Below are 57,671 nucleotides of genomic sequence, written 5' to 3'. Positions count from 1 at the left end.
GTGAGCCATGATACCGATATTACGAGTTTTTTCAAGTGAAAATTCGCGTGCCATGAGGTTTGTTTCTCCTATATTTTTTATTTCTATATTCTATTATAACATGATTTAATAAAAACGGATAGGCAGGACCTACCCGTTCTCATTGTTTTCATGCTAAGTTTTGGTTCCAACTTGTAAGAAGAGTTGAATTGGGTTCAAGAGCTGACGAAGCTTAATTGAACCCAGGCTAAAAGCTCAAGTTAACTGATTTGAACCCGAGCGAGGCCCGGTGCAAAAAAGATAAACTGCTTTGTGTTCATCGAACACTGCATCAGTTTCCTATTTTTGCCTTGGGCCTTTGCCGCTCTTAGTATCATAATTGAACCCGGGCTAAAAGCTCGGAAAATAGATAAGCTTTCCTAGAATCCTTGATTCTTCGTCAAGCTTCCTAATTTTCAGTCGTTTTTTTAACGCCCTCAGTATCTTAATCTTACCAGCGGAAGTGTGCGAATGCACGGTTAGCTTCAGCCATACGGTGAGTATCTTCACGTTTCTTAACAGCTGCACCAGTGTTGTTCGCTGCATCCAAGATTTCTTTTGCAAGACGATCAACCATTGTGTGTTCACCACGTTGACGAGCGATGGTTACCAACCAACGAAGTCCAAGTGTTGTACGACGTTCTGGACGAACTTCAACTGGGACTTGGTAGTTAGAACCACCGACACGGCGAGCACGTACTTCAAGTACAGGCATGATGTTTTCCATAGCTGTTTCGAATACTTCAAGAGCATCGTTTCCAGTAGCTTCTTTAATTTGTTCGAAAGCTCCGTAAACGATTGAAGCAGCTGTACCACGTTTACCATCAAGCATAACGCGGTTGATAAGACGAGTAACTAATTGTGAATTGTAAAGCGGATCTGGCAATACATCGCGTTTAGGCGCACGGTTTTTACGACTCATTTTTCTTTATCCCCTTTCCTTATGCTTTTGGTTTTTTAGTACCGTATTTAGAACGGCCTTGTTTACGATCGTTTACACCTGCAGTATCAAGTGCTCCACGGACGATATGGTAACGTACCCCTGGAAGGTCTTTTACACGTCCACCACGAAGAAGAACCACGCTGTGTTCTTGCAAGTTGTGTCCGATACCTGGGATATAAGCAGTTACTTCGATCAAGTTGCTCAAACGTACACGGGCAAATTTACGAAGGGCAGAGTTAGGTTTTTTAGGTGTCATTGTTCCAACACGAGTTGCAACACCACGTTTTTGTGGTGAAGAAACGTTTGTTTGAACTTTTTTATGACTGTTGTAACCAACGTTCAAAGCTGGTGATTTAGATTTTTCTACTTTTGATTTACGCGGTTTGCGAACCAATTGGTTAATTGTAGGCATCTACATTCTCCTGTGAAATTTTTTATTTTTGGTGATGGTACACTTGGTGACAGCTACCATCTGTGTGTACTTTTGCAACATTTGTCAGCACGTCCCTGTACACTCTTGAGAGACCAAAAGTAAAAAGTACCGCCTATTATTATAACATGACGGCACTTTGATTGCAAGATGTTTTTTTATTTTTTAAAGAAGTCTAAAAAGTTCATTATTGCCCAGCTTGAGCAGGTTCTTCTGCCCCTGTATCTGCGGCCGGAGCATACTGTTGTTGCTGTTGTGGTTGCACTGTCGCATTGGCTCCAGCTACTCCAGCATTGGCATTAGTATTTGCGTTCGCGTTCGTGTTGGCATTAGCGTCTGTTTGAGTCTGCTGTGTTGCCGTTGTGTCGCTCTCATAGGTCAGTCCATAATAGTTAGCGGTGTATTGGATACGGGCCTCAAGCGATTGCTTTTGAGTCGCATCTTTGACTTTCTTCACAGCAGCTTGGGCAGCGTTCACAGAATCTTGACTTGGCGTTGTTTCCATTTGAACGACTGCTTTTTCAGCAGCTTCTGTATTTTTCTTTTCTTCCTTCTTTTCTTTTTCTTCCTTTGTTTCCTTTTTCACTGGAAGGGAACCTGTCTTTTTAGCAGGTTGAATTTCTGTCGTTACCTGGGCAGCCGTATTCTTTTTAACGGTATACAAACCAGCTACCAAAATAAAGGATAGAGACAGAACTGTCACCAAGCGAATCCACAAAGGACTATTATCAAATCGATCTAAAATTCTTTTCACTTTTTGATCCTCCTTTGTTGCTCTTAATCAAAGATATTCCCAACTTCGACACTCAATTTATTTTCTTTTACATCGATGTTGGTCACGCGCAATAAGGATTTGTGTTCAAAGAATTCACGGTCGGTTGCAGCATTATCCGCAAAGACAGCTACTCCTGCTAATTCAGAATCGAATTCAGCCAAGAGACTGACCATCCCATTAATCGTTCCGCCACCTTTAAGGAAGTCATCGACAATCAAGACCCGGCTTCCTGCTTTTAGGCTCCGTTTTGAAAGGAACATTTTCTCAATACGATCCCCACTTGAGCCTGAAACATAGTTGACACTAACGGTTGACCCTTCTGTGATTTTCAAATCACGACGGACAATGACAAATGGAACATTCAAGACATTGGCCACTGCATTCGCTAAAGGAACTCCCTTGGTCGCTACGGTCATGACAGCATCAATCTTCTTATTCCGGAAGGCTTTGGCAATGATGCGTCCGATCCGATTCAAAATCTTTGGATTGCTCAAAAGATCAGACAGGTAAATGTAGCCACCAGGAAGGATACGATCACTTTCAGACAGTTGCTTGCAAAGATCCTCGACGATTTCTTTGGATTCTTGATCTGAGATAGACGGTGTAAAGATCACGCCTCCACCAGCTCCTGTGATGGTCTCAATATTTCCGATTTCCATCTCTTCAAACGCACGCTTAATGATCACGATATCTTCTGAGATGGAAGACTTGGCAGACTCATACTTTTCCGCAAACGTATTGAGACTAGTCAATTCATAGGGATGGTTGATCAAGTAATTAGAAATCACGACCATCCGTTCACTTCTTCTTAATTTCATTTTCTCACCATGTAGTTTTTTCTATCATTATACCATAAGAAGCGAAAAAAACGAACATTCTGATTTACAGAAGGCCGTTTTTTCCTGATTATTTTATTTTTGGCAGAATCATTCCCGTATTTATCCCTGTTTTTACTAGTCGAGATTCGGTTTATAGAAGGAACGATTTTCCATAGCAAAGATTTTATTGGTCATCTCGCCAGGACCAATTAAGCCAAGTGCTGTTGTCATCATCATCATTTCCGCATCCAAATTATCGATCATATGAATAATCTCTGCTTCCATGATTTTTGGACGAACAGGACTACCGTATTCGAGCAAGCCATGGTGACTCAAGATCACATGGCGAAGGACGATGACTTCTTCTTTTTGGTCATCAATCTTCAACTCTTGCAAGACCTTGGTGATTTCTTCATCGATCAGTGCAATGTGGCCGATGAGGTTGCCTCGAACAGTGTATTCTGTATTTTCAGGTCCCGTCAACTCAATCACTTTGGCCAAATCGTGTAACATAATCCCTGCAAAGAGCAAGCTCTTATTCAACTGAGGATAGATATCACCGATACTATCTGCCAAGCGGACCATGGTCGCCGTATGATAAGCGAGACCTGCTTCAAAGGCATGGTGGTTGGTCTTAGCAGCTGGATAGCTATAAAACTCTTTCTCATATTTCCCATAGAGGGCCCGGACAATCCGTTGCCAGACTGGATTTTCAATTTTGAAAATCATGTTTGACAGGTATTCATGCAATTCCTTGGGATCTACTGGTGGTTTTTCCTTAAAGTCTGCTGGATTGTTGGGCTCTCCTGCTTGGGGCAAGCGCATGTTTAATTGGTTGACTTGCGGAGTATTATTGTAAACTTCTCGACGTCCAGACATATGGACCACGCGCCCAGCCATAAAACTCTCTACATTGTGAGGTTGGGCATCCCATAGTTTACCTTCGATTGTACCGGTCTCATCCTGGAAGACAAAGGCAAGGTAGTTTTTCCCGGCCCGCGTTTGACGCACTTCTGCTGACTTGATCAAATAGAATCCTTCGAACAATTCATCTTTTTTCATTTGGCTAATTTTGACCATCATCTTCTCCATCTTCTATGTATATATCTAGTCCCAGCAGGTCCTCATCACTTTCGATTTGGCGGAGCGTCCGCTCGATGGCACTGGTCCGTCTGGTTAGTAAATCATCAATATTATTGGAAGCATTCTTTAAATGCCGTTGGGTCTTGGCTAGAACACCTCCAAATTTATGGAATTCTGATTTGACAGATCCCAGTACTTTACTGATATCATCTGCACTCTTTTGAATATTAAGCGTCTTAAAGCCAACAGACAAGGAGTTCAAAAGGGCGGATAGGGTGCTTGGACCAGCCACTAAAATTTGTTCTTCCCGACGCAAACGATCGAAAAATTCAGGATTTCGAACCACCTCTGAATAGAGTCCTTCAGTCGGTAAAAAGAGAATCCCGAAATTGGTCGTCGCTGGTGGAAAGAGGTATTTTTGTTGGATATCTTTGGCAAAACGCTTGATACTAGCCAAAAGAGCCTTGCGGTAACGCTCGATCTCCTCTTTTTGCCCTGACTCATACGCCTCTTCCAGACGATAGTAGTCTTCCAATGGGAACTTAGAGTCAATCGGTAGATAGACTGGCTCCTCTCCTTGTCCCGGAAGCTTGATGGCATATTCCACGCGCTCACTGGACTGAGGAACTGTGATGAATTCCCGCTCATACTGGGTTGGCGTCAAGATATCTTCAATGATTTGGCCCAGTTGCAATTCGCCCATGATTCCACGAGTCTTGGTGTTGGAGAGAACTTTATTGAGGGTTCCAACATCCCGTGCAACTGACTGCATTTCTCCCAGCCCTTTGTTGACCGATTCCAACTGTTTCGAAACGGTCTCAAAGGAGGTCTGCAAACGGTGCTGCAAGGTTTTCTCCAATTTTTCTTCAACCGTTTGGCGCATCTGCTCTAGCCTCACTTCGTTGGACTCTTGAATCTGGCGCATGCGCTCATCTGTCTTGTCCCGATTTTTGGTAAAGTGCTCGTTCATCTCAGCGCGCAGGGCTGTCGTTTGCTGGTGGATCTCCACCCGCATCTCTGTCAAGCGATCTGTCAGAGCGATCTCTAACTGCTGGTTGGCAATCTGAGTCGCCTGTCTTTCTTTTTCAAAACGATAGTCCAACTGGTCTGTCAAATGATCCTCGTGGTCTTCCAGCATCTCTCGTAAAGCCGGTCTTGTGTCATCTGACCGTTGCAAGAGATAGATGAGAAGTCCCAGATTAAGCAGGCCAATCAGAAGCAAAATGATATTCATATTAACCTCTGTCTTTACTATATACAATGACAAGATAGCCCCGATCAAGACTCACTTGAATTGCTTGATCCAAAAACTCATTGGAACCATACATAGCCTTTGGAAAATAATTTTCTGAATGGAGCGGATACTTGGCCCCTGTGATCTCTAAACGACCTTCTCCGACAGGCATAAAACCAACATAGGTCATGGTTGGATCTGGCTGGATCTCATGAGAGCCCGCTGGTCTGAAAACTAAGCGATTTTGCTCATCGACTAATTGAATCTGCTCCATATAGGGAGCTAGGTCTGGATCGGTCGGCAAAAAGATATTAGACAAGAAGTGATCCAAGCGACCACCAAAAGCACCGTAAACTGTGACTGCAGCATCTGGATAGTCTTCAAAGACTGTTTTCAAGGCCAATTCCAAATCCGTATCATTCTTTTCAGGGACGGATTGAACAACTTGCTTGGCTTGGGCCTGGATCTTGCGAAAATCAACCTCAGAGATGGAATCGAAATCCCCTACAGCTATATCTAAAGGCAAACCTTGTTCCAGTAGCTTCAAACAGCCACCATCAACGCCTACATAAGCGTCATGATCTTTTGGCAAGAGCGTGCTGTCACCTCCCGCCAGTATTGCGATGTTACCCATTTACTGCATCTCGGAGCGTTTGAACGCGCTCATTAACATCTCCATTAAAGACATAAGAGCCTGCTACAAAGACATTGGCCCCAGCTTCTTTGGCTTGGGAAATAGTTTGGCCATCAATTCCACCATCCACTTCGATATCAAAGTCGAAACCTTTTTCTTCACGAAGAGCGGCTAATTCGCGCACCTTGTCCATGGTTTCCGGCAAGAAGGCTTGGCCACCGAATCCTGGATTAACAGTCATAACCAAGACTTGATCCACCAAGTTCAAGACATGTTTGATACTGTCTACAGGAGTTCCTGGATTGATCACGACACTAGCCTTCACACCTGCTTGACGAATTTTTTGAAGAGCTCCGTGAATATGGGGAGTCGCTTCTACGTGGATGCTGATGATATCCGCACCTGCACGGGCGAATTCTTCGATATGGTGTTCGGGATTGGTGACCATCAAGTGGCAATCAAAGACCAACTTGCTATGTGGACGCATGCTCTCTACGACACCAGCTCCAAAGCTGATATTGGGCACAAAATGGCCATCCATGACATCGATATGGGCATAGTCAGCTCCTGCTGCTTCTAAGCGTTTCAATTCACTTTCAAAATTGGCATAATCGGCACTCAAAATTGAGGGTGCAATTTTCATTGTTTTCATCGTTGTAGTGTCTCCTATTTTGGCATTTTTTTCGAAACTTTTTTATAGGTTTCGCGACGGTTTTCAATCTCACTTAGAAATTGCAAGTAATCCTTATAACGGAAAGGTGCAATTTCCTCTCTTTCAACGGCTGGTTTCACCGCACAAGCTGGCTCATGCGTGTGGGTACAGGTACGAAATTTACAAGAGTGGCTCACATCGGCGATCTCCGGAAAAGCTTGATTTAAGTCTTCACTGGTCGTCACTTCATAATCAAGGGAAGAGAAGCCAGGCGTATCTGCGATCTTTCCTCCATTTAAATGGTAAAAGCTGACAGCTCGGGTCGTGTGTCGACCGCGCCCCAGACTATCTGAAATCTCACCCGTTTCAAGCTCCAGATCCGGAGCGATTTTATTGAGCAAGGTCGATTTTCCTACACCGGTCTGCCCCATAAAGACCGTGGTTTGATTGGTCAAAAGGGGCAAGAGTTCCTCAATCGACAAGACAAAATCATAGCCAATAGCCTGGTAGATTCCTTGGTAGTAGTGGATGTCTTCCATATCTTCTAACAAGTCCAGTTTTGAAATATAGACAATGGGATGAATCCCCTTATGCTCCAAAAGAACTAGAAAACGATCTAAAAGATTGGCGTTGAAATGTGGCTCCTTAGCTGACATGATCACTACTGCCTGATCAATATTGACAATAGGAGGGCGCACGAGGCTATTTTTTCGAGGCGCAATGCTCAAAATGTAGCCTTCTGAATTCTCTTCAGCAGAGAACTCCACCTGATCCCCCACATAAGGAGTCTGTCCTTTTTTTCTAAAATTTCCACGAGCCCGTGTCTGGTAAATGTGACCATCTGACTCCACGTAGTAGAAGCCAGCCAAGGCCTTGACGATTGTTCCTTGCAAATCGTACTCCTTTGAGATTAATACTATCTATTATACCAAAAAATGAGAAATAAGGCTGGATTGCTTGATAAGAAAAAACGAAAAGTGAACCTCTCCGGACACTTTTAGAAACGAATAGGGTCGTTTTTTAAATGGATAGAAACAGAAGACGGAGTATCTGTTATGACTTGTCTTTTAGCAGAATTCGGGAAAGGGCACCTTCCTTTTTTTCCTTGGCATTTTTCCTAAAAAGTGTATAATAGAACTATGCGGAGGTGGTGGAACGGCAGACACGCATGCTTCAGGCGCATGTGCCCCTTCGGGCGTGAGGGTTCAAATCCCTTTCTCCGCATCTTGGAAAGGTGGCCCAGCTCGGTACGGCACCGGACTCGAAATCCGGCAAGTGGATTTTATTCACGCGCGGGTTCAAATCCCGTCCTTTCCTTCTACAACAAACAAGACATGAGCTACAAAGCTCATGTCTTTTCTGTTATTTTATTCCTGCTTCTAGAAGGCCATCTGCTAGTCGGGCGAAGTCTTCTAAGCTCAGAGCTTCTCCTCGTACAGAAGGTTGCAGGCCTGCAGCTTGGATTCCTGCTTCCAGTTTGGCTTTGATTTCTTCGGTCTTGCCAAAGCGACTGGTCAAGTTATTCCAAAGTGTCTTCCGGCGGTGGACAAAGCTAGCCTTGCTGACAGAGAAGAAGAAATCTTCATCCTTGACTGCTACTGCTGGCTCTTTGCGACGGACCATCTTGAGAATGGCAGAGTCGACGTTTGGTGCTGGCACAAAGACGGTGCGAGGCACGATAAAAGCTACCTTAGCAGTCATATAGTATTGGACTGCAATGGATAAAGAACCATAAGCCTTGGTGTTGGGCTCGGCTGAGATGCGGTCTGCCACCTCTTTTTGCATCATGACCACAAATTCTTGGAAAGGAATCTTAGATTCGATCAAGTGCATGAGGATGGGAGTCGTAATGTAGTAAGGAAGGTTAGCCACCACCTTGATCGGAAGGTCTGGATTTTTAAACTCTGCGATGTACTGGTTGAGGTCTACCTTGAGGATGTCTTGGTTGACAACCGTTACATTGTCAAAATCACGCAAGGTATCCGCCAAAATGGGAACCAAGCGGTCATCGATCTCAAAGGCCATGACTTCTGCGGCATTTTCTGCCAAAAATTCTGTCAAAGCTCCAATTCCGGGACCGATTTCGATGACATTGACTTGCTTATCAATCTCAGCCGTATCCACAATCTTTTGAAGGATATTGGTATCGGTCAAGAAGTTCTGACCGAAGGATTTTTTAAAGGTAAAACCGTGACGCTCCAGCACTGCCTTGGTCACGCTATAATCTGCAATTCTCATTTTTTCTCTTTTCTAATCAGTTTAGAGGTAAAGAATCCCCTCTACTTCCGTCTTAATAACTGGCCATCGCCTCTTCGACTTGGGCCAAACAAATTCCAAACAACTCCAAGCGTTTGAGTAATTGCTTGCCATTGCAGTAGCCGATGCGCAAGGCTTCGCCTAGATATTCCCGTCGTTTGCGACTATCGCTTCCCATCAACAGTCCAAGCCGCATCAAGTCGGTCTTTGTGATATCAAAGAAATTTTCATCTTCGTAAGACCCGACCAGTCCAGCTAGAGCTTTTTCTAAATCTTCAAAGTTCGCATGCTCCACTCCCAAGGAACGCCCCTTGGTCTTGGATTTGGGTACTGCTTCACCACGATTTAAAAAGGCATGTTTGGCCTGGGGCACCTCTTGCATGATGATCTTGCGAATTCGCTCGCCATTATAGTCTGGATCGGTAAAGACAATGACCCCACGCAACTCTTGCAAGGTAGCAATTCGTTCCAAGTCATCTTGATCGATCGCAGAACCTCGGGTTTCATAGGTATCCACCTCATAAAAACGGCGGAGATTGGCTGTGTCGTCCTTGCCCTCCACGACAATCACTTCTGGTATTTTTCTTTTCTCAGTCAAGGCCAAATACCTTTCTTGCATTGTCATAGGTTGCCTGAGATACTTCTTCTGTTGTTAAGCCACGTAGTTCTGCAATAAAATCTACCACATAACGAGTGTAGGCTGTTTTATTTTCCCGACCACGTTTGGGAACTGGTGCCAGGTAAGGAGCATCTGTTTCAACCAAGATCTTGTCTAACGGAAGGCCAGCTGCCGCTTCTTGGACATCTGTGGCTTTCTTAAAAGTGACCACTCCAGAAAAGGAAATCATCATCCCCAGATCCATGAAGCGTTTCGCTTCTTCTAAACTTCCTGAGAAAGAATGCATGATCCCACCGCGAGGCCCGACTCCTTCACTCTTGATGATGGTATAAGTATCTTCTAAAGCATCACGTGTATGCACCACAAAGGGGAGGTCCAAGTCTTTAGACAATTGAATCTGACGACGAAAAACCTTTTCTTGGACATCTTTTGGTGCCGTCATCCAGTGGTAATCCAGACCGATTTCTCCGAGTGCGACGACTTTGGGATGTTTTAGCTGTTCAAGTAAATAGGCCTCCACTTCAGGACTATAATCTCCTGCCTCAGTGGGGTGCCAGCCAAGCGTGAGATAGAGTTCTGGATATTGATCTGCCAACTCCATGGCACGCTCAATCGTCGGTTTGTCAAAACCAACGATATTGTGGGCTACAACACCCATTTCCTTGGCCAAGTCCAGCTCTTCTTGTTCTTTTCCTGCGAATTCTTCCACATTAAGATGGGTGTGGGTATCAAAAATCTGCATGATCTTCCTTTTCTTCCGAGTTTTTCTTCCTTCTATTATAGCAGAAAGCGCCTCTAAATTCACTTTCGGACAAAACAAAAACCAGTAGTCTCGAGTTTCTACTGGTTTTTAGGTTTTTATCTGAATTAGGCAGCCAAAACTTTGCGTCCTTTACGACGACGAGCTGCCAATACGCGACGACCATTTTTAGTTGCCATACGGTGACGGAAACCATGTTTGCGCGCACGACGAAGTTTACTTGGTTGATAAGTACGTTTCACGATGAATACCTCCTCATAGATTTTGTATTCGTTTAGCCGGCTAGTTGTGATCAGTTACTAAACATACTTTACTATTCTATCGGATTCGACTCTATTTGTCAATAGCTATGGCAAAATTGTTGCAAATACAGGTCGGAGAACACCTTTCTACACCTGACGGGTTGCCAAGTAATAGGGTTCCAGAGCCACCAGCGCCTCTTGCAACTGATCCAGGATATTCTCTAGGGAACTCTCCTCAACTAGAGAAACATCGTATTTAACGAGGACCTTACGAACCGCCCCTTCTGCTACTGCTTGTAACAGATCATGGCGATTCTTTTCTGTTCCTTCTACCCTTTGACTCTCTCCATTTTTCTGGGCGAAATAATAAACTGGCTGAGTGATGGGAAGGGTGAGAACCATGTGTTGTTTTTGAAGACTCTCCTCATCTTTTTTTCGCTCGATAAAACTCACCTCTAAGGAAACTCCAAAATCAGCTGCATCTCCATAGAGCCTCAAGGCAAACATAGGTTCTGCCATCGTCCCTTCTCCTTTTAGATAGGCCCAAAAATGAGGTCGCAAGACCTGGGCCTGGTTCATCCATTGACTGGTCCGATCTTGCTCCAAATAGGGGTGACGCTTCTGAAAGGCTGAGACCAAATCGGTGAATTCCTTACGAGCCGCTTGAGCTAGAGCACGATACTGCTCCATCTCTGAGGCTAGCACGCCTGCCTTTGCTGGGGCCTGGTAGTGAATTCCTTGAAGCTTTAAAAACTCTCGAATCGCTGCAAATGCCATTTGCTTCCTTTCTAAACCTAAAAAAGGAGAGATCGGCTAAATCCCGTCTCTCCCTTATGGGAAATAATAGCTAGATTATCCTTCGATGTCTACCACCACGTAACGGTTTGGTTCTTCCCCTTCAGAGTAGCTAGTGACTCCTTCCATCTTAGAGACGATCCGGTGAATGATTTTCCGTTCACTGTTTGACATCGGATCTGTCTGTTGGGCTTGCCCATCTTCGAGGGCACGTGTTGCCAACTTCTGAGCATAGCTTTGAAGAACTTCCGCCCGGTGTTCTACATAGTCATTAACATTAATAGTAATGTAAAAATTCTTTGAGTAGCGGTTATAGAGGTAATTTTGTGCCAAAAGTTGAAGAGCCTTCAAGACTTTTCCGTGGTAACCAATGACACGTCCCGGTTCATTGGTATCAATTTGCATATTGACCGTACGGCGGTTGTGACTGCTTGAGATGGTTGCATCCACATCCATTTCATCGACCACTGTTTGAACATAGGCTGTCACATCATCTACGACTTCTTCGATGTTGTAGTTTTCCTCTACCTCGATACCAAGGTTTGAGAAATCAGATTCGCTTGATTCTTTTGTCGCTGGTTCTTTAACTTTTTCAAGGATATGTTCATGTCCTTTTTCTTCAAGAACGGTATCTGCTTCTTTGTCATGTTTCAGGATTTCGGTCTTGATTTCTTCAGAGACAACTTCTCCTTCTTCTTCGACCTTTTTGATCGCTGCAACGACGCGTCCGAGATCGACCGTAGCTTCGCTCACAGTTTTAACCGGTTCGTTTTGTGCATTGATCTCATCTGGGACACCTTTGACAGCTTTTTGATTGGCTTTCACAACAGTTGTTTCTGCAATGGGTTCAATCTCAACTTGGGCTGGTTTTTTCCCAAACAAGCCAAGAAAACCTTTCTTTTCACGCGCTACAACCGTAATATGTGCCTTCATACGAGGAATATCTAAATCGTTCAGACCTTTTTGAATCGCTTCTTCAACAGTTGCTCCAGTATATAGGACCATATGTCCACCTCTTTCTTATTTTTTCTTTTTCTGTGCCTTGTTTAGGGCACGACGTTTTTGTTTTTCCATGTCGCGCGAAGCTTGCTCTTTTGCTTCACGCTCTGCGATAATCTTGAAGGGGTTGTTCAAGAGATAGGTTTGCCCAACTTGGTAAGCATTGGAAGTCACCCAGTATAGTGCGACCCCGCTGGCTGAGAACAAGGCAAAGAAGAAGATCATCACAGGCATCACATACATCATGGTTGTCGCACTACCATTGCGCTCTGGCATGGCTTTATTGGTCAACCAACTGCTGAAAAATGTGAAGAGTGCTGCAAGAACCGGCAAGATATAAGTCGGGTCGATCGCGCCAAGGTCCAACCAGAGGAAGTGACCGACTTTAAGAAATTCGACACGGCTCAGCGCTTGGAACAAGGCCATCAAGACCGGCATCTGGATCAAGAGAGGAAGGAAGGCTGAAGATGTTTTGACACCTTTTTCCTTGTAAAGGGCCCGCATCTCTTCGGAAAGCTTGGTCCGGCTATCAAGATCCTTCCCAGGATACTTAGCTTGCAATTCCTTGAGGAGGGGTTGAATTTCCTGCATTTTGCGGGTTGAATTCATTTGATATTGGAAGAGAGGCAAGAGGACCGTCCGGATGACAATGGTAAAGACGATAATCCCTACACCGATACTTCCGCCAAAGGACAAGAAGCGGATAGCTTCTGCAAAGAAGTAGACGAAGCGTTCCCAACCACCTGTCGACTGAGCTGTCACTTGAGAGGTTCCACAAGCTGTCAAGACCAATAAGGCCGCTCCTAATAATCCAGTTAACTTCAGTTTCTTTTTCACATTATTCCCTTTCTTGGTAGACATGCGCTAATTTTAAGACATGTACAAGATTTTTCTCTACTTGATGAAAGTCGAGCTCCTCCACTCCTTTACGAGCAATGACAACAAAATCATCGGTCGTAAGGAAGGCTTGGTGTTTGATCAAAACATGGCGAATCAAACGTTTGATGCGATTTCTGGTCACAGCATTTCCCAGTTTCTTACTAACAGACAGGCCGACTCGAAAATGCGGTTGGTCTTTGCGCAAGCGGTAAACAACGAATTTCCGATTGGCAACATTTTGACCACTTTTAAAAATAGCATTAAAATCTTTGTCACGTTTGACGCGGTAGCTTTTTTTCAAACCTCAACTCCCTCTATTAAATTTATTCTATTATACCATATTTTCAAAAAAAACCAATCTCACTCAGGAAATCGGTTGCTACTTAAATACAGATAAAAGTAAAGGCAAGGTGTAGTAGAGATTGAGCAAGATATGAGCCAAAATAGGTGAAAGGAGCGTCTTGCTCCGATAATACAGGATCCCAAAAATCACACTCGGCAGGAGATAGATGATAGAAGCTCCCAGCGAAAAGGGAGTGTGGAGAAAATGCAGGCCACTGTAGATGAGGGCTGGAAGCCAAATCTCTGCATAGAGTTTCCAGCCTTTGAAGTAGGCATTCACCAAGGCTCCACGAAAGATCAGTTCTTCTGTCACTGGCCGGATGACGACCATTGCGATCACCAGGATAAGCATCCCTGTAGGGCTAATTTCCCGTGGAAACAAACTCAAAACGGCTGCCCGTCCTTGAACAAAACCACTGATGAAGTAGTCCAGCCAGTAGACCAAACAGGCCGCAAAAACAGCTTCTATCAGAGCTTGAAGGGGGTTCTTCCCCAGTTTAAACTGCGCTTTTTTAGAAAAACGGTAGACCAAAAATCCTGTAAAGACTGCATAGAGGCCTTCTAGGCCAAATAAGGTCCAATAATAGCTATTGGCGCTTGCTACGCTATTGGAGACATACTGGGCCAAGGGGCGAAATTGAGGCCGAACATAAAAATAAAACAAGAGCAGAAAAAGGGGATAAAGTAGTGAGAGCTTTCCTTTGATGAATTTCATAGATACCTTTCCTATAGAGTATGACAAATCGTATAGTGCATCTTACCATAATTGTGACAAGGTTTCAATGAAAAAGGATGACTTCCTACTCCCTGAGATAGGCCACATAACCTCCTAAAACAGCGACTAAAATCAAGAGACAAAGAAGAGTTTCCATCCATACGAGAGCTGTCAAGAAAGGCCACTGCAACAAGCCTTGGGCCATTTTCAAAGAGGTCGCTGTGATGACTGTTGGAAAGGTCAGGGCTGAAAAAGCAGGTTGAAAACCTTCTTTGATCATTCTCGGTAGACGCGTCAAAACAAAGAAATAAAAACCTTGTGAGGCAACTACCATGATCAGTAAGAACCAGACAGGAAGGCTTGCTCCACCCACACGAACCAGAGCTGCTAAAAGAAGGGAAAATGGAGCGCAATAGATGCCTTCTTGGCCCAACAGATGACTGGGCAAGGGGGACTGCTTCAAATCATGATAGATAAGGGGATAAAGAAGAAAGGTCAAACCAAAACCAATCACTAAAGCGAGATAAGCAATCTCTCTTATTCCTACAACTGGATAAGTCAAGGCTGCTACTGCAATGCCCACATAGAGAACGGTCCAACTTGGAGTGGCATTGGCTCTTGGTCGCGCTAGGACATGGGTCTTGGTAAAATAGAGAATTAAGCTCAGATCCAAGAGAAAGGCAGACCACCAGACCAACTGTGATAGACCTCCAAAGGCGGGAAAGAGGCGCAAAAGATAGGTGGATAGAATCATCCCTGCCATGGGAAAAGTCGCCATCCCAGATAAAAGGGCTGGTTGTTGGAATTCTATCTTGGCTTCTTGCCAGCGAATCGCATGGTAAACTACAAAGAAAAACCAGAAGAACAAACCTGTCAGACTAAAGGCGTGGGCAAAGAAAGGTAGCGAGTCTGCAAGAAGGTTTCCAGCGCCAACCAGTCCTAACAGACAGCCTGAAAATACTAAGGGGATCTTTTTCATCGGGAGCTCCAATCATGTTGTCGCTTTCAGTATACCATAAAAGAGAAGGAAGCAGGATAAAAAACATACTAAGATTAGTAGTGAAGAAATCTCCGACGGGAGAGAGTACTCACTACTTTTTCTTTATATTAAAGCAGAAGTATCTTGTTATGTCGTAGCTTCTTTTGGCGCTAGACGCCGAGTATTGAAAATGGAATCACCAAAATAAGGAATCATTCAAGACAAAGAGGTAAACATAATGCGGACAGTTTTTGGAATTGATGTGAGTAAAGCAAGCTCAGAAGTCGCTATTCTTGTGAATGGTGAAAGGGTTCATGGCTATACTATGCCTAATGACATTATCGGATTTTCTCGTCTACTGGAGGATCTAAAGACCGTGAGCAATCCCGAAATTATTTTCGAAGCTACTGGTGTATACTCTCGCCGACTTCAGGCCTTTCTAGAAGAAAACAGCTATGACTATACACGTCTTAATCCTTTGGAAGCTAAGAAGCAACTTGATGGATTACGAGTCCGAAAAACCGATAAGATTGATGCAGAGAAACTTGCTTCGTCACAATTTGTTCTAAACCGTAAGCCAACTTATGTTCAAGAAGAAGTCTATCAAAACTTGCATGATCTTAGCCGATTCTACCAAAATCTGACAGAGGATATCGTAAGGACGAAGAATAGGCTGCACAAAGTTCTTCAAGTCGCCTTCCCAGAAATCGAGAATCTACTATCTACTCCTACAGGTGAGCAATATTGGAATCTCGTGTCCATCTTCCCAACCAAGCATTGGGTGCTGGAACTATCAGAAGTTGAGTTGAAAGAAGCTATTCGCAACTCAACCTCTAAACGCATTTCAGAGAACAGAGTAGGTAACTTGACTGAGAAGTTAGTTGGATTGGCGAAGCAATCTTATGCTGGCATTTCAAAAACCTCTCCTATGGTAGAAGAGGTTAAGTATGATGCACAGGAACTTATAAGGTTGACAAACCGTCGGGAACAAGTATTACAACAGTTGATAGCGTTAGCTGAACCTCTACCTGAATATAAGATTCTTCTCTCTATTCCTGGTATCGCAGAAACAACGGCTACAAGCATTATTGGCGAATTAGGAGATATTCGTCGTTTTAAGTCTGCTAATCAAATCAACGCTTTTATCGGTATTGATCTCAAACACTATGAATCGGGAGATTTTCTAGGTCAAGAGCATATCACGAAGCGTGGGAATCCTTATGCAAGAAAAATTCTGTACAAATGTATTCACAATATCGCTTCAGCTAGCCACACCAATCCTTGCCATATCGCAGATTTCTATGAGAAACGAAAAAGACAATCGCAGATAACTTCAACTAAGCCACATACGATTGCCTCTATACATCGTCTCATTAGGACAATGTATTATCTTATAATGCATAATAAACTTTACGACTATACTTTAGCCCAAAGTCATTAAAGTCATCTATGCCCTATAATTCTAACACCTTGTTTCAAAAAATGCCAGATAAGGTGTCATTTTTCTATGCTCAAATATCAAAAAAATGGCTCGAACTATCCCTCAAAAAATTCTCTTCATACATTTTCAAGAATAATGGTGAGTCGGAAACCGTATTATACTTGACAAATGGTAGAAAAAGAAGTAAAAAAATGAACTGAACCCCAAAAGTTGGATCTTTTCTGTCTAACTTTTGGGGTTCAATTCATTTACAGGCTTTTCTGATAATTATCTGATTTTTTCCAACATACTTTCAATATGTTGGATGGATTTTTCGCGTCCAAGTAAGTAGATGGTATCTGGTAATTCAGGACCATGCATTTCACCTGAAACGGCGATTCGGATTGGCATAAAGAGATTCTTCCCTTTGATCCCAGTTTCTTTTTGAACCGCTTTGATTTGTGGGAAGATATTTTCTGCCACAAACTCATCGTCTGACATGGCTTCCAATTTCGCTTTGAAGGCTTCAAGTACAGTCGGAACCGTTTCACCAGCCATGACTTCTTTTTCTGCATCTGTCAACTCTGGGAAGTCTGAGAAGAAAAGGTCTGTCAATGGAACGATTTCGTCCACCGACTTCATTTGTGGCTTGTAGAGTTCTACAAACTTCTCAGCCTTGTCTGTCAAACGACCTGCTTCTTCGAGGAATGGCTTGGCCATTTCAAAGATAGTCGCAAGATCCGCATTCTTGATATACTCATTGCTCATCCAGTCCATTTTCTTCTGGTCGAAAGCAGCTGGAGACTTGCTGAGACGATGTTCATCAAAGAGCTTGATGAGTTCTTCGCGAGAGAAGATTTCGTCTTCCCCACCAGGGTTCCAACCAAGAAGAGCGATGAAGTTAAAGACTGCTTCTGGAAGGTAGCCCTTCTTACGGTAATCTTCGATAAATTGAAGGGTATTCGTATCACGTTTAGACAATTTCTTACCAGTTTCAGAATTGATGATAAGTGTCATGTGACCGAATTCTGGTGCTTCCCAACCAAGGGCTTCATAGACCATGAGCTGTTTTGGGGTGTTGGCAATGTGGTCGTCTCCACGGATAACGTGAGAGATTTGCATGTCGTGGTCATCGATCACAACGGCAAAGTTGTAAGTTGGGTAGCCATCTTTCTTCTGGATGACCCAATCCCCACCGATATTACCACCTTCAAACTCGATATCGCCTTTGACCATATCATGCCACTTGTAGATACCAGACTCATTCACTGCCAAACGAACCGTTGGGATAATCCCTGCTGCTTCACGTTCTGCGATATAAGCTGCTTTTTCCTCTTCGCTCATGCCAAGGTATTCGTTAATGTAGCGAGGTGTTTCACCAGCTGCTTCTTGGCGTTCACGCTCTGCTGCCAACTCTTCTTCTGTAACGTAAGACTTGTAGGCTTTTCCTTCGGCCAAGAGTTGGTCGATGTATTTTTGGTAGAGTTCCAAACGCTCAGATTGGCGGTAATTTTCATGAGTCTCTGGACTTTCATCCCAGTCCATGCCCAACCAACGAAGGTTTTCAAGCTGGGAACGTTCGCCGTCTTCGACGTGGCGCTTACGGTCCGTATCTTCGATACGGATAATAAAAGTTCCACCATGATGGCGCGCATACAAGTAGTTAAACAATGCTGTACGAGCATTTCCGATGTGTAGTAGCCCTGTTGGACTTGGTGCATAACGTACACGAATATCTTTTGCCATATTTCTCTCCTCTTATCTTGTTCGCTATTTCTAGCTCAATTTTCAATCGTTCCTATTATACCACAAAGAAAGCAGGACTGAAATGAATAAGTGACCTTTCTAGTCTTTCTTCCTATATATAAAAAAAGCCAGAACAAATGCTCTGACTGATATCCAATCTATTTGTATCTTAGTTTAGTCTTTCTTCTAATTCAAAGTCGATTGGTAGGGTTTGTAAAAAGTGCTCCAACTCACGTTCCCAGTAGAACCATTCGTGCTTACCTGGGCTGTGGGTATAGGTGACATCCAAGCCTAACTTTTCTAATTCCTTGACTTCAAAATTATTGGCTTCATAAAGGAAATCCTGCTCCCCACACCAGATCCAGAGTTTGGTCTTCTTATCTGAAAACTTCTTGGCAGCCGTCTCTAGCGAATAGGGACTGGACGTCCAATCCTCAATCTCTCCAAAAATTCCCTTCCAAAAAGCTGGTTGTTCCAAGTCATTGTTTTCAAAGTCTCTATCGTGAAAACTAAGTGCTCCAGAAAAACTAGCCGCATGAGAGAAACGATTTGTCTTGAGGGCCAAGAGCATCGATCCATAGCCGCCCATGGATAAGCCAGCAATAAAGGTTTTCTCCCGTTTCTTAGTCATATTCGGAAAGAAGCGAGAAAGAGTCTCTGGCAATTCTTTCGCAATGGCCGTGTAGTAGTTGTAGCCATACTGGGTATCTGTGTAAAAGCCATTATTGGTATTGGGTAGGACCACGATCAGATTGGTATTGCGCAGGATGCGCTCCACATTGGTCCGCTTCAACCAAGAGTGGTGATTCCCATTCATCCCGTGTAAGAGATAGAGAACCGGAATATCCGTATCCGTTGGATCTTCCACGCGCGATGCATCGGGATAAAGGACGGACACCCCCCACTCCATCTTCAAAGCTTCTGAATAATACTCAATCTGCATAACTGCCATTTGCTTTCCTCTTTCTACTGTTAAAAACACTCGGCAAGCCTTCGGCTGCCAAGCGTTTCCATTTCTTCTATTATTTTACTTCCATCACGACTGGTAGGATGGCTGGACGACGTTTGGTTTGTTCAAATAAGAACTTAGACAAGTTGTCGCGTACCAAACCTTTTAACTCACCCCAGTCAAAGCTGTCTTGTGCCAAATAATCTTCGACGCTTTGGTTGACCAATTCGCAACTTTCACGAAGAATATCCCGACTTTTCTTGACATAGACAAAACCACGGGTGTGCACGCGCGCTTTGGAAATAATTTTCTTCTCTTTGCGATTCACCGTGATCGCCACAATAAAGATCCCGTCTTCTGACAAGACCTTGCGGTCACGAAGGACAATATTGCCCACATCACCAATGGCATTCCCATCGATCATGACATCTCCCGCTGAGACGCTACCGGCAGGGACGAAGTCACCCTTTTCGTACTCCATTACCGTTCCGCGTTTTGGAATAAATATGTTCTCAGGCAAAATCCCGACTTCCATCGCCACTCGTGCATGGGCATCCAATTCACGGTATTCCCCTTGGATTGGGAAGAGATATTTAGGACGAAGAAGGTTGATCATCAACTGCAAGTCCCGTGCGTTTCCGTGACCAGACACGCGCAAGCTTGACGTGATCAATTTGACAATGCCACCTGCTTGGTAGATCATGTTTTCCACACGAGCCACCACAGCTTCTTTAGCAATAGACGGCGTTGTGACGATGTAAACCAAGTCCCCATCTTTGATTTCCACATAGCGGTGACGACCAATCGACATCTTACGCAAACCATTGATCGGTTCACCCATCCGGCCTGTTTCCAAAATGATCAATTCATGGTCCTCAAAACGACTCATTTCTTTTGGCTTGATCAAGAGTTTTTCGTTGGCAAGAGATAATTTATTCAAGCGGATGGCTGTGCGGACGATATTTTCCACATCAAACCCTGTCAAGACCACCCGGCGGCCAGTCCCAGCTGCAGCATCAAAGACCTGCTGGATCCGAGAAAGGTTGCTGGCTACCGCCGCTACGATGACACGACCATCCCAGTCCGCAATGGTATCCAGGATTTCATCGCCCACCTCTTGCTCACTAGCAACTTGCATCTTGCTATCTGCGTTGGCCGAATCACTCAGGAGGGCAAGCACACCCTCACGTCCAATCTCAGCTAGGCGAGCAAAGTCCGTCGCATAAGACTCACTAGCAGTTTGGTCAAATTTAAAGTCTCCTGTATAGACGATATTGCCCTCAGGAGTGCCAATCACAATCCCGATACTTTCAGGGATGGAGTGGGTTGTTTGAAAGAAAGAGACGACGGCATCACCAAAATCAATCTCAGAATTTTGATCAATAACATGGAAGTCATTGAATTTCTTCACACTGTCATTGCTTTTCACAAAGAGTTTAGCCAACTCAATGGTCAATTCTGTCCCGAATACAGGGACTTTCGCTTCCGCCAAAAGATAAGGCAAGGCCCCAATGGCATCCGCATGACCGTGGGTCAAGAAAACACCCGCAATGCGGTCCTTGTTTTCAAATAGATAATCCATGTTGGGGATAACGACATCCACCCCAAGTTGCTCATTTTCTGGATACTTCAAACCTGCATCCAAGACAAAAATTGAATCGTTCACTTCGGCAACGTAGAGATTTTTCCCATTTTCTCGAACACCGCCAAGAGTGACTAATTTAATACTACTCACTGTTGTCTCCTTTAGTGTGATTATTTTAATACTTACGGTCCTTGGTCGCCCAAGTCGAATTACAGCTTTGCAAATACTTGCATATCCACTCTATTATACAATTTTTTTCTCTTTTTTTCAAAAAGCTTTCCACAGCAAAAAAGTCCTCTCATCTATTTCAGATGAGAGGGCTTCTAGGCGCCTATTTTTAGGGGGAAAAGACCCTAAAGATGGTAATCTCCCCGTTTATTTTCAATGATCCGCATGGCTGCCTTGATCACATGAAACTTGCCTAACAATTCCTCTAGGCGCTTACTATTTCGCTCGCTCAATTGGCCGTTCTTGACCGCTTGGGACAGGCGATAAAAATCATCCAAGTCCTCCCCAATGTTTTCAAACAGCTCTTTGGCTTCCTTGAGTCGGTAGCGATTGACTAGGTGGTTTACATCTTTTTTGAAGGAAGCGACATTGTTTTCGTGAATATCCGTATAAGCTTCCTCTTCTTCCTTAGATTCTTGGTAATTGACCGCCTTAAAGCAAGTGATGAACTCCCGACTTTTGATATTGCAGACAAAGATGACGCCATCACTGGCTACATAAGCTTCTGTATTAGCCGGTTGAACCACATTACTATCATAAGGAGAGAGGGAGGAGAGGTGTTGGTTGATCCACTTATTCAAGTGCTGATCATCTACGCCAAAGCGCTCAAAAGCTCTTTGCCGAAAATGGTCCCGACAACTATATTCTTGCGCATACGACAATCCCATACTCTCACCTCCTCCTGAGTATTTTATAAAAATGGCCTCCAGTCTTACGGGACTAGAGGCCTGGTCTGCTTCACTGACTTGGTGCAATTAACCTTTTGGCTAACAAAACAATGTTTATGATGTTGATTTCATTTAATAGTATTTGTGTAAAATACCAGAGGTTTTCTTTGCTATCCTAAATCCAAATGATTAGTTTTCGACTGGACGCATCGAAGTTTGAAAACCTTTACAAAAAGCTTCTACCTACTATTTCCACGTTTTCTTATGTCTCCGGACAAACTAAGCAGGTTTGCCCGACCGTCCAACCGATCCGACACACACGACATGACTGCTCTTTTACGATAAGAGCATGAACAGATATCAGCAAAACAGGCCTAAAACGAAGTAACCTAAATTTTAACTCGATAAGGCATTGGTATCAATCCCTTCTTCATCTTTCTAACTATATTATACTCAGCTCCCTAAGCAATTGCAAGCGATTTCGGCTGAAACTAGTTCCTATTTTTATGCGGTTTTATAGATGATTTAAGGAAAAGAAAAAGTTAGAGACCAAGTCTCTAACTTAGCTGTAGACAAACTACTTCCACATCAAACAACCTAAGTAATACTAAAAAATTAAATCGATCGTTACTATTAGACTCATGCAAACATACTCTGAAACTATCCGCCGTGAGAAACATTTCTAAAATGAGTTTGTATTTTAGTGAAGCCTCTAGGTAAAACACAGTAGCTGATTGAACTCTTCTCTCGCTTAATCAGCTCGGAAGAATTCTAATCAGCCTTGTAGGGGTAGGACGACGAAGCGTCCACAATCGTATAGCTTCTGTCCTACTCCCTATTTTCACTTTGCATTTTACGGGCTTTGTATCTTATTCTTTCTCAAACAATTGATAGTAGTCTGCGATGGTCATTTGGGCTTTTTCTTCTTGATTGAGGTCTTGGACGATGTGTCCGTCTTTCATGACAATCAAGCGATTTCCATATTTCAAAGCATCTTCCATATGGTGAGTGATCATAAGAGCTGTGAGGGCATCTTGTTTCACAAACTCATCGGTCAAGGTCATGAGGGCCTGACTAGTTTTTGGATCCAAGGCTGCAGTGTGTTCGTCTAAAAGTAAGAGTTCTGGACGTTTCAGTGTCGCCATCAACAGACTCAAGGCTTGTCGTTGCCCCCCTGATAGAAACTCAACAGCAGTGTCGATATGATTTTCCAAGCCATTGCCGATCTTAGCAAGGACTGTTTGAAACTCTTCTTTATAGCTGGCCAAGTGACGCGGAATCAAACCACGTTTTTCTCCACGAAACTTCGCTACCAAGAGGTTTTCCGCTACTGTCATGCGAGGTGCTGTCCCCATTTTAGGATCTTGAAAGACCCGCGATAGGTACTTGGCTCTCTTTTCAGGAGAATAGTTGGTTACATCTTCCCCCAAAATATAAATTTTCCCACTGCTCACCGGAAGCGTCCCTGCAATGGTATTAAAGAGGGTTGATTTTCCAGCTCCATTACCCCCCAAAATCGTGATAAAATCATGCTCTCGAATTTCCAAGGAAACATCATCCAGAATGACTTTTTCTTCGTTCATCCCATTGCTCACGGCTTTGGTTACATTTTTTAATTCTACAATTGCTGTCATTTACTGAGTTTCGCTCCTTTCATGATTTTTCCCTTAAAGGTTGGAATCATCAGGCAGATAGCCAAGATCAAGGCACTGAAGATTCGAATATAGCTGGTATTGATGCCAAGCGCAATCACGGCCCAAATCAAAAATTGGTAGGCGATCGATCCGATCGCAATACTGAGCAAGCGCTCTGTCAAAGTGACATTTGAAAAGAGCACCTCTCCAATAATAAGGCTGGCAAGCCCAATAACGATGACACCAATCCCACGTGAAGCATCCGCATAGCCTTCTTGCTGGGCCATCAGTGCACCAGAAAGAGCAATAATCCCATTTGAAATGACCAAGCCCATCAATTCCATCCGGTCGGTGTTGATCCCAAAGCTCTTGGCCATATCTGGATTGTCCCCTGTCGCAATATAGGCTTGACCCAAGCGTGTATCCAAGAAGAAGATCAAACCAAGGATCACAAGCGTTACGAAAATCAAACCAATCAGAATCTCATTGAACCCACTGGCAAAAGGAAGAAATTCCTGTAATTTTTTATAGCCCAAAAGTCCCAAATTAGCCCGCTGCATGACAAAGAGAATAACCGAGTTACAAGACGTCATTACGAGGATCCCTGACAAGAGTGTCGGGATTCTTCCTTTTGTGTAGAGAAGACCCGTCGCAAGTCCCGCCAAACACCCTGCACCAATAGCAGCCAGCGTCGCAAGGAGCGGGTTGACCCCTTTAGTAATCAAGGTCACCGCCACCGCTCCTCCAAGCGGGAAGGAGCCTTCTGTCGTCATATCTGGAAAATCTAGAATTCGGAACGTCATAAAGATTCCTAACCCTAAAATGGCCCAAATCAAACCTTGTGAAACAATTGAATTAATCATAGTTTCTCCCTTCGATAATAGTAGTTTAATTGTAACATAAATAGGGAGGAGAACCTATAGGAAATTAATGCTTCTTCTTACATTTATTTTTTACCTTTGTGTTTTGTTTAATTTTATGTCAAAAAAACGAACTAAACTATTTTTGCGGTTCATTTTTTTGCAAATATTTTTTTGGATATAAATATCAATATTTAAAAACTCACATTTAAAGCTATTTTCTGGCACTTTCAAGAAAACATTCAATTCACTTTCTTTCCAAAATTGACACTATCTAGTGAAAAATCGTATACTTATTTGGTATAAAATGAACAAATAATGTAGAAACGTTGATTTACTTATTTAGACTGTATGTGGGAGAAAAAAATGAAACAAGAAAAAAATAGTGTCTCTGAAAAAGGGCACGGCTATTTCCGCAAACGCAACAAGACATTGGTCTCTATGATTACCCTTTTTGGAGCCTTGATGGTAAGCTCTGTTGCCATGGCTGACGAGGTCAACACCAATCCGACTTCTGAGATTTCAGCAACCGCTCAACCAGCAGCAACCAACACCAGTACTCCTACCACTACTAGTGAGGAAGGTGCTACGACGGAAGCAACGTCTTCGCCATCGGAATCAACACCAACTGTTACTGCCACTCAACCGGTCAGTGCAGCTCCAGCAACTACTTATAATACTCCAAAAATCACCAACGACGTCACCTTTGATAAAGCGACTTATAAAAGTGGGGAAGACGTCCGGATCTCCATCAACAACCCTGAAGTGGTTTCATCTGATGTCACTGTCTCTCATTTAGATCAGGTCATTTATGAAAAGAAAAACGTTGAAGGCGGCGAACTGACGATTCCAAATACGATCTTTTCACCTAATGCTGGATTTATCGTTGATGTCCTTGGTAAGAAAGCAGATGGCTCCCAAGCCTTTCATAAGGCAGCGGGTCTTGCTGTTGAAGATGACTGGACGATCTACCCACGTTATGGGGTGGTTGCCGGCTCAAAAGACAATCACAACTCCATCACCAATGATCAGGTAGAAGGCTACAAGAATAGTATTGACCAATTGGCCAATATGCACATCAACAACTACTTCTTCTACGACGTTTACAATACGCCAGCTAACCCATTCCCAGCAAATGTTGAACGTTTCACTCAAGATTGGGCGACTTTCTTGATTCCAAATAGCGAAACAGATCCTGACAAGCGCAAGTCCTACTTGCCTGTCATCGATACAGAAGCAGTCAAAGAGCTAGTGGCTCATGTTCATTCAACTGGTGCCAAAGCCATGCTGTATAACATGATTTACGCAGTTTCCCTCGAAGAAGGGGTCCCAAATGAAGTGAACAGTGCCATTGTTCGCAATCTACAAGACCATTTCAACTTCGGTAAAAAGGGTGATGTCACAGCGACTGATATCCAACAATTTCTCGATCCGGGTGATCCAAATTGGCAAAAATTTATCATTGAAGTCATGACCAAAGCCATGAAAGAAGGGAATTTTGATGGATGGCAAGGGGATACCATGGGCTCTAACTGGGTGGAAAAAGTCAGTGAACCTGGAAAAGGCTTCTCTTTGAGCGAACACTATCCAGAACTAGCCACAGCTGCAACAGAGGCCCTCAAAAAAGAAGGCTATGACTTCATGATCAACGATATCTCTACTGGAGATGCTGATCGACTAGGTAAGACCAATGTCTCTGCACCTTATGCGGAAGTTTGGGGAGATAGCATTGCCTATGACTCTACCTACCAAGCCTTGACGCGTCTTACCGAACGGATGCGTGATTTATACAAGGGGAAATCTCCTATCATCGCAGCCTATACCCATCGTGGTAAAAATGCATCAGCCCTCAGCAAAGACAACGAATTGCTGACAGATGCTATTATCGCAGCGAGCGGTGGTTACCATATGACGACTGCAGCCCTCAATACTTCTCAAGATGCTAAAGGTTTTGGGGTGATCCAAGCAGAATGGTATCTCAATCAAAACCTACCAGTCAATGCTGACTTTGCCAATGCAGAATTCAACTACCAAGAATTCATCGTTGCTTACCAAGAACTTCTCCGCGGTCGCGACACCTTGGCACATGATACCCGTCGGATCGTAGACAATACCAATGTACTGGTGAACGGCAACTTCATCGGATCCAACCTGGATAATGCTGATGGGGTTCAACCTGGAACCGTTTATACCATTACAAAAGAAACCAAGACGGGTGATCGAATTGCTCACTTGATCAATTTGGTCGGCATCACTGAAAACAAATGGAACAGCGCTGTGAATACAACCGAAAAATTGACCAATATTCAAGCTTTTGTTCCACTCGGAAAAATCACAAAAGATCAGGCTGAACACGCCAGCATTTACTGGGCAACACCTGATGCTGTTGAAGGAAAATACAACATCAAGCTCCGGGAAACAAGCGCAAATGTTTATTATGACGGAGGGGCTGGCCAATGGATGGCTGCTATCGATGTTCCGAGTCTAGATGTATGGGATATGCTCTATGTCAAACTCAATGAAGCCGCTCATGTTCTTTATCAAGACGAAAACGGAGTTGAGCTCGAACGTTCTAGTGACTTGGTTGGTCATACAGGTGAAAAGATCAACTACTCTACAAAAGAAACCATTGCCAACTATTTGAAGAAAGGCTATGAACTAGTAGAGAATGGCTTCGATGCAGAGGGACAACCAAACTTTGACCGCGATGCTACCAACACCAATGAAGATGGCGTTCAAGAGTTTATTGTCCGCTTGGCACCAAAAATTGTGGAATTTTCTGCAACACAGCCCATCCAAGCAGGTCAAGTTGTTCCAGGAGATAGCGAGGGGCGTGTCTATCCAACTCCTCTAGCTCCAGCTGGTCAAACAACGGCTGATCTGGATCATTTATCTGAAACAGTGATCCGTACAGTGACCTATGTAACAGAGGATCAGGATGGATCTAACCGCCAGCCTGCAGGAATAGCTGATCAAACTGGCAGCCTTCATTTCACTCGCAAAGGAACCATCAATTTGGTGACAGGCGAGACAAGTCTTGAAGACTGGACAGCTCAAGATGGCACAAGCTTTGCAGCTCTTGAAAATCCCGTCAAAAAAGGCTATGTTGTCGTAGCAGAAGAATCGACTGATGCCGTCTCTTCTGATCTGACAAAAGCAGGAGAACATACTGGCATTCATGCTGATGCAGCAGACATCACAGATACGGTCATCTATCGCCCAGTCGGTGCCTATAGGATCAGCTATGCTACTGGTAAAGAACCAGCCCATGCTCAAAAAGAGATCACTTATCTAAATGATCCCACAAATCCAACCGCCATTGCATCTCCTACCGATACCCTTCCTTACGTGGAGGGATTAGAGCCAAAAGATGCTCATGGACAAGTCTTAAATCTTGTGGATCCTCTTGACGAGACCAAAGGCTATCTTCTTCCAAGCCCTGAGTCTCCAACAGCTGATACTGCTATTACCTATGCCATCACCAAAGGATCTGTCAGAGTACGATTCCTCACTGAGGGAGGCGACACTGATCTGCAAGAGGCGCAAGACCTCGCTACAGAGGTAGATTTCGGCACCAAGTACACTAGTGAGGCCCCAACAGAAATCACAAAAGATGGTCGTATCTACCATCTAGTTGGACACCGTGCTGATTCTGCTGATCCAAGTGGCACAGTCACTAAGGGAATGAAAACGGTCATCTATGATTACAAGTTAGCTACGGGAACAGTCATCGCGCGATTTGTCATCCAAGATACTAGCACTGAATTGCAACCAGAGCTTGCTATTGCAACAAATGTGGACAATGGAACCCATTACGTCGCTAGCGCACCAGATGAAATCTCCTACGACGGCCACATCTATGAACGGATCGGTGCAGCTGAACAAACTGGGAAGGTAGAAGTTGGAACAACCATCTTGATCTTTGCCTACAAGGTCAAAGAAATCCCTACTCCACAACCATCCCCAGAAACAGAAAAAGAAGAAACAGTCAGCCCTCTTCCTTCCGTGACAAAAGCAAACACGACTGATGCTCATGAAGAAAAGGGATCAGCACTTCTCTCTAACAAAGAAGAGGAGAAACCTCTTGAAACAACAAGCCAAAAAGAGGAACTCCCTGAAGTTGTTCCTAACACCCCTCAAGAAGGAACTCATCTACCTGCAACAGGTGAAGAAACCTCTCAGCTAGCCCTACTTGGACTTGGCCTCTTAGCAGGTTTGTCCAGTCTTATCCCTTACAAAAAGAAACAAGAGTAGATCCCAAACACAAAGAAACTTCCTATGGAATTCTGTTCCAAGGAAGTTTTTTTATATTTATACAACTCATTCAGAGTCTAGATCCCTTTTATGAGGGTGACTGACGACAATAAGGGTGTGAAGTACTACCACTCCAAACCCTACTGTATTCCAATTCAAAGTGGATTCATTCCCCTTGTTGCCGGCAGTTTGAAAGATCAAATTGCTTTACTAGTATACTGTTTTCTCCACTTCAAGTCAATGGAAATTCTATGAAACTAGTAACAGAATGAAACGACTAATCGAATAATTTCTGAAACATTTCATAATATATATGCATGTTTTTACAAGCTAACGAAGAACTTTTTAATATGTCTACCTTACTGAATTCATTTCACTTCTGAGATCAACCCGGTGTCCACATCATACACTGCTCCTGAAATCACCACATCCTCTGGAATCAAAGGAGAAGCTTTTAAAAGCTCCATATCCTCGCGGACACTCTCCTCAATATCTTGAAACGGAAGGAAATCGCGATCTCCTACATCCACACCCAGTTCTTTCTTGAGATGCTGACGGAAACCTTCGTTTTCAAAGGTCTGTGCGCCACAGTCTGTATGGTGTAAGACCACAATTTCACGGGTTCCCATTTGCTGCTGCGAAATGACCAAGGAGCGGATCATGTCATCGGTCACGCGCCCTCCAGCATTCCGCAAAATATGGGCATCTCCAAGAGCCAGACCTAGTGCAGGCGCCACGTGAAGACGGGAATCCATACAGGTCACGATGGCGACTTGTGTTTTTGGCTTAATCGGAAGACGGAGGTCTCCATGTAGCGCCACATAAGCTTGGTTGGCTGTTAAAAAATTATCAAAATAAGACATGGTCTCTCCTTTATTCCTTTGAAATTCAAATCATCTATTATTTTACCACATCCGATCCTTTCTGTCAGGGGATACCTCCTGTCATCTGTCACATCTGAAAAAAAGCCTTAAACTTCCCGTTTAAGACTTTTCTACTATTAAAATTAAAATACTTTCTTCAAGACTTCAGACAGTGTACTCACACCGACCACTTCGATCCCTGATGGTGTCGAAATCCCCGTCAGAGAGTTTTTCGGAACATAAATCTTGGTAAAACCGAGCTTGGCAGCTTCATTGATCCGTTGTTCGATCCGGTTGACCCGGCGAACTTCTCCTGTCAAGCCCAACTCTCCAACGAAACATTCCTGCGGGTTGGTTGGCTTGTCCTTGTAGCTCGAGGCAATGGCTACGGCTACGGCTAGGTCGATAGCTGGCTCATCCAACTTGACACCACCTGCAGACTTGAGGTAGGCATCCTGATTTTGAAGGAGCAAACCCGCTCGTTTTTCTAGCACTGCCATGATGAGACTGGCCCGATTGAAATCAAGCCCCGTTGTCGTCCGCTTGGCGTTACCAAACATGGTTGGCGTCACCAAGGCCTGCACTTCAGCTAGAATCGGACGTGTCCCCTCCATGGTAACCACGATAGAGGAGCCAGTTGCACCATCCAAGCGTTCTTCCAAAAAGACCTGACTCGGATTAAGGACCTCGACCAAGCCACCTGATTGCATCTCAAAGATTCCGATCTCATTGGTGGAGCCAAAGCGGTTTTTGACTGCTCTCAGGATTCGGAAGGTGTGGTGGCGTTCCCCCTCAAAATAGAGCACCGTATCCACCATGTGCTCCAGCATCCGAGGACCTGCTAAGGTTCCTTCCTTGGTCACATGCCCCACGATAAAGATGGCGATGTTATTGGTTTTGGCCAGCTGCATGAGCTCAGCCGTCACCTCACGCACCTGAGAGACTGATCCCTGCACCCCTGAAATCTCAGGAGACATAATGGTCTGAATCGAGTCGATGATCAGAAAATCTGGCTGGATGCGCTCTACCTCGGCTCTCACGCTCTGCATATTGGTTTCTGCATAGAGGTAAAACTCACTGTCAATATCCCCCAAACGCTCTGCCCGAAGTTTGATCTGCTGGGCCGACTCCTCCCCACTGACATAGAGAACCGTTCCCACTTGAGACAGTTGGGTTGATACTTGAAGGAGAAGGGTTGATTTCCCAATCCCTGGATCCCCACCGATGAGGACGAGACTTCCTGGCACAACCCCGCCACCAAGCACTCGGTTAAACTCCTCCATCTCCGTCTTGGTCCGGTGAACATTGATAGAGGTCACGTCCGCCAATTTCATGGGTTTGGTCTTTTCACCCGTCAAGGATACCCGTGCATTCTTGACCTCTGCGACCTCGACCTCTTCGACAAAGGAGGACCAAGAACCACAGTTAGGACAGCGCCCTAGGTATTTGGGTGAATTATAGGCACAATTTTGACACACAAATGTCGTTTTTTTCTTTGCGATGATAAACCTCTTTCTAAATCTCTATCTCACACTCAATCACTTGGCAAAAATCAATCTTCTCATTTGACACAAACTGGCGCATGAGCATTCCGTGAGTTACAATGATAATAGTTTTATAATTTTTATATTTTTCCAAAGCTCTTAAAAAACGATGACGCATCTCTAGATCAGTTTCATAGCGATAAGGAGAATCTTCAGATAAAGCTCCTTGATGTTTTAGATAATATTCATGAGCTACCAATACACTGGTTAAATCAGAGTTAGTGCCATCTAAGTCTGAACGCCACTCATGAAAAAACGGCTCCACAAACAAGTCCAATCCTGTTTCAACTGCTATATAATGTGCTGTTTCTAAAGCCCTCGTCACAGACGATGAAATAATAATCTCTGCCTTTCCAAAACATGCAGTTTTAGCAACTTCTTTTGCCAGACTGCGACCTTTTCCTGTCAATGGTGCTAAATCACGACCAAAACCACTATAGAGTTGCGGATCTTCAAGTTTATCAAGCATACTATAATCTGGCTCCCCATGACGGACAAAGATAATCTTCATCTTAGTGCCCTGTCGACCCAAATCCACCGGTCCGCACGCCATCCGCCTCATCTCCATCTGCAATTAAGAAAGGAGCAAAGACAGCCTGGACCACACGTTCCCCGACTTCAAGGACGACTTCTTGGTCCGTGATGTTTTTCATCTGAGCAAAGATATGGCCTTCATTTCCTGGATTGCCATAGTAATCCCCATCAATTACCCCAACAGAATTGATCAAGACCAGGCCTTTTTTGCGAGGATTAGAAGAACGGTCATAGAGATAGAGCACTTCAGTCGGTTGCATATAGGCCTTGACCCCAGTTGGAACGAGGACGATTTCCCCAGGAGCAATCACCGTGCGTTCTGCCACTTTTAAGTCGTAGCCAGCTGCGTGTGCTGTCTCCCGTTTTGGCAACAAGTCCTGATTGGTATAGGTTGATACAAGTTCAAATCCACGAATTTTAGTCATCCTGATTCCTCTTTCATTCTAAATAGTTTCTATCTCTTCTATTATACCATCACTTCGCCCTAGCGTCTCCTCTATACTACTATTCGTATTTTTAAAAAGAATTCTCTTCAATCTGGAAGTTATATATTGTTTTCATGTTTTTTCTGAAAATAAAACACTATCATGACTGATATGACATATAATTTGTGCTAAAAAATGCTATTTTTAGCTTGAATATAAGCGTTATTTTTGCTATAATTCCCTGTGTAGGGAATAATTTTAAAAGTAAAATATTTTATCCTATAAAATTATTTTATGGAGGTCGTGTCTCAGCATTCAATTCTTATTACCAACAGATTGGATTTAAACATCCAGATCTTTAAGAGTAATCAGGCATTGATGATTAGGCACTATTTTTTTATGAAAAGGGAAGATAAAATGAAAAAGAATAGGATATTAAAATTTTCTCATTTGTCCTTTGTTTAGTGGCTATGCTTTTCGCTTTAGGTCTGAATCGCACTTCAGCAGAAACTCCTGGAGTGACAGTAAGCGGAAAATTCGTGGATACAATTAAAAATATCCAAGTTACCAGTAATGAAGGTGGCAATCTTAATTGGGACTTAGAACAGTGGGCTACGTTCCGTATTAATGCTACATATGATTTAACAGGTAAAAATGTTAAGGCAGGAGACCAAACGGTGGTTACTGTGCCAGATGCATTAATGATTACTTCTGATAGTTTTGAAATTCGTGATATTAACACAAATGAAATTATCGCTCATGCTACTGTTGATGCTACCAATAAAAGATTAACATTAACTTATACAGATTATGTTGAAAAACATTCCGATACAAATGGATCGTTCTTCTTCTATGCGCGTATTGACTTTAAAAAACATCCCCAAAAAGGTGAGATTCCTGTTGAAATAACCGTCAATGGGGAAACAAAGATTGGCGGCAAAGTTTCCTTTAAAGGGATTGGTGATGGGAACCCAAGACTTTTAACAAAGACTAGCTGGGTTAATAGCGGAAATCATAAAGAAGTTCAATACACAATTTCTGTCAATCGTAACAAACAAAATATCAAGGGTGTAACAATTGAAGATCACTTGAGATTTACGAATGCATCCTATGTAAAAGATAGTATCAAAGTTATCAAAGGTAAGTTTTCTTACGAAACTGGTGAGTGGGTATTCTCTAATCGCGTCGACGTAACTGATCAACACAAGATAACAATCAGTGAAGATGGACAATCATTTGTTATTGATTTAGGAGATATTACTGATCAAGATCAATATCGTATCGATTATAAAGTACAATTGAATTATGAACCTGTAGATGGTGAACTTTTGAAAAACGAGGCAACTCTTAAAGGTAAAGAGATTGAGAGCAAAGATGTAACTAACGTTGCTGCAGTTCAAGTCGCTGGTGGTTCTGGTGTTGGTTATGTATACTCAATCAATATTCATAAAGTAGACGATGCAAATCAACCGCTTAAAGGTGCTAAGTTTAGAGTTGTTCGTCAAGCTAATAATCAAGTTATCGGTGAGTTTGAATCAGACGAAAATGGAAATATTGCTGTTGGAAAACTCTTAAAAGATAAATATATCTTAACTGAAATTGAAGCCCCTTCAGGTCATATCATTAAAAAAGCTGATACTGTAGTTAATGTTGAAGATTTTGGTGCTGATCATTCAGTAACGAAAACGATTGTGAATCCGAAAGATAAGCCAAAAGAAACAAAAGCTACCATCGAATTAGATAAAACTCTTACAGGACGTGATCTAACAGATGGCGAATTCAGCTTTGAATTGTACGAGGGTGCTAACAAGCTTCAAACTGTTACAAACAAAAACGGAAAAGTAACATTTGCACCAATTGGGTACACCGAAGAAGGTGAACACACATACACTGTTAAGGAAGTAGCTGGAAATACCCCAGGTATTACCTATGACAAGACTGATAAACAAGTAACTGTTAAGGTGAAAAAAGATGGCGACAACCTGAAAGCAGATGTGGCTTATCCAGACAATAAAACCTTCTCAAATACTTATACGGCTCCTCAACCAGCAAAAGCTAAAATTTCAGCTAGCAAGATTTTAGAAGGTGCTGAATTGAAGAATGGCGAATTCAATTTCCAATTGTTGGATGAAACCGGAAAAGTTCTTCAAACAAAACAAAATGCTGCAGATGGTACGGTAACCTTTGATGACATTTCATATTCATCAGAGGACGCAGGAAAAACTTTCCACTACACGATCAAAGAAGTCATTCCTGAAAGCAAAACAAAAGGAATGACCTACGATGAAGGAAGTATTGATGCGACCGTAACTGTCACAAAAGATGATGCAAGCAATACACTCAAAGCTTCTGTGGCATATGGTGATAAGAAGTCATTCACTAACAAATTGGTAACAACTTCCATTCCACCAACTCCTCCGACGGTTGACAAACCTGAATTGAAACTCTACAGCATCCAATTGCACAAAGTGAATCAAGAAGGGAAAGCTCTTGCAGGTGCTGTATTTGGTCTCTTTGAAGCCGATGGTACGACTCCTGTAGCAAACCCTTATGGAGAAGGACAAGCAACTGCTACTTCATCAGATGAAGAAGGTAAGAAAGGTCTTGTAACCTTTATAGGATTAGAAGCAAAAGATTATGTGGTGAAAGAACTTACTGCTCCAGAAGGATATCAACTATCAACAGATGTGATTAAAGTTTCTACTAGCGAGTTGAAAGCTGCGACTAACCTCGTCGTAGACAAAGGAACAGTGGTCAACAAACCATTCACTTCAATTCCACCAACTCCTCCGACTGTTGACAAACCTGAATTGAAACTCTACAGCATCCAATTGCACAAAGTGAACCAAGAAGGAAAAGCTCTTGTTGGTGCCGTATTCGGTCTCTTTGAAGCCGATGGTACGACTCCTGTAGCGAACCCTTATGGTGAAGGTCAAGCGACTGCAACTTCTGATGCGAATGGTCTTGTAACCTTTACAGGATTAGAAGCAAAAGATTATGTAGTAAGAGAACTTACAGCTCCAGACGGTTACCAATTATCAGATGAAGTCATCAAGATCGCAGCTAGTGATTTGGTTGCTTCAAACAATGTAGTGGATAAAGGAAATGTCGTTAACAAACCGTTCACTTCAATTCCACCAACTCCTCCAACTGTTGACAAACCTGAATTAAAACTCTACAACATTCAATTGCACAAGGTAAGTGAAGAAGGTAAAGGTCTTCTAGGAGCGGTATTTGGACTCTATGAGGCAGATGGTACAACTCCAGTCGCTAACCCTTATGGTGAAGGTCAAGCGACTGCTACTTCAGATGAGAATGGTCTCGTAACTTTCATTGGATTTGAAGCAAAAGATTATGTCATCAAGGAATTGACAGCTCCAACTGGATACCAATTGTTAACGAATCCTATCACAGTTTCAGCTAGTGATTTTACCCAAGCTAAAGATTTGGTCGTTGATAAAGGAAATGTAGTAAATAATAAAATTCCACCATATACTCCACCATATACTCCGCCATATACCCCACCAACTCCACCAACTACTCCTTCAACACCTCCAACGCCTTCAACCGACAAACCGAAAGGAAATCAACCTTCTGGTAAACAATCAAAAGAAGGTAAAAAACAAAGTCTTCCTTCTACTGGTGAGACAGTAAGTGCTGGATTTATTACAGCAGGTCTTGTCCTTGCAAGTGCTGGAAGCATGCTCGTTGCTAAAAAACGCCACGAATAAGTTCTTAAAACAGGTCTATCTAGCAATGCTAGATAGACCTGTTTTTTTATTAATGATTATCCTATTTTTTCATCGTATTACCAGCGTTTTGTCTATATTTTCTTAGAAACACAAAGAGAGATTGGCTCAAGTCCAACCTCTAACTTCATTATAATTCCTGTAATAAATAACGGAAGAGTTCTAAATTTCCTTTTTCTTCATTGACCAAGTATTCTGGATGCCACTGCAAGCCCATAATCCGATGGCCGTCTACCGCTTCAATCGCTTCGATGGTGTGATCGCGCGGATCAAAGGCGGTCGCACGAAAATTTGGTGCAAGATCCTTGATACTTTGACGGTGAACGGAATTGATCCGACTGGCCTGACCAAAGAGTTGCTCCACCACACTACCTTTTTTAGTCTCGATAGAATGGGAAGTCCCAAACGGAAGTCCTTGCCAATGTCCTTCGATCTCTTGGTTGAGTGTTCCTCCAAAAGCCACATTGATCAACTGAACCCCACGGCAGATTCCTAGAACCGGTTTGTTTTGACGAACTGCTTCCTTCAGTAGGGCAAGCTCAAATTGATCGCGTTCGATATTGTAATCATCGCTTTCGATGGTTTTTTCTTCGCCATAGAGACTAGGATCGACATTTTGGCCTCCACTTAAGATCAATTTGTCAATCGTTTCAACATAGTCCTTAACCAAGGAAGGGTCTCCCATCGGAATGACCATTGGAAGTCCACCTGCTTGACGGATCCCTTCCGCAAATTGACTAGACACGGAGGAATGAAGGTTTTTCCCTTCCGGGTCCACCGGACAGAGATTAGCGGATACTCCAACAATTGTTCTGCACATATTCATTCCTCCTTCATTTTAACTACTACTTATCTTACCACCCATTAGTGATAGTGTCTAATATGTATTTTTTAAAACCGTGATAGATTTTATTTATCACCCTCACCTTCCTCACAAAACAATTGATGATCATACAAGTTTTTTTACCTATATTATGTTAAAATAGAGAGGAAAATAGAATCGTCCTTCAAGGCACACATTAGGCCGTTTCGAAGGCGCAAGCGCTAGATTCCTAGCCTTGTTGAAAAAATAGACATAGAAATGGAAGATACAATGGAAAAACAAACCGTTGCAGTATTGGGTCCTGGTTCATGGGGAACAGCCCTTTCACAAGTCCTCAATGATAACGGCCATGAAGTCCGTCTCTGGGGAAATATCCAAGAACAAATCGATGAAATTAATACCACTCATACCAATCAACGCTATTTCAAAGACATCGTTATTAGCGAAGAGATTACTGCTACGACCGATCTGAAAGCTGCTTTGGACGGTGTGGATGCTATCCTTTTTGTCGTTCCTACAAAGGTGACCCGCTTGGTCGCTAAACAAGTCGCTGAAACACTGGATCACCCTGTCACAGTCATGCATGCTTCTAAGGGATTAGAACCTGGTACACACGATCGGATTTCTCAAATCCTCGAAGAAGAAATCCCTGCCTCTCTTCGCAGTGAGGTAGTGGTCGTTTCTGGACCGAGTCACGCGGAAGAAACCATCGTACGGGACATCACCCTCATTACAGCAGCCTCAAAAGATTTAGAAGCTGCACGCTATGTTCAAGAACTCTTTAGCAATCACTACTTCCGCCTCTATACCAATACAGATGTCATCGGAGTGGAAACTGCTGGAGCCTTGAAGAATATCATCGCAGTCGGAGCTGGAGCCCTGCACGGTCTTGGTTATGGGGACAATGCCAAAGCAGCTATCATCACGCGCGGTCTCGCTGAAATCACGCGCCTTGGCGTTAAGCTCGGAGCTAGCCCATTGACTTATAGTGGTTTGTCTGGGGTCGGTGACTTGATCGTTACTGGTACTTCTGTCCACTCTCGCAACTGGCGAGCTGGGGATGCTCTCGGACGTGGCGAAAAATTGGAAGATATCGAAGCCAACATGGGCATGATCATCGAAGGGATCTCTACGACCAAAGTCGCCCACGAGCTGGCCCAAGAACTGGATGTCTACATGCCGATTACACAAGCCATTTACCAAGTCATTTATGAAGAGAAAGATATCCGCGAAGCCATCCACCACATGATGAGCAATGAATTTAAAGAAGAAAATGAGTGGAAATAAGTCAACCACCCTATCATCAATCCTACCTTTTAGAAAGGAAACTATATGACTAAAGTTAGAAAAGCAGTCATTCCTGCGGCTGGTTTGGGGACACGCTTCCTCCCAGCTACCAAAGCTTTGGCAAAGGAAATGTTGCCAATCGTTGACAAACCTACGATCCAATTTATCGTAGAAGAGGCTCTGAAATCTGGGATTGAAGAAATCCTTGTCGTAACAGGGAAGGCCAAACGTTCGATTGAAGACCATTTCGATTCTAACTTCGAATTGGAATACAATCTCGAGCAAAAAGGCAAGACTGACTTACTCAAGTTGGTCAATGATACAACAGCGATCAATCTTCATTTCATCCGCCAAAGTCACCCTCGAGGTTTAGGGGACGCTGTTCTTCAAGCCAAGGCCTTTGTTGGAAACGAGCCTTTTGTCGTTATGTTGGGAGATGACCTCATGGACATCACTAATGATGATGCCTTGCCATTGACCAAACAATTGATGAACGACTACGATGAAACCCATGCGTCAACCATCGCTGTGATGGAAGTCCCTCACGAAGAGGTTTCTTCTTACGGTGTGATTGCACCTCAAGGCGAAGGTATTAACGGTCTTTATAGCGTTGAAACGTTTGTCGAAAAACCAAACCCAGAGGACGCTCCAAGTGATCTCGCTATTATCGGACGCTACCTCTTGACTCCTGAAATCTTTGATATTCTTGCAAATCAAGAACCAGGTGCCGGCAATGAAATTCAATTGACGGATGCGATCGACACCCTCAATAAGACCCAACGAGTCTTTGCCCGTGAATTTAAAGGCCAGCGCTACGATGTGGGTGATAAATTCGGCTTCATGAAAACTTCGATTGACTATGCCTTGAAACACCCTCAAGTCAAAGATGATCTCAAACAATATATTATCGACCTTGGAAAAAAATTAGAAGCATCTGAACAAACTGCAGACTAAAAAAGAAGGAAGAGAGATTTCATTCTCACTTCCTTTTTTGTTGTATCTTATAAACTGTATCGTTTAATGGGTTCTACGTTTTTCGATGTAGTAGCCAAATCCAAAAACTGTCAAAAGAACTCCGCCTACCATCGTCGCGATTGAGATACTTTGTCCGGTTGATGGTAATTTTTTCTCACCTTTCTTCTCTTCAATTTTTGCTGCAGATTTATAAACTACACCATAAGTTGAGAAATGAGAGGTTGTAAATGTTACGGCTGACTTTTCTTCATTTAGTTGGAATTGGAAGGATTCCAATTGACCATTTTCACCGATACCATAAACTGCTTCTACTTCTTTTTGCCCATTGACTGGAATGGTCACAACCGTTGGACTAATTTGATGTATAGGATTATTTTGGTTCGATAATTGAATATTATATGCCTTGTAATCTTTACCAGCTAGTTCTTTGACATCTTTCAAAACTTCAACAAGAAGACTATAGCCACCTTGAGCAAAATCAGGGTTTTGCAAGACGATACCTGTTGCCTGGTCTACTAAAATATATGAATTTGTTGGTAAAACTGGGCGACCAACGGTACTAACACTGTTACTATTTGTAGGAACAATAGTAGTTGTATTACTTGGTGTTGTTTCTTCCTTGCTTGGTTCTGTACTTGCTTCAGTGCTTGGCTTCGTTTCTTCCTTGCTCGGTTCTGTACTTGCTTCGGTGCTTGGCTTCGTTTCTTCCTTGCTTGGTTCTGTACTTGACTCAGTGCTTGGCTTCGTTTCTTCCTTGCTTGGTTCTGTACTTGACTCTTTGCTTGGCTTCGTTTCTTCCTTGCTTGGTTCTGTACTTGACTCTGTGCTTGGCTTCGTTTCTTCCTTGCTTGGTTCTGTACTTGACTCTGTGCTTGGCTTCGTTTCTTCCTTGCTTGGTTCTGTACTTGACTCTGTGCTTGGCTTTGTTTCTTCCTTGCTTGGCTCGGTACTTGATTCTGTTGGATCCTTGTAGTCATCTGGTAAAGATGCACGGTATGGATCATCTGTACGACCTGCTTCTTTAAGAGTTGCAGATAATTCAGACTCATATTGCTTGAATTGTTTGAAGAGACGTTCAGACCGAGCTAAAGCATCCTCAGTCACTTTATCTTCAACTGCTTTTGCTGCAGCTTCATCAGCTTTCAAGGCTGCATATTTGCTATCACTAACCTTCTGTTCAATGATCAATTGTTCTTCGAGAGCTTTCCAGTGATTTTGAATCGATTTTCCAAAGAGGTCTTGATTATTGATTGCCATCTGGTCAATATGCCATACTGTCCAATACCATGAATTCGGATCATAGGTAGCAGTTTGAGGTTTGAAAGCTTTATAGGTATCTTTTACATTTCCATAGAATGGAACATAAGGAGTATTCCGTGAAGGTCCCATTCCGAGCCATACAGTTCCACCAAATGATTTTGGAAGGTTTGGATTGATTTGGTAGACATGGGCATCGATGACGTTTTCGTTCCCTAAAGCATACTTGTATTGGTCTTTCCGAACAGTATCGTTGCTACCATTATCCCCTTGTTTCTTGACACCAATTTGATCATCTGGAACAAAACGACCATTTAAGTGTTCAAAACGGTTGCGTTGCAATGCAAAAGCATCTTCCAAAGTAAATTTCTTGTTTGGATCTGTTGGTGAGCGGAAGAGTTCATATTCATCATCTTCATAAGTCACTTTTGAGTTTGGATCCAAAAGAGTGATTCCTGCGTAAGTACGTGAACGGTCTCCTTCAGCATATTTTTCTGGTCCATAAGATTTAGCAATATGGAAGTTCCCATCTTTGTCTGTCTTGTAGTTACCAGATTCTTTAGCTACCTTTTCGACATCTTTCGAAGCGATCACGTTTTCCTTATCATTCAAATCCACATGACCAAGGTAGTAGGTATTTGCAAAGACTGCATATTTGTCCTCTGGGACTTTTACCGCTACATATTGGTGTCCAGAAAGAATTTCCATATACCAAGTTTCATTTTGGTCTGCAAAAACGACAACATTCCCTTCTGCCGATCCTTTTTCTTCAATGACTTTAGCTAGGAATTCAACCCCTTCACGAGCAGACTTAACGCGTGGTAACACTACGTCCAACATAGCAGCTTCTGGAATTCCGTTTTCTGTCAACGGGTCAGTCTTCAAGACTTTTTTGTTTGGAATTGCTGTAACAGTTGAGGTCATAGAAACACCGGCTTCGTTAAATCCGTGTTCACCAAAAGCACCGTTACTACCATCTCCACGAGCAGAGTCATAAGTCGCTGTGTATTTCATTTCACTAGCAGCATGTGGATAGGTAAAACCATTGGATTCGTCTTCCAGTTGATCCCCTTCCTTATAATTCTTTGCATCAACAACCACATAATTCTTGTTGTGCTTGCCACCATTTGGATAGTAAGGGTAGTCTTCTGTCCGACCAAAGAGAGTGGTCCCATCCTTGGTCAATTGCCGACCAATGATAAAGCCACAACAGGCTTGAACGGCTTGAACTGGTAGGAGCAAAAATGTCATTGCTACCAATGAAAGTTTAAACAACCATTTCTTCATGGCAAATCTCCTTTTCGAATGTCCCTTTTAAAAAAGGCACTATTCCTGATTTTTTATACTCCTAGTCTACCTCTTTTTAGTTATTTTTGCAAACGCTTACCAGACTTGTTTTTATTCTATTTTTTCCTAAATTATCTTTCTATCAACTCATTTCTATGTAAATTATATATATTTATTGAGATTTCAAACAATTTTCTGTTAGTTTACGATTGCACTACATTTTTTAGGAAAAAAAGAGAGTGGGACAGAAATCGGTAATTCGTTAGAATTCGATTTCGTCGTCCCACCTCCGCACAGTTGAGTAGGGCTGTAAAAGCTGATGAAATCAGCGTAGTAGAGCCCACTCAACCACTGCGTCTTGCTCGACAATCCAAAAACAATTAAGAGGCTAGGACTTTTGTCCTAGCCTCTTCTTAAAATAGATTCAAGATTTTACCTAAGAAATAAAGCAAAAGTAAGAGATAAGATAGGGCAGCACTCATCTGATAGGTTCGGTTCATAAAACGAGCTTCCCCTCTTACTGGAAAGACATAAGCCAACATGACCCCAGCTACTAAACCACCGATGTGCCCCGCCATACTGATTCCTGGCATGAAGCTAAAGATCAAATTGACCACAATCAAGCTGGTATAGGACTGACTCAAATGGCGAATATAGGGACTTTGGACAATAAAACGCAAAGCACCAATGGTCCCAAACAGTCCAAAGAGGGCTGTAGAAGCTCCTGCCGCAATCACATCTGGCGTAAAAATAGCAACAAAAACATTGCCCATCATTCCTGATAAGAGATAAAGAGCTAAGAAAGCCTTCGATCCAAAGAGATCTTCTGCCAGACGTCCCAAGTAATAGAGGGTGATCATATTGAGCACAAAATGTTCTAGGCCGATATGAACAAATGTAGCTGTCACGATTCGCCATAACTGGCTTGGATCAGCTTCCACAACTTCTCCGATAATCCCACCGCTATAGTAAACAGCAGCACCCGTTTGGTAGTCACTTCCAAATCGGATAAACATGGAAAGAAAGACTGCCGTTGTGACGAGCAATAAGATGCTGGTCACAGGATAACGACGATCAAAGAGCAACTTCATAGACTAGCACCTCCTGAACTGCCTGATCAAACGTATCTGGCTGGAACTCCTTCTGCTGGATGGAATAAATCGTACTAACCGTTTTTCCAGTAAAATCTGCTAAATAACGATCATAATAGCCACCACCATAGCCAATTCGGTAGCCTTTTGACTGGAAGACCACGCCTGGTACATGGATCAGATCAATCTCTGACTGTTCCACAACCCTTCCTTTTTCATTGGGCTCCAACAAACCAAAGCGTGTCTTTTCTAAAATGTCAGGATCGTATTCCACAAATTCCATCCGCCCTTGTGGATAGGTACGGGGAACACAGACGCGTTTTCCAAGTTGAAGAGCAGCTTGGATCAAGCCAGCTGTGGAAACTTCATGGCCAAAAGACAGATAGGTCGCAAGGGTCTTTGCCTCCTGAAAAGCTGGTAACTCCAAGAGGCGCTGAGTCAGCTCTTCATCTGCTTGAGTTTTTATAGTTTGCGGCAGTGCTTTCATAGCTGCAATGGTTTCTTTTCGTAGTGTTTTCTTCATTCCCTACTCCTTTTGTCTAGCTTTTATTGTATCATTTTTTAGGAAAGATCCGAACAGTTTTTTTACAACAAAGAAAAAATCCAACTCCAGACGGAGTTGAATCATTCCTTTATTGGTTGGCCTTCATTTTCAAAAATTTACCAATGTTTTCCACAGCAAAGGGAAGGGCTGCTTCATTTGGGCTCATCTTCGGATGGTGCAAGGCATAAGGGGTATCAATCCCCAGCCAGAACATGACACCCGGGACTTTGCTCAAGAGAAAGCCGAAGTCTTCTCCTGTCATCGCAGGCAGAATATCAATCAGGTTCACGTCTTTCTCAGCTGTGAAAAAGTCCATGAGTTCTTTGGCCAATTCTGGTTGGTTTTCCACAGGCAGGTAGCCCCCTTGCTTGAGTTCCAGGTTCAATTTCACATCAAAGGCTGCTGCAACTCCTTCTGCAATGGCTTTGACCCGTTTTTGAGTCAAAAGGTTCATCTCCATGGTCAAGGTCCGAATGGTCCCATGAAGGAAGGCTGCCTCAGCAATTACATTATTGGTTGTTCCTGCATGCATGGAACCAAAGGTCACCACAGCCCCTTCAATCGGATCGACATTTCGACTCACGACCGATTGGACTTGGGTAATGAAGTAAGAGGCTGCTACAAGAGCGTCATTGGCCTCATGTGGAAAGGCGGCATGCCCTCCCTTTCCTGTAAAGGTGATCTTGACTTCACAGGTCCCCGCAAAAAGGGTACCCGTATTGGTCGCAATGTCCCCCACCTTCAAATCAGGGCGCACATGCAGACCATAAAATTCATCAGGGAGCCAGTCGCCAAAAGCATTGTCCTTATACATGAGCATTCCACCAGCCTCATTTTCTTCAGCTGGTTGGAAGAGAAATAGCAGGTTATTTTTTGGTTGTACTTGGACCAGTTGATCCAAAAGTCCAAGGGCTGTCGTCATGTGCATATCGTGACCACAAGCATGCATCCGTCCTTCGTGCTTGGAGGCAAAATCAAGGCCCGTTTGTTCCACGATCGGTAAGCCATCGATATCTGTCCGCCAACCAATGGTTTTTTCAGGAGCAGACCCATGGAGATAAACCAGGATCCCGGTCCGCCAAGTCCGTTGCTCTACAAATTCCTTGCCCGCTGTGATCTCTGCGATTCTCTCTAAGAGGTAGGCTTGGGTTTCAAACTCTTCCAAGCCAATTTCAGGGATTTGGTGCAAATCCCGTCTGATTTTGATTAAATCCAATGTCATCGTCGTCTTCTTTCTATTAGAATAGAGGCCTTGCGGCCTCTACTATCAATATCTTATAAATTACGCAAGGCGTCTTCGAGTGCTGTTTTTTGTTGTGTTTTTTCATCGATTTCCTTGATGATACGAGCTGGGACACCAGCTACAACCACATTTTCAGGGACATCTTGAGTAACGATAGCGCCAGCGGCAACGACAGAACCGTTCCCTACTTGAACCCCTTCAATCACAACTGCATTGGCACCGACCAATACATTGTCACCGATCCGAACAGGCTCAGCAGAAGCTGGCTCAATGACACCCGCAAGAACGGCACCTGCACCGATGTGGCTGTTTTTACCAACTGTTGCACGGCCACCAAGGATAGCCCCCATATCAATCATGGTTCCTGCACCGATTTCAGCACCGATGTTGATGACAGCACCCATCATCACGACAGCATTGTCTTCGATAGTTACTTGGTCACGGATAATAGCACCTGGTTCGATACGCGCATTTAGATAGCGCTTATCCAGCAAGGGAACAGCTGAATTCCGACCATCTTGTTCCACCACATAATCCTTGTTCTCCGTTAAGTTGGCAAGAAGGGGCTCGATATCTTTCCAGTCACCGAACAAAACATTGCCAAGCTTGGTAACAGAAGCAGGAACAGCCGTTGCCAATTCCCCTTCAAAGGTTACTTTCACATTTGTTTTCTTTTCTGCATTTCCAATAAAAGCGATAATTTCTTGAGCAGACATTTTTTGTGCAGTCATGAGATTCTCCATTCATTTCAATTAAAGGTATCCATATTATACCACAATCCTAGTGAGATGAACACCTAAGGCGACGTGCTTGTAGCCGAATCCTTCAGGCCTGTCATTTCACTAATGGTGCGATTGCTTCCAAAGTGAATCGTAACTAAATGCGCATCAGAAAGTTTGTAGTAAAAGATTAAGAAGGACTCTGAACTCATCATACTCGACCAAGAAACACGGTTAGGAATTCCTACGGTATTCACAAGATCTGAATAGCTGGTTCCTATTTTAATATTGGCAAAATCCTCTCTGTTCAAACTGCCATTTTTATTGGCTAATCGCTCACTGTTTAGGTTCTCAAAATCAAGAGAAGATAAACGGTCACCAACAATATTTGAAAGTAAAACTGTTACGGAAGAAGGAGAGCCTTCCGACTGATAATCCAATTGTGTCATAAAAGGACTGACACCACCTTCTTGGTAGGTTTCTTCCCCACCACTAGCCTTCCCCAGTACAGCTACCACATCCTGCGGAGACAGATAAGTTGAAGAGGTACGGCCTTGATCCTCCTCACTTAAACCAGGAATCAGGGAAATCGCCTTCTCATAGGTCACTTGAAACTGAAATTCACCTTCCGGTGCAATCAAGGTACTCGTACCACTCTTCAAAGTTTCCTTTCTGGTTCCATAAGACTGGCCAGGACTTCCGTATTCACTAGTAGTAGAAGAAGGAGCTTCCTTACTATGGATACCTCCTGAAGCCAGATAGGCAAATAAGCCCAGCATGGCCAATAATCCAAAAAAGGCTGCTAGCGAAGACCCTTCACTCTTAGAGGAAGGAGAGTAGGTTTTCGTCCTATCCGATTGGGAGTCTAGTACCGTTTGTCTTGGTTCTGAATGCCTGCCTCCCCCTATTGAAGCCAGGTCAGCTTCTGAAATCAAGCGACTCCCACCCTGGTGCTCTACTCTTTCCTCGCCCTTAGGAAACTGCTCTATTGCATCTTGTGTTGGTGGTTGTGATGTTAGCGGTCTGTCAGGCGAGTCTTCAAGCAATACTTCCTTTTGCTCATCTATAGCTTTCTCAGTACCAAGCGCCGGTTGGTTTTTTGGCTCCTCTACTTGCTTCACTGGTTCAGGAAAAACGGAGGACTCTATCACTTCTGTTTCTTTTAGGAGCGTATCTTCCAGCCATTCATCCCTATTTTCAATGCTCTGGTTGGTTGAAGTGGAACTTTTCACTAGACTAGTTTCTTCTTCTAGCTGGCGTTTCGCAAATCGACTCTTGTGTTCATTTCGTAGGTGGGACCAGTCTTTCTTTCCCATTGTTCCCTCCTTATTATTCTATGGCAAATTCATTCGGGCTAACTGTTTTTACTGTGCTGTAGGTGTCGAAGAAGAAGCTGGTGTGCTCGCTTCCACTTTAGGTGTGATATCCTTGATGGTTTGCCGGCTATCAAATTGGATTTGAACCGTTTGGGAATCAGCCAATCGATAAGTAAAGGTCGGTGCTTCACCGTAACCTAAAAATCCGGACACATCTACCTCATCTGGAATCCCCACCGAATTAAGCAAATCTAAATAAGGCATCCCAACTTTGATATTAGTAAAATCGTCCTTCGTTAAACTGCCATTCTTATTTGCAAAACGATCACTTTTTAAGTGTTTCAAACTTAAAAGAGAAATCCTGTAATAGGCACCCATTTTTTCAAGGAGAACCTTCCCATATGCATCATCTGATTGGTAATCTAAGGTCAGCAAAAAAGGACTTGAACTGCTGTCACTATACGATGCCTCTCCTCGGGTTGCTTTACCTAATGCTGCAACGATATCTTTGGGATCCACAGTTCCAAAAGATGTCTTTTTGTCATCCACTGCAAAATCAGGAATGAGAGACATGGCTTTTTCATAGGTTGTCTCAAATTGAACTTCCTTAGCAGATGCGACATAAGAACTATTTTCACTATTTAGATATTCTTTTCTGATACTATTCCGTGAAAAACTGTCAGCTCCATTGCTTGAGGAAGATGAAGAAAGATCCTTGTTGCCTGTGTTTTGAAGTACGAATACAAAAGCTACTAACAAGGCGAACCACCCAAAAAATCGCAAAAGCGAACCAATCCCCTCTTTTGAGGAAGAAGGGGAAGACTCCATCATATCTGAATGGCTACTAGTATCCTGATGATTGTCCATCCCTAATGAAGCCAGATCGGCTTCTGAAATCAAGCGGCTCCCACCCTGGTGAGAGGAAGCTGCCTTGATGTCTGTCCGTTGATCGTCCAATGATATCTCCCTTCTTATACTAACACTAATTTCTTGCCTTTTTTCTTGAATTCCATCACCACTTCTGGCTGCCCTGCTACCTGGTAAGTCGCGCGATAGCCCATACCGCCATCTGGCATTTCCCCCCAGACCAAGCGTTGAGGATTTCCTAGTTGCTTAATAAGCTGGGCGAATTCTGTACCTTTTTTCTCTTTTTCAGTAGTGATTTCTTTCTCACTGCTTGCTTTTTCTTTTGCATCCAACAAATTCGTCGCATCCACTGTCGTCAAGCGATACCCCTGGTCTTTTTCCTGTTCAAACCACAAGGTTACACTTTTCTTGCCCTGATCGGTTTGCTTAGCCGCATAAGTCAAGACAAGAACGGTTTTATCCCCTTGAGCTGTCTTTGTGTAGCGAACTTTTTGGGCTTTTCCCCATTCAGTCACAACTGTTTCCAAGCGGGTTCCTGGTTGCTGAGTCTGCTTAAGACGAACTTTCAAATTCGCCACAGCTTCGATGGTCCATTTAAACTGCTTGATTTCTTGTTCCTTGCTGACCAAATTCTGATAATCCTTTGGCTGGAAACGAGTCAGTGTTTGGTCCTCCTTGGTATCGGTTCCTTGCTCTTGCACCTGGATGCTTGCAATCGCAAGTAACACTCCTAAAACAAAACACAAAAACGGCAGCAAGAGTTCTTTTCGATTCTTTTTCATCCACTCGATCATCTGCTTCACCCCTTCTTCGTCAACCGATACTGACCAGTCTGGTCGCGTTCAAAAGTCAAAGAGACCAGTCCATCTGTCACCTGATAAGACAGGGCTAAGACTTGCTTGTCCTTTGCAGAGGTCAAACTAAGAGAATTGGGAAGACCTGATTTTTTCAAAATATCTTCTACTGCTGTCCCCTTTTCCTTTTTTCCATCTAGCGTCTGATAGCCTGTAAAATCTGCTAGTTTTAAATTCTTTTTGCTCTGATAGTGAGCCGACTTGGGTGCAAATCCTTGAATCGAGCTCAAATAAAAGGTATCATCCTGCTTTTGAAATTCTATGGTATAAGGATAAATCCCCTGCACAGGAGTCCCATAACCTAGCTGGACTTGCGCTCCAAAACTCGTATCTTCTTGTGTAAAACTCGCTGCTTTTCCAATTTTTTTGACGAATGCAGATAAAGTCACCCAATTTTTTTGTGTCTTTCCTTCTTCCCTTACAAGCTCCAATGATAACAAGTCTTCTAAAGCCGGCTCTTTGGAAGAAGACGCAACAAATTGCTGGCTATCTTCGTGCATGCGAGACAAACTCAACAAGCGATCTTTGGGCAAGGTTTTCACTGGATGAATTATAAACACCAAGCAAACACCAACCATAAAAGCCAGCAAAGCACTTGCAGCTTTTTGGAGGATCCGCTTATGACGTTCTATCCACTGTTTCATTTCTTCCATCCTTCATGCTCTTTCTATTCAAACTCTTTCTATTGTATAGAAAATTAGCGTATTTGTCTCGTCTTATCCCAAAAAAGAGGCGCTTGCCTCTTTCTTGTCTGATCCTTTTAGTAGCTGTCTTTACTGCTCAAGAGAAAATCTCCATTTTCTTGGCGAATAAAGGTCAAATCCACGTAGTCCCCATTTTTCTTTTGGAAGTCCATGACCAATTCTATCTCGTCTGAATCATCAGATGAACTCACCGTCAGATTGACTGCATCACCGTATTTTTCTAAAAGCTCTTTGTAAGAGGTTCCTCCAGCACCGGTCTCACTATTTCCAACTTTGAATCCATCTGCAAAGTTGTCCTCAACCGTAAGATTTTTCCCAAATTGATTAAATTCAAATTTGACAAGCTGGAATTCTTTCCCTTTCTTAGAGTAAGTCGCTTTGACCTCTTTATTATAAGAGTTATCATCCCAAAATAATTTCAATTCTCCACTTTCAAATTGAACGGAGCTAGCTTTCCCATAAGCTTCAATCATTTCCTCAGGAGTCTCCCCAGCATCACTTCCTGTTAAAAACTGAAGTTGCTCGATATCAGACTGTTTCCAGCTAAAATCAACTTCCGCGTCTTCTGCGGTCAATTGATCCAAATCGATATTGGAAGACGAACCAGACTGGTTACCTGACCAAGAAGTCTGCTTTCTAGATGATGACGTGCTAGGGCTAGCATGACCAATCAAATAGCCACTGACTCCACCGATAAGAAGCCCAACTAAAATCCCAAGGGCAAAACGAATCGCCTTCTTGTCCGCAGTATCCATCGGTCTTCCAACAGGAGAAAGAGGAGCTTGTGGAATAGGTGTCTCAGGAACAGGCACTGTTTGCGGACCAATTGGTTCAGCTGCCATATTTTGAGGAGCTTGAGGTGCAGGTTGGAATGGAGGAGTCGGTTGGGGAGCAGCAACTACATCCGGATGTTCTCCAACAGTTGCTTCATCCACCTTTGGAAGCTCCACCGTTTCTGAAATAACTGGCTCGTTTGCCTCTTCTTTCATTGCTTCCGTCTCCGTCACTGAAAGGCCACTAGCTTCTGGAACGACCAAGTCTTCGGCTTCTTCTTTTGGGACAAAGGCTGGCGCAGCCACATCAAATTGAGGCGCACCCTCTACGGGAGTATGTTTCATAAATTGTTCTTGATCTTTCTCGGACATTTCGAATTCTCCTTTTTATTCTTCTCTTCTACTATAACATAAAACCAAGCAAGGACCAACTCCTGTCTGGATGGACTAAAAAAGATCGGAGAGATATCCGACCTTTTAGATGCTTATCTTAAAATTTCTTGCGAAGGGAGACAATAGCAATCCCTGCAAGTGAGAGCAAGCCCAATGTTGCCAAAACGACACCTGTTTCTTGACCTGTTTTTGGCAATAAACGGCCAACTACAGATTTGCTTGAGTCGCTTGAATGTGAGGAAGAACTAGAAGAAGAGCTTGAGCTCGATGAAGAAGTTGAACTTGAGGAGCTTGAAGATGAGCTGCTTGAAGATGAGCTCGATGAGCTACTTGAGCTTGAAGACGAACTACTTGAGCTACTTGAACTAGAAGATGAGCTACTTGAGCTTGAGGATGGGCTTGTTGTACTTGGTGAAGTCGACCCATCTGTACCAGGGCTTTTATAGCCTGCAATGAAATTACGATAAATTGGGTTGGAACTTTCAAGTGAATCCACCATCAAGCGTCCTGATCCATCGTAAGCAAGGGACACTGTTACTTCCCCTTCTCCATTATCCAACTGTTTAAAGCGACCATCATCTTTTGTAGTCTAACGAATGTAGAGTTTAACAGTTCCAGAATTCAGTCCAGAGAGATCCACATCATCAAATTCGATCGTCCCATCTGCTGTATTTTGCCCTTTAGCAACTGTCTCTTCTTCGCCACCTTCAGATTTGTAGATCAATGCAAATTGGTAGGCTCCCGCATCATGCGCACTTTCTTTCTTGCCTTCACGCGCTCCCACTACATCGACACGACCTGTTTTCAATTTCAAAGAAAGCTGATTCGATTCGAAACCTTCATATGTTGGTTTTTGAACAAGGTCTAGCTGACCATTTTTGTACTCATAAACCGCAGCTTTTGTATTCGCAGATACTGGTTGGGCAATTGCCATTCCACCAAGCATAGATGAAAGTAACAAGAATTTAGCCAAGTTCTTTTTCATATTTTCATTCCTTTTTCAATTATTTTCATTCACCTTTCATTTTATAATATGAAACAACAAATGACAACTTTTATGTTCAAATAACTTTTTATATTAAAGGATTTGAGTATAAAATACGTGTCTATAGCTATTGTCTAGCTAGAAACCCTGTATCATCAGTATTTTAGAAATGAGATTAGCAAATGATCGAAAATAATAACTAGTTAGTGTTTTTATAATTGAATCTAAGGGGAAAGTTTATGAAATTACTTTACAAGTAAAAAAAAAACGACCTCTTGCGAAGTCGTTCGGGTACAAACGAGAATATATGGACCTTCCTTTTTAAAGACCGATTTCCTTTCTAATCTTCATCTCCTTTTAAAGCCAAACGATAATCCCCATCTGCTTGCTGGATAAATTTTAATTTATATTCATCTTCATCTGATCCAGATGACTTAAAACGGATTTCCATTTCATTCGTAATGGCCTTAGTTTTATAGTCCTGGTCTGCTCTTATCGAAATAGAGGATGGGGTATTGCTACTAAGAACTTCTTTATAAGATATTCCATCCTTCCCTGTTTTGGGATCTCCTACTTTCAATTTATCATAATCATCGGTCGCCATTGGATTGGCATCCGCTGTGTCATAATCTTCTGAGAAATATAGATTGCGTAGATAATAATGACCATCTATTTTCATAAAGGTCAGATTCATCTCGTTAGCGGTCTTATAATCGGTGCTTTCTTCATCTGTATCGTCCCTCTCGAGTTTGCCCCATTCTAACTCAACAGTTGTCCCATTAAATGAACCTTTTAAAGCTTTCCCATACTTCTTTACGACCTCTTCGATAGACATCGCATCCTCTTTGTCATCGTAGGTAGCGAATTTCAAGTCTCCGAGATTTGAAATATCCCAATCAAATGCTGTCTCTTTTGGGTCTATATAGCGAGAAGATATATCGCGTTTTGAGACTGTACTATCTGCAGTGGTATGTAAACGGGGATAAGCTTTCTTGGTTACGGCATTCACACCAAAAGAATGGCCAATAATAAGACCAATCACTAATCCTAAAACAATTGACCCAATCACACATCCAATGAACAAGCCCTTTCCGCTTTTTTGAGGGCCAGGATTTACTGGTACACCAAAGGGTACCTGTGTTTGATTTATACTCATCTCTCTTCTATCCTCCTCTTAATTTAGTTCCGCACCAATATAGCGAAATTCTTCATCAGGCTGTGCTAAAAATTTCAAAACTTTAAAATCCCCATCAACCTCACAGAGTACTGTAGCCACTACACGTGTAGACTTAAATGTTTCCCCATTGGCAGTTAGTTTGCGCTCTGTCCCAATTTCGACGGTTTTTCGATGTTTTTTCAAAAACTCAGATAATCTTGTCCCACCTTGCCCTGTCTGCTTGTTTCCTTTTTTCAGACTTCGAAATTCCTTTTCAGTCAAGGCGCGATTGCTCGAGGCATCATCGCTATCATCATCATCCTCTGGATTTTTATGCTCATACAATTCATCTAATTCCGTCACGGACACACTTTTTAAATAATAATTGCCATCGACTTCGTCAAATCTCATTCTCAAATTCTGATGTTCAGTAGCCTTTGAGTCATTCCAAGTAAACTCCATTGCATTCTTTTTATATTCAACACTGGATGCTAACCCATAGACTTCTACAATCTGATCTGCTGTCAAACCATAACCTTCCCGATTGGTGTAACTCAACAAGCCAAGATCCTTGAAAGTCCATGTGAAAATGACCTTTTCTTTATCCGTTACAAAACCTGCTTTTGTTTCATTTGCTTCGGTCTTTGCACGTTCTAAACGTTTAAATCGTTGCGACTCCTTACTTGTTTGAGAGGATTGTCCCCAAATATATCCGCTCACACCACCGAAAAGCCCACTAATCACAAGCGCTAAAAGTGAAAATAGTACTAATTTTTTCCACTTGTGCTTTGGCTTAGTTGGATAGGACCACTGAGGCGGAAGCATTTGTGGATTTGTTTCTTCAAATGGATAAGCAGGGCCCTGCATTTGAACTCCTCTCACCTGTCCTTCTCCTTGTGGTGTCTCTTGCATCTGTGGCTCTTCCGGCACTGAAAAAGGCTGTTTATCTTCTGTAGTCATACTCTCTCCTTTTGATTCTCTTTGTCTCATTTGATGATCACAGTGAGTGAAAATCATTTGATGAACAAAGTATAAAAATGCTCCTTCTACTATATCATAAATCTCCTGATGGCGCCAATTCATCACTAAATGGGGAAATAGGCACAAAAAAACGACCTCTTGCGAGATCGTTTTATCCAAATGCTGTTACATTCTCAAGTCGGTATTCCCCTTGCTGATTCTTTTTAAATGATAAGGTTATTTTTCTTTGATCAGTTGTAAAGTATAGGATATATATAACTATTTTCCCCTTCATACAGGTTGTTACTGTAACTGTTCTTAGGGATTCCAAACTGGCTTATAGCCTCCATTAACCCAATCCCTTCCTGACCACTTTTAGGCAAATAAGAACGATATTCTTCTAAAGTTTTATTCGCCTTGCCCGCTTGAGCTTTAGTAACTTCAAGATAGACACGCTCGACACGACTTTTTCCTTCAAACTCATTAATAATAATTTTGAAAAAACCCTGTTGGTCAGAAAGCTTATAATAAAAGGTTACCCGTTCTTTCCCCGAGGAATCATAATCAAGTAAACCTGCAAACGCCTTTCCATATTTCTCAATTATTTCTGAAGGCGTTAGCGTTTGCTTCTTTGTAGCATCCATTAGCTCAAAGACTTCATCAACTGAAAAAACTCTTACTTGAGACGGATCAACCCACTCAGAATTTTCTTTTTTCAATATCTGTCCAATTTTTTTATTCTCACTTTTGCTCGCTTGAATATTCGAGGAGCTGGTAGAAGATTTCTTTTTTTGATATCTTTCCGAAGATCTTATGATCTTATTTTCGGGTCTATGAACGACTGTTTTTTTATAATACCAGACTCCTATCAGAAAAAATACGAATACAACGATCACTGACAAGAGTACTCGGATTATGTTACGTGAAATCCGAAATCCTATTTGTTTCTTTTGATCTTCAAAAATCGCCCCTTGAGGTCCTTCATCCGAAAATGCACTCGGAAAAGAGTACAGATTCCCATGATTCTTAGACCATTCACGTTGTACTTTTCTTCCTCTTGACATGTCGTACTCCTTAACTTTATTATCTTACCCTACTATAGCATTAAAAACTGTATCACAGTATATATATGTCTTCCCCATTCTAGTCACCAAGTATTTCATGAAATGAATGTTCTATTTACTTTCCTCTTTTGTCGCCAAACAGTAATCTCCGTTTTCTTGTTTATAGAATGTTAGTTTATATATTTTTTTATATGATATTTTTTTAAATTCAATTACCATTTTCGTTTTATTTTCATGAGTGATTTTATCTTGGTCTGCCGACATCATGATAGACCCTGAATGATTATTTTTAAGTACTTCTGAATATGAAACTCCACCTTTCCCGGTTTCTGGATTCCCTACTTTCAGACCGTTATATTTATCGGCAGGCATCTGATCTTTCTCTAAATCATTAGAATTTCTGTCATAATTAATGCTTTTAAGGTAATACCTTCCCTCTGCTTTCTCAAAATAAGCAAATATCATCTCATTAGAACTATTCTCATTAACGTCAGATTTATCAAGGTTTTGCCATATTAACTCAATTTTATCATCATGAATTAATGCCTCTTGAGCTTTTCCATATTTCTCTAAGAAATCATCAATCATGACACCTTGTTTAGGGTTTTCTCGACTCCCAAACTTCAATTCTAAAAGCTGGGATATGTTCCAAGAAAAAGCAGAATCTTTTGGAGCTATAATCTTTTTAGATTGATCACGTATGGAGCGACTATTTTTTGTACGTGTTTTTAGCACAGGATAGGCTTTTTTAGTAATCATATTAACACCTTTAGAATAACCGATAGCCAGCCCTATAATCATTCCTAGCAAAATGTACCCAATAGAAGAAGCAATCCAAAAATCTTTTCCAACTCTTCTAAGTTTATCATTCCACCAACTATTATTTGATTTCATAAGTCGATTTATTTTCATTTTTCATTAATCTCCCTTAGAAGCGTTTCGATCCAATGTAAAGAAATTCTCCATCTGGCTGCGCCACAAATAGAAATGTTTTATAATCACCATCTACTTGATAGGTTACATTCGCAAGCACTCTATTAGATTTATATTCTTCTCCTTCACTTGTTATTTTTTTCTCGGTCTCTATTTCAACGGATGCCCGATGTTTTTTCAAGATTTCTGACAATGGAGTCCCGCCTTTTCCAGTGTTTTTATCTCCTTTCATCAGATTTTGATACTCTTCTGTCGTCAAACGAAATTCATATGCACTATCGTCACTATTTTCTTTTTGTTCTTTAGATATCTTTTGGGAAGATAAGCCATACAAGTCTCGAATGGATACACTCTTTAAATAATAGTTATTATTATATTTTTCAAATTCAAAACTTAAGTCTTGCTGGTTTGAACCGATCAAATTAGTCCAACTTAGACTTAATCCATCTTGATTATATCTAGCTTATGAAGCTAAACCATAATTTTCTACAATCTGATCCGCTGTTAATCCAAGTTTAGATGAATTATTATAACTTAACAAACCTAAATCCTTAAGTGTCCATAAAAAGATGACGTCATTTTTTTTGGATACGAAACCAGTTTTTGTTTTTTTCGCCTCCTCTTTCACTCGAGTTAAGAGTTCGAAACGTTGGGATTCTTTGACTGTCTGAGCAGACTTCCCCCATGCATAACCAGCAATTTTACCAAATAATAAACTAATCACTCCGCATAACATGATGATTAAAGCCAACATTGATAATAAAATTATTTTTTTCCAATTACGTTTGGATCGCATCTCAACAGTTGCCTCTAACTGATCTTTTTGAAGTTCATTGGGAAAAGATTCCTTTATTTGCTCCTCTTCCGGCACTGCAAAAGACTGTTTATCTTCTCTTGTCATACTCTCTCCTTTTTGATTCTCTTTGTCTCATTTGATGATCATAGTGAGTGAAAATCATTTGATGAACAAAGTATAAAAATGCTCCTTCTACTATATCATAAATCACCTGAAGGCACCAATTCATCACTAAATGGGGAAATAGATACAAAAAAACGACCTCTTACGAAGCCGTTTTGTCTATTGATTAAAGACGAGCGTTGAGTTCTGCTCCAAGTTCTTCAAATCCTGGTTTACCAAGAAGGGCAAACATATTTTTCTTGTAGGCTTCAACACCTGGTTGGTCAAATGGGTTGATCGCGTTCAAGTAACCTGAAAGGGCGATGGCCAATTCGAAGAAGTAGATGGCATAACCAAGAGTGAAGGCATCTTGCTCAGGAAGAGTTACGTACATGTTTGGCACGTCACCGTCAGTGTGGGCAAGAAGAACACCGTCAGTTGCTTTTTTGTTTACGAAGTCAACGTCTTTTCCTTGGAGGTAACCAAGTCCATCAAGGTCTTCTTCCAATGTAGGGATGATCACGTTCTTACGTGGTTTGTCCACACGGACAACTGTTTCAAACATGATACGAGTTCCTTCTTGGATAAACTGACCCAATGAGTGCAAGTCTGTTGAGAAGTTAGCTGAAGTTGGGTAGATCCCTTTTTGGTCTTTTCCTTCTGACTCACCAGCCAATTGTTTCCACCATTCTGAGAAGTATTGAAGGGATGGCTCGTAGTTTACCAAGATTTCGGTAGCATATCCTTTACGGTAAAGGATGTTACGAACTGCTGCGTATTGGTATGCTTCGTTTTCAGAGATTTTATCTGAAGTGTAGTCTTTACGAGCTGCGTTTGCACCTTCCATAAGGGCTTTGATATCTGCGCCTGATGCAGCAATTGGAAGCAATCCAACTGGTGTCAAGACTGAGAAGCGTCCACCGATATCATCTGGAACTACAAATGTTTCCCAACCATTGGCATCTGCTTCTACTTTTACAGCACCTTTGGCACGGTCAGTTGTCGCGTAGATCCGTTTATTGGCTTCTTCTTGACCATATTTCTTCACCAAGAGTTCTTTGAAGACACGGAAAGCGATCGCTGGTTCAGTTGTTGTACCTGATTTAGAAATCACGTTGACTGAGAAATCTTTATCTGAAACATACTCTACCAAGTCAGCAAGGTAAGTAGATGAGATGGAGTTTCCAGCGTAAAGGATTTGTGGCGCTTTGCGTTCTTCTTTTGTTTGCAAGTTTGCAAAGTGGTGGTTCAAGAAGTCAATGGCAGCTTTCGCTCCAAGGTATGATCCACCGATACCGATCACGACCAAAACATCGCTGTCTGCTTTGATTTGTTCAGCAGCTTTCAAGATGCGGTCAAATTCTTCACGGTCATAATTTTCAGGAAGGTCCAACCAACCTAGGAAGTCACTACCAGCACCTGTTCCTTTACGGATCAATTCATCAGCTGCAGTCACTTGTGGTTGCATATATTCCACTTCATGTGGGGCAACAAATTTACCCAAAACTTTTGAGTAGTCAAATTTAATATGAGACATGTTATTCCTCCAAAATTTCTTCTTCTCTATGATATCGCTTTACAGGAATTTTATCAAGGGAAACCACCCTGTAAAGCGTTTTCATTTGCTAATTTTTTTATTTTCACAAATCAAGCAACGACGCAATAGCAATCGTTTGCATATTTGCACTATTTTTGACTAGAAAATCCAAAAAAAGAAGCTTCTCACGAAACTCTATTTTTTCTCTTTTATTCTTTGAATATAAACATGACTCTGGTAAGTGATAGCCCTCACGTCGCTTCACTCCTCAGGATCAATATCTCTAAGTTCGGTTACGCCTTACAGGCTTTTTTCATTTTACGCTATAGCCCTCACGTCGCTTCGCTCCTCAGGATCAATATCTCTAAGCTCG

At 42.6% G+C, this 57,671-nt stretch carries 55 protein-coding genes and 2 tRNA genes (1 of these 57 only partly in view); 7 read left to right on the top strand and 50 right to left on the bottom strand.

What is annotated here, in order from left to right:
* The 10 genes from fusA to rsgA form a co-directional block, all read right to left on the bottom strand.
* Positions 1-54, bottom strand: partial view of an elongation factor G gene (gene fusA / locus M1G14_RS00730; RefSeq protein WP_003003071.1) — the 5' portion only. 2,028 nt of this gene lie to the left of the window's left edge; only the first 54 of its 2,082 coding nucleotides appear in the window; its start codon is at positions 52-54; its stop codon lies beyond the left edge, outside the window.
* A gap of 415 nt (positions 55-469) precedes the next feature.
* Positions 470-940, bottom strand: coding sequence for a 30S ribosomal protein S7 (gene rpsG / locus M1G14_RS00725; protein ID WP_003003105.1), 471 nt, complete (start codon positions 938-940; stop codon positions 470-472).
* A 19-nt stretch (positions 941-959) separates the two neighbouring features.
* On the bottom strand, positions 960-1,373 hold the full coding sequence (gene rpsL / locus M1G14_RS00720) for a 30S ribosomal protein S12 (protein ID WP_003003125.1): 414 nt from the start codon (positions 1,371-1,373) through the stop codon (positions 960-962).
* 205 nt (positions 1,374-1,578) lie between these two features.
* Complete coding sequence (locus M1G14_RS00715; RefSeq protein WP_125826629.1) at positions 1,579-2,145, bottom strand: hypothetical protein; 567 nt, start codon at positions 2,143-2,145, stop codon at positions 1,579-1,581.
* Between the two features lie 23 nt (positions 2,146-2,168).
* Entirely contained in the window at positions 2,169-2,984 is an 816-nt protein-coding gene (gene purR / locus M1G14_RS00710) for a pur operon repressor (RefSeq protein WP_003002950.1), read from the bottom strand.
* Between the two features lie 135 nt (positions 2,985-3,119).
* Positions 3,120-4,064 (bottom strand): 3'-5' exoribonuclease YhaM family protein, encoded by a 945-nt coding sequence (locus tag M1G14_RS00705; RefSeq protein WP_049523439.1) that lies wholly within the window; start codon positions 4,062-4,064, stop codon positions 3,120-3,122.
* Positions 4,051-5,301: a DNA recombination protein RmuC gene (locus tag M1G14_RS00700; RefSeq protein ID WP_049523441.1), complete on the bottom strand. Its 1,251-nt coding sequence runs from the start codon at positions 5,299-5,301 to the stop codon at positions 4,051-4,053. Before M1G14_RS00700 ends, M1G14_RS00705 begins: the two co-directional genes overlap by 14 nt.
* A gap of 1 nt (position 5,302) precedes the next feature.
* Complete coding sequence (locus M1G14_RS00695) at positions 5,303-5,935, bottom strand: thiamine diphosphokinase (RefSeq protein WP_049523443.1); 633 nt, start codon at positions 5,933-5,935, stop codon at positions 5,303-5,305.
* Positions 5,928-6,587: a ribulose-phosphate 3-epimerase gene (gene rpe, locus M1G14_RS00690; RefSeq protein WP_045759944.1), complete on the bottom strand. Its 660-nt coding sequence runs from the start codon at positions 6,585-6,587 to the stop codon at positions 5,928-5,930. The genes M1G14_RS00695 and rpe overlap by 8 nt, the downstream gene beginning before the upstream one ends.
* A 14-nt stretch (positions 6,588-6,601) precedes the next feature.
* Positions 6,602-7,480 carry a ribosome small subunit-dependent GTPase A gene (gene rsgA / locus M1G14_RS00685; protein WP_024055290.1) on the bottom strand — a complete coding sequence of 293 codons (879 nt, stop codon included), beginning with the start codon at positions 7,478-7,480 and terminating at the stop codon, positions 6,602-6,604.
* Positions 7,481-7,728: 248 nt separating this feature from the next.
* Here rsgA and M1G14_RS00680 point away from each other — a divergent pair.
* Together M1G14_RS00680 and M1G14_RS00675 are read left to right on the top strand one after the other, a co-directional pair.
* Positions 7,729-7,811 (top strand) — tRNA-Leu (locus M1G14_RS00680).
* Positions 7,812-7,815: 4 nt separating this feature from the next.
* Positions 7,816-7,904: transfer RNA gene (locus M1G14_RS00675), tRNA-Ser, on the top strand.
* 45 nt (positions 7,905-7,949) lie between these two features.
* Here M1G14_RS00675 and rsmA read toward each other — a convergent pair.
* From rsmA to M1G14_RS00625, 10 genes are all read right to left on the bottom strand, one after another.
* On the bottom strand, positions 7,950-8,825 hold the full coding sequence (gene rsmA, locus M1G14_RS00670) for a 16S rRNA (adenine(1518)-N(6)/adenine(1519)-N(6))-dimethyltransferase RsmA (RefSeq protein ID WP_125826630.1): 876 nt from the start codon (positions 8,823-8,825) through the stop codon (positions 7,950-7,952).
* A gap of 52 nt (positions 8,826-8,877) precedes the next feature.
* Positions 8,878-9,462 (bottom strand): ribonuclease M5, encoded by a 585-nt coding sequence (gene rnmV, locus M1G14_RS00665; RefSeq protein WP_125826631.1) that lies wholly within the window; start codon positions 9,460-9,462, stop codon positions 8,878-8,880.
* Positions 9,434-10,204: a TatD family hydrolase gene (locus M1G14_RS00660; protein WP_024055123.1), complete on the bottom strand. Its 771-nt coding sequence runs from the start codon at positions 10,202-10,204 to the stop codon at positions 9,434-9,436. Before M1G14_RS00660 ends, rnmV begins: the two co-directional genes overlap by 29 nt.
* A gap of 125 nt (positions 10,205-10,329) precedes the next feature.
* Complete coding sequence (rpmH, locus tag M1G14_RS00655; RefSeq protein ID WP_003003086.1) at positions 10,330-10,464, bottom strand: 50S ribosomal protein L34; 135 nt, start codon at positions 10,462-10,464, stop codon at positions 10,330-10,332.
* Positions 10,465-10,611: 147 nt separating this feature from the next.
* Positions 10,612-11,241: a ribonuclease P gene (locus M1G14_RS00650; protein ID WP_247926118.1), complete on the bottom strand. Its 630-nt coding sequence runs from the start codon at positions 11,239-11,241 to the stop codon at positions 10,612-10,614.
* Positions 11,242-11,316: 75 nt separating this feature from the next.
* Positions 11,317-12,264 carry an RNA-binding cell elongation regulator Jag/EloR gene (gene jag / locus M1G14_RS00645; RefSeq protein ID WP_021153989.1) on the bottom strand — a complete coding sequence of 316 codons (948 nt, stop codon included), beginning with the start codon at positions 12,262-12,264 and terminating at the stop codon, positions 11,317-11,319.
* A 15-nt stretch (positions 12,265-12,279) separates the two neighbouring features.
* The gene (locus M1G14_RS00640) at positions 12,280-13,095 is read right to left on the bottom strand and encodes a YidC/Oxa1 family membrane protein insertase (protein WP_003015944.1); all 816 of its coding nucleotides are present in this window, start codon (positions 13,093-13,095) and stop codon (positions 12,280-12,282) included.
* 1 nt (position 13,096) lies between these two features.
* Positions 13,097-13,438: a ribonuclease P protein component gene (gene rnpA / locus M1G14_RS00635; RefSeq protein ID WP_003002960.1), complete on the bottom strand. Its 342-nt coding sequence runs from the start codon at positions 13,436-13,438 to the stop codon at positions 13,097-13,099.
* 78 nt (positions 13,439-13,516) lie between these two features.
* Positions 13,517-14,194, bottom strand: a complete 678-nt coding sequence (locus tag M1G14_RS00630; RefSeq protein WP_049497084.1) for a CPBP family intramembrane glutamic endopeptidase — start codon at positions 14,192-14,194, stop codon at positions 13,517-13,519.
* An 85-nt stretch (positions 14,195-14,279) separates the two neighbouring features.
* Complete coding sequence (locus tag M1G14_RS00625) at positions 14,280-15,173, bottom strand: TDT family transporter (protein WP_049497083.1); 894 nt, start codon at positions 15,171-15,173, stop codon at positions 14,280-14,282.
* A gap of 238 nt (positions 15,174-15,411) precedes the next feature.
* On the opposite strand from M1G14_RS00625, the gene M1G14_RS00620 reads away from it, so the two are divergent.
* Complete coding sequence (locus M1G14_RS00620; RefSeq protein ID WP_125826634.1) at positions 15,412-16,614, top strand: IS110 family RNA-guided transposase; 1,203 nt, start codon at positions 15,412-15,414, stop codon at positions 16,612-16,614.
* 267 nt (positions 16,615-16,881) lie between these two features.
* Here the strand turns inward: M1G14_RS00620 and gltX are convergent, their stop codons facing one another.
* The 6 genes from gltX to M1G14_RS00590 form a co-directional block, all read right to left on the bottom strand.
* Positions 16,882-18,339: a glutamate--tRNA ligase gene (gene gltX, locus M1G14_RS00615; protein ID WP_125826635.1), complete on the bottom strand. Its 1,458-nt coding sequence runs from the start codon at positions 18,337-18,339 to the stop codon at positions 16,882-16,884.
* 169 nt (positions 18,340-18,508) lie between these two features.
* Positions 18,509-19,291, bottom strand: a complete 783-nt coding sequence (locus M1G14_RS00610; RefSeq protein ID WP_247926117.1) for an alpha/beta hydrolase — start codon at positions 19,289-19,291, stop codon at positions 18,509-18,511.
* 70 nt (positions 19,292-19,361) lie between these two features.
* Positions 19,362-21,023, bottom strand: coding sequence for a ribonuclease J (locus M1G14_RS00605; protein ID WP_070674456.1), 1,662 nt, complete (start codon positions 21,021-21,023; stop codon positions 19,362-19,364).
* A gap of 203 nt (positions 21,024-21,226) precedes the next feature.
* A complete protein-coding gene (locus M1G14_RS00600; RefSeq protein WP_049473337.1) occupies positions 21,227-21,769 on the bottom strand; it encodes a hypothetical protein in 543 nt (180 codons plus the stop codon).
* Between the two features lie 869 nt (positions 21,770-22,638).
* Positions 22,639-23,403, bottom strand: a complete 765-nt coding sequence (locus M1G14_RS00595; RefSeq protein ID WP_031575699.1) for an ABC transporter ATP-binding protein — start codon at positions 23,401-23,403, stop codon at positions 22,639-22,641.
* The gene (locus M1G14_RS00590) at positions 23,400-24,266 is read right to left on the bottom strand and encodes an ABC transporter permease (protein WP_070674459.1); all 867 of its coding nucleotides are present in this window, start codon (positions 24,264-24,266) and stop codon (positions 23,400-23,402) included. The genes M1G14_RS00595 and M1G14_RS00590 overlap by 4 nt, the downstream gene beginning before the upstream one ends.
* A gap of 363 nt (positions 24,267-24,629) precedes the next feature.
* Between M1G14_RS00590 and M1G14_RS00585 the strand changes: the two genes are divergently transcribed.
* Positions 24,630-28,517, top strand: coding sequence for a glycoside hydrolase family 66 protein (locus M1G14_RS00585; RefSeq protein ID WP_247926116.1), 3,888 nt, complete (start codon positions 24,630-24,632; stop codon positions 28,515-28,517).
* A gap of 368 nt (positions 28,518-28,885) precedes the next feature.
* Here M1G14_RS00585 and M1G14_RS00580 read toward each other — a convergent pair whose 3' ends face one another.
* The 4 genes from M1G14_RS00580 to M1G14_RS00565 form a co-directional block, all read right to left on the bottom strand.
* Positions 28,886-29,380, bottom strand: coding sequence for a beta-class carbonic anhydrase (locus M1G14_RS00580; RefSeq protein ID WP_003008959.1), 495 nt, complete (start codon positions 29,378-29,380; stop codon positions 28,886-28,888).
* A gap of 143 nt (positions 29,381-29,523) precedes the next feature.
* Positions 29,524-30,882 carry a DNA repair protein RadA gene (gene radA, locus M1G14_RS00575; RefSeq protein ID WP_425608332.1) on the bottom strand — a complete coding sequence of 453 codons (1,359 nt, stop codon included), beginning with the start codon at positions 30,880-30,882 and terminating at the stop codon, positions 29,524-29,526.
* Between the two features lie 13 nt (positions 30,883-30,895).
* Positions 30,896-31,435, bottom strand: a complete 540-nt coding sequence (locus M1G14_RS00570) for a histidine phosphatase family protein (protein ID WP_247926115.1) — start codon at positions 31,433-31,435, stop codon at positions 30,896-30,898.
* 1 nt (position 31,436) lies between these two features.
* On the bottom strand, positions 31,437-31,883 hold the full coding sequence (locus tag M1G14_RS00565; protein ID WP_042361437.1) for a dUTP diphosphatase: 447 nt from the start codon (positions 31,881-31,883) through the stop codon (positions 31,437-31,439).
* 470 nt (positions 31,884-32,353) lie between these two features.
* On the opposite strand from M1G14_RS00565, the gene M1G14_RS00560 reads away from it, so the two are divergent.
* On the top strand, positions 32,354-35,614 hold the full coding sequence (locus M1G14_RS00560; protein ID WP_247926114.1) for a SpaA isopeptide-forming pilin-related protein: 3,261 nt from the start codon (positions 32,354-32,356) through the stop codon (positions 35,612-35,614).
* A gap of 148 nt (positions 35,615-35,762) precedes the next feature.
* Here M1G14_RS00560 and M1G14_RS00555 read toward each other — a convergent pair whose 3' ends face one another.
* Positions 35,763-36,452 carry a gamma-glutamyl-gamma-aminobutyrate hydrolase family protein gene (locus M1G14_RS00555; protein WP_003002057.1) on the bottom strand — a complete coding sequence of 230 codons (690 nt, stop codon included), beginning with the start codon at positions 36,450-36,452 and terminating at the stop codon, positions 35,763-35,765.
* Positions 36,453-36,725: 273 nt separating this feature from the next.
* Between M1G14_RS00555 and M1G14_RS00550 the strand changes: the two genes are divergently transcribed.
* Both M1G14_RS00550 and galU read left to right on the top strand, forming a co-directional pair.
* Positions 36,726-37,742 (top strand): NAD(P)H-dependent glycerol-3-phosphate dehydrogenase, encoded by a 1,017-nt coding sequence (locus M1G14_RS00550; RefSeq protein ID WP_021154022.1) that lies wholly within the window; start codon positions 36,726-36,728, stop codon positions 37,740-37,742.
* Positions 37,743-37,787: 45 nt separating this feature from the next.
* A complete protein-coding gene (gene galU / locus M1G14_RS00545; protein WP_003008975.1) occupies positions 37,788-38,696 on the top strand; it encodes a UTP--glucose-1-phosphate uridylyltransferase GalU in 909 nt (302 codons plus the stop codon).
* A 63-nt stretch (positions 38,697-38,759) separates the two neighbouring features.
* Here the strand turns inward: galU and M1G14_RS10910 are convergent, their stop codons facing one another.
* The 19 genes from M1G14_RS10910 to M1G14_RS00445 all read right to left on the bottom strand — a co-directional run bounded on the left by M1G14_RS10910 (position 38,760) and on the right by M1G14_RS00445 (position 57,298).
* Positions 38,760-41,261 (bottom strand): C69 family dipeptidase, encoded by a 2,502-nt coding sequence (locus M1G14_RS10910; RefSeq protein ID WP_282184803.1) that lies wholly within the window; start codon positions 41,259-41,261, stop codon positions 38,760-38,762.
* Between the two features lie 413 nt (positions 41,262-41,674).
* Complete coding sequence (locus tag M1G14_RS00530) at positions 41,675-42,352, bottom strand: rhomboid family intramembrane serine protease (RefSeq protein WP_024054928.1); 678 nt, start codon at positions 42,350-42,352, stop codon at positions 41,675-41,677.
* Positions 42,336-42,875: a 5-formyltetrahydrofolate cyclo-ligase gene (locus tag M1G14_RS00525; RefSeq protein WP_061591264.1), complete on the bottom strand. Its 540-nt coding sequence runs from the start codon at positions 42,873-42,875 to the stop codon at positions 42,336-42,338. Before M1G14_RS00525 ends, M1G14_RS00530 begins: the two co-directional genes overlap by 17 nt.
* A gap of 109 nt (positions 42,876-42,984) precedes the next feature.
* Complete coding sequence (locus tag M1G14_RS00520; RefSeq protein WP_247926113.1) at positions 42,985-44,118, bottom strand: N-acetyldiaminopimelate deacetylase; 1,134 nt, start codon at positions 44,116-44,118, stop codon at positions 42,985-42,987.
* A gap of 53 nt (positions 44,119-44,171) precedes the next feature.
* Positions 44,172-44,870 carry a 2,3,4,5-tetrahydropyridine-2,6-dicarboxylate N-acetyltransferase gene (dapD, locus tag M1G14_RS00515; protein ID WP_003016885.1) on the bottom strand — a complete coding sequence of 233 codons (699 nt, stop codon included), beginning with the start codon at positions 44,868-44,870 and terminating at the stop codon, positions 44,172-44,174.
* 65 nt (positions 44,871-44,935) lie between these two features.
* Entirely contained in the window at positions 44,936-46,174 is a 1,239-nt protein-coding gene (locus tag M1G14_RS00510) for a hypothetical protein (protein ID WP_061591266.1), read from the bottom strand.
* A 48-nt stretch (positions 46,175-46,222) separates the two neighbouring features.
* Entirely contained in the window at positions 46,223-47,131 is a 909-nt protein-coding gene (locus M1G14_RS00505; protein WP_024054924.1) for a hypothetical protein, read from the bottom strand.
* Between the two features lie 14 nt (positions 47,132-47,145).
* Positions 47,146-47,823 (bottom strand): hypothetical protein, encoded by a 678-nt coding sequence (locus tag M1G14_RS00500; protein ID WP_247926112.1) that lies wholly within the window; start codon positions 47,821-47,823, stop codon positions 47,146-47,148.
* A 17-nt stretch (positions 47,824-47,840) separates the two neighbouring features.
* The gene (locus M1G14_RS00495; RefSeq protein ID WP_049475031.1) at positions 47,841-48,548 is read right to left on the bottom strand and encodes a hypothetical protein; all 708 of its coding nucleotides are present in this window, start codon (positions 48,546-48,548) and stop codon (positions 47,841-47,843) included.
* 107 nt (positions 48,549-48,655) lie between these two features.
* Positions 48,656-49,744 carry a hypothetical protein gene (locus tag M1G14_RS00490; protein ID WP_049471946.1) on the bottom strand — a complete coding sequence of 363 codons (1,089 nt, stop codon included), beginning with the start codon at positions 49,742-49,744 and terminating at the stop codon, positions 48,656-48,658.
* Between the two features lie 118 nt (positions 49,745-49,862).
* Positions 49,863-50,297, bottom strand: coding sequence for an LPXTG cell wall anchor domain-containing protein (locus M1G14_RS00485; RefSeq protein WP_247926111.1), 435 nt, complete (start codon positions 50,295-50,297; stop codon positions 49,863-49,865).
* A gap of 57 nt (positions 50,298-50,354) precedes the next feature.
* Positions 50,355-50,750, bottom strand: a complete 396-nt coding sequence (locus M1G14_RS00480; RefSeq protein ID WP_247926110.1) for a hypothetical protein — start codon at positions 50,748-50,750, stop codon at positions 50,355-50,357.
* Between the two features lie 340 nt (positions 50,751-51,090).
* Positions 51,091-51,906, bottom strand: coding sequence for a hypothetical protein (locus tag M1G14_RS00475; protein WP_021154036.1), 816 nt, complete (start codon positions 51,904-51,906; stop codon positions 51,091-51,093).
* Positions 51,907-51,924: 18 nt separating this feature from the next.
* Positions 51,925-52,866 (bottom strand): hypothetical protein, encoded by a 942-nt coding sequence (locus M1G14_RS00470; RefSeq protein WP_247926109.1) that lies wholly within the window; start codon positions 52,864-52,866, stop codon positions 51,925-51,927.
* Positions 52,867-53,117: 251 nt separating this feature from the next.
* Positions 53,118-53,930, bottom strand: coding sequence for a hypothetical protein (locus M1G14_RS00465; RefSeq protein ID WP_024054918.1), 813 nt, complete (start codon positions 53,928-53,930; stop codon positions 53,118-53,120).
* A 111-nt stretch (positions 53,931-54,041) separates the two neighbouring features.
* Positions 54,042-54,842, bottom strand: coding sequence for a hypothetical protein (locus tag M1G14_RS00460; protein WP_024054917.1), 801 nt, complete (start codon positions 54,840-54,842; stop codon positions 54,042-54,044).
* A 16-nt stretch (positions 54,843-54,858) separates the two neighbouring features.
* Positions 54,859-55,284 (bottom strand): hypothetical protein, encoded by a 426-nt coding sequence (locus M1G14_RS00455; protein ID WP_024054916.1) that lies wholly within the window; start codon positions 55,282-55,284, stop codon positions 54,859-54,861.
* A gap of 42 nt (positions 55,285-55,326) precedes the next feature.
* On the bottom strand, positions 55,327-55,764 hold the full coding sequence (locus tag M1G14_RS00450; RefSeq protein ID WP_061455819.1) for a hypothetical protein: 438 nt from the start codon (positions 55,762-55,764) through the stop codon (positions 55,327-55,329).
* Between the two features lie 184 nt (positions 55,765-55,948).
* Positions 55,949-57,298, bottom strand: coding sequence for a glucose-6-phosphate isomerase (locus M1G14_RS00445; RefSeq protein WP_061591270.1), 1,350 nt, complete (start codon positions 57,296-57,298; stop codon positions 55,949-55,951).
* Between the last annotated feature and the right edge of the window lie 373 nt (positions 57,299-57,671).

Origin of the sequence: Streptococcus parasanguinis (assembly GCF_023109675.1) — a bacterium.
GTDB classification, from domain to species: Bacteria; Bacillota; Bacilli; order Lactobacillales; family Streptococcaceae; genus Streptococcus; species Streptococcus parasanguinis_I.
The sequence above is the reverse complement of the archived record's forward strand: the minus strand, read 5'-3'. Positions and strand labels throughout refer to the sequence as shown.

Bases quoted from the DNA above. Each gene is read 5' to 3' on its own strand.
- M1G14_RS00610 (WP_247926117.1), bottom strand. From the start codon at position 19,291: ATGGCAGTTATGCAGATTGAGTATTATTCAGAAGCTTTGAAGATGGAG.
- M1G14_RS00620 (WP_125826634.1), top strand. From the start codon at position 15,412: ATGCGGACAGTTTTTGGAATTGATGTGAGTAAAGCAAGCTCAGAAGTC.
- M1G14_RS00550 (WP_021154022.1), top strand. From the start codon at position 36,726: ATGGAAAAACAAACCGTTGCAGTATTGGGTCCTGGTTCATGGGGAACA.
- M1G14_RS00460 (WP_024054917.1), bottom strand. From the start codon at position 54,842: ATGAAAATAAATCGACTTATGAAATCAAATAATAGTTGGTGGAATGAT.
- M1G14_RS00465 (WP_024054918.1), bottom strand. From the start codon at position 53,930: ATGTCAAGAGGAAGAAAAGTACAACGTGAATGGTCTAAGAATCATGGG.
- M1G14_RS00470 (WP_247926109.1), bottom strand. From the start codon at position 52,866: ATGACTACAGAAGATAAACAGCCTTTTTCAGTGCCGGAAGAGCCACAG.
- M1G14_RS00510 (WP_061591266.1), bottom strand. From the start codon at position 46,174: ATGGGAAAGAAAGACTGGTCCCACCTACGAAATGAACACAAGAGTCGA.
- M1G14_RS00590 (WP_070674459.1), bottom strand. From the start codon at position 24,266: ATGATTAATTCAATTGTTTCACAAGGTTTGATTTGGGCCATTTTAGGG.
- rnmV (WP_125826631.1), bottom strand. From the start codon at position 9,462: ATGCAAGAAAGGTATTTGGCCTTGACTGAGAAAAGAAAAATACCAGAA.
- M1G14_RS00445 (WP_061591270.1), bottom strand. From the start codon at position 57,298: ATGTCTCATATTAAATTTGACTACTCAAAAGTTTTGGGTAAATTTGTT.
- jag (WP_021153989.1), bottom strand. From the start codon at position 12,264: ATGGTCCTATATACTGGAGCAACTGTTGAAGAAGCGATTCAAAAAGGT.
- M1G14_RS00480 (WP_247926110.1), bottom strand. From the start codon at position 50,750: ATGAAAAAGAACTTGGCTAAATTCTTGTTACTTTCATCTATGCTTGGT.
- M1G14_RS00580 (WP_003008959.1), bottom strand. From the start codon at position 29,380: ATGTCTTATTTTGATAATTTTTTAACAGCCAACCAAGCTTATGTGGCG.
- M1G14_RS00660 (WP_024055123.1), bottom strand. From the start codon at position 10,204: ATGCAGATTTTTGATACCCACACCCATCTTAATGTGGAAGAATTCGCA.
- M1G14_RS00555 (WP_003002057.1), bottom strand. From the start codon at position 36,452: ATGTGCAGAACAATTGTTGGAGTATCCGCTAATCTCTGTCCGGTGGAC.
- M1G14_RS00450 (WP_061455819.1), bottom strand. From the start codon at position 55,764: ATGACAAGAGAAGATAAACAGTCTTTTGCAGTGCCGGAAGAGGAGCAA.
- M1G14_RS00585 (WP_247926116.1), top strand. From the start codon at position 24,630: ATGAAACAAGAAAAAAATAGTGTCTCTGAAAAAGGGCACGGCTATTTC.
- M1G14_RS00560 (WP_247926114.1), top strand. From the start codon at position 32,354: ATGCTTTTCGCTTTAGGTCTGAATCGCACTTCAGCAGAAACTCCTGGA.
- M1G14_RS00475 (WP_021154036.1), bottom strand. From the start codon at position 51,906: ATGAGTATAAATCAAACACAGGTACCCTTTGGTGTACCAGTAAATCCT.
- purR (WP_003002950.1), bottom strand. From the start codon at position 2,984: ATGAAATTAAGAAGAAGTGAACGGATGGTCGTGATTTCTAATTACTTG.
- M1G14_RS00525 (WP_061591264.1), bottom strand. From the start codon at position 42,875: ATGAAGAAAACACTACGAAAAGAAACCATTGCAGCTATGAAAGCACTG.
- dapD (WP_003016885.1), bottom strand. From the start codon at position 44,870: ATGACTGCACAAAAAATGTCTGCTCAAGAAATTATCGCTTTTATTGGA.
- rpsL (WP_003003125.1), bottom strand. From the start codon at position 1,373: ATGCCTACAATTAACCAATTGGTTCGCAAACCGCGTAAATCAAAAGTA.
- M1G14_RS00625 (WP_049497083.1), bottom strand. From the start codon at position 15,173: ATGAAAAAGATCCCCTTAGTATTTTCAGGCTGTCTGTTAGGACTGGTT.
- M1G14_RS00570 (WP_247926115.1), bottom strand. From the start codon at position 31,435: ATGAAGATTATCTTTGTCCGTCATGGGGAGCCAGATTATAGTATGCTT.
- M1G14_RS00495 (WP_049475031.1), bottom strand. From the start codon at position 48,548: ATGGAAGAAATGAAACAGTGGATAGAACGTCATAAGCGGATCCTCCAA.
- M1G14_RS00530 (WP_024054928.1), bottom strand. From the start codon at position 42,352: ATGAAGTTGCTCTTTGATCGTCGTTATCCTGTGACCAGCATCTTATTG.
- M1G14_RS00500 (WP_247926112.1), bottom strand. From the start codon at position 47,823: ATGAAAAAGAATCGAAAAGAACTCTTGCTGCCGTTTTTGTGTTTTGTT.
- M1G14_RS00595 (WP_031575699.1), bottom strand. From the start codon at position 23,403: ATGACAGCAATTGTAGAATTAAAAAATGTAACCAAAGCCGTGAGCAAT.
- M1G14_RS00705 (WP_049523439.1), bottom strand. From the start codon at position 4,064: ATGGTCAAAATTAGCCAAATGAAAAAAGATGAATTGTTCGAAGGATTC.
- M1G14_RS00600 (WP_049473337.1), bottom strand. From the start codon at position 21,769: ATGGGATTGTCGTATGCGCAAGAATATAGTTGTCGGGACCATTTTCGG.
- M1G14_RS00650 (WP_247926118.1), bottom strand. From the start codon at position 11,241: ATGGCATTTGCAGCGATTCGAGAGTTTTTAAAGCTTCAAGGAATTCAC.
- M1G14_RS10910 (WP_282184803.1), bottom strand. From the start codon at position 41,261: ATGAAGAAATGGTTGTTTAAACTTTCATTGGTAGCAATGACATTTTTG.
- M1G14_RS00630 (WP_049497084.1), bottom strand. From the start codon at position 14,194: ATGAAATTCATCAAAGGAAAGCTCTCACTACTTTATCCCCTTTTTCTG.
- M1G14_RS00565 (WP_042361437.1), bottom strand. From the start codon at position 31,883: ATGACTAAAATTCGTGGATTTGAACTTGTATCAACCTATACCAATCAG.
- rpe (WP_045759944.1), bottom strand. From the start codon at position 6,587: ATGAAAACAATGAAAATTGCACCCTCAATTTTGAGTGCCGATTATGCC.
- gltX (WP_125826635.1), bottom strand. From the start codon at position 18,339: ATGGCAAAAGATATTCGTGTACGTTATGCACCAAGTCCAACAGGGCTA.
- M1G14_RS00520 (WP_247926113.1), bottom strand. From the start codon at position 44,118: ATGACATTGGATTTAATCAAAATCAGACGGGATTTGCACCAAATCCCT.
- rsmA (WP_125826630.1), bottom strand. From the start codon at position 8,825: ATGAGAATTGCAGATTATAGCGTGACCAAGGCAGTGCTGGAGCGTCAC.
- galU (WP_003008975.1), top strand. From the start codon at position 37,788: ATGACTAAAGTTAGAAAAGCAGTCATTCCTGCGGCTGGTTTGGGGACA.
- rpsG (WP_003003105.1), bottom strand. From the start codon at position 940: ATGAGTCGTAAAAACCGTGCGCCTAAACGCGATGTATTGCCAGATCCG.
- M1G14_RS00490 (WP_049471946.1), bottom strand. From the start codon at position 49,744: ATGTCCGAGAAAGATCAAGAACAATTTATGAAACATACTCCCGTAGAG.
- M1G14_RS00700 (WP_049523441.1), bottom strand. From the start codon at position 5,301: ATGAATATCATTTTGCTTCTGATTGGCCTGCTTAATCTGGGACTTCTC.
- M1G14_RS00695 (WP_049523443.1), bottom strand. From the start codon at position 5,935: ATGGGTAACATCGCAATACTGGCGGGAGGTGACAGCACGCTCTTGCCA.